We start from the raw sequence: 44,109 nt of genomic DNA on the forward strand, positions 1-44,109 counted from the left end.
GGTGATTAATTTTTGTTAGGGTTTTTCTTATAAAATATTAACTAGCACAACGCGTATAATTAAAAATTATACATAATATATTGTTATTAAATTATTATTTCAATATAATTATATTTATTAAGCTAAAGATTATATGGAGGTTCATTATGAATAATATATTTGTTTCAAAGGAAAAGATAATATCTAAAATGGAGGAGCTAATATCTAAAAATGAAGGGCCCTTTAGCGTGGCAATTGCTGATATTGATGATTTTAAAAATTTGAATTATTTATATGGTGACTCTATAGGTGATGAAGTGATAAAAAAACTTATTTCAATTTTAAATAATAATTTATCTGCTACTGATTTCTTTTGTAGAAATGGTGATGAATTTAATATACTACTTATAAAAAAAGGTGCTGAAAGAAGTTTTATGGAATTGGAAGAAATAAGAAGATACCTATCAGACAACACATTTAGTGTAAGTAATAATACTAAAACAGAAAACATTTATTTCACCTTAAGCTTTGGAGTATCAAGCTATCCTAGAGATGCAAAGAATGTAGTTGAACTTTTTAGAGTAGCAGATAGTGCTTTATTTAGGGCAAAAGAATTGGGCAAAAATAAAATATGTCTTTCAGAAGCAGAAAGTATGGTTTTAAAATCAAATTATTTTACTAAAACTCAACTTGACAGACTTGCCAAACTTTCTAAAGCAACTGTTAGAACTGAAGCATTTCTTCTAAGAGAAGCTCTTGATGATTTGTTTAAAAAATATAGTAGATAATTATTTATATTTAATAAAGGCGAATTCGACCAACTATAGAAGATGGGAGAATTCCGCCTTTTTACGTTAAATCAAGTCTCCAAATGATAGAATCTTTCACTATTTCATTACTGCAATTTATACAATTATGACCCAAAACCTTAATATTTTTTTCGTCTAATACACTACAAATAGCTTCTCCATATGTAATGTCTTTTTTAATTTCCACAGGAGTTGACCTGCAAAAACCCGATTTTTCAAAAGGCAGAGAAGTTCTTGCACAAAGATGTATTATAGAGTTATCAATATAATCCTCTAAACTCTTTATAAGTCCATAGGACATATAACCACTGAATTTTTTATAAATTTCAGGACCTATAATATTTATATCACCACTGGGATCTGCATAAGATATTATTCTGGCACCTTTTTCCAAGGATCTAATAATATATTTTCTAATACTATTTTGTATAGTTAAAAGTGCATTGTAGATAATATCACTTTGCCGGATCAGTCCCCTATAAATAGTTAAATTGTCTATTAGTAAAGTTAATATGGTAAAAGGTGCTTCTATATTAAGTGCTACAATATTTCCCCTTTTATTTAATATTTCAATACAATCTAATACCTCTTTTATCCTACCTTTATCAAGATCAAATTCATAGAGTTCTGAAAGTTCTTCAATTTTAGAATACTTAAAGCCATCTATTAGAATGCCATTGCTATATTCATCTAACCTTACTCCAGCACCAAAAGCTTCTGCTTCTACAGTCACAGAAAAAGGCACATGGCAGATGCATTTCTTATCAAACTCTTTTATTTTTTCAGAAACAACAGCCATATATTCTTTTTTGAAATGCGCATCTCCAAAATATATACCTGTTTCATTTAAAACTGATGCTGGAATTTGCTCCATTCTTTCACCCTTACATATGGAATCAATATGTAAATTCATTATCTATCCCATCCTTTTCACTTTAAGCAGCCTCTTGCCCTTTAGATATAATATCACTTTGAAATACCATCAAGAATATGCTTGATATGTGGAAATTCATCCTCGCTGTGTGGAAAATTCATAGCATTATAAAACTCCATTTCAAAGTCCTTTTCTGCTGCGCACTCAATAAACTGTACATCTTTAGCCACTTCCTCAGCTTCAGTTCTTTTGTCTGTACTTAAAAGAGCTATTTTAGCTCCTTCACCTGCAGCATTTCCTACAACTACTACATTATTTAAATCACAATCTGGAAACAACCCTATAACAAGAGCATTTTCTTTATTAATATAACTGCCAAAGGCACCTGCCAATATAACCCCTTCTACAGAGTCCACATTCCTTTTTTTCATAAGCATTTTTGCCCCTGCATATAATGCTGATTTAGCAAGTTGAACGGATCTTACATCTTTTTGTGTTATAGAAATATCCTTTCCTATGGAAGTATGCTGTTTCCATGCCAATACATACTCCATTTTTCCATTTTCATCCCTGCGGATTCTAGAGCATACTATTTTTTTATCGAAAGTTCCATCTTTTCCTATTATCCCGCTTTTATACATCTCTGCCACAGCATCTATTATTCCAGAGCCGCATATCCCTTTTACACCACCTACATTAATTGCATTATTCCATTTATCCTCTCCAATCACCTTAAAATCAGCTTCTAAAGACATGGAATTTATTTTCACTCTCTCAATAGCTCCCGAGGCTGCTCTCATGCCATACTTTATCTGTGCCCCTTCTAATGCAGGACCCGTTGCACAGGAAGTGGAAAACACCCCTTCTCTATTTCCAAAATTTATTTCACCATTTGTTCCAATATCAATTATCATAAGCATTTTATCTTGTTTGTAGATTTCCTGAGAAATTAATACAGAAACATTATCTGAACCTACAAAACCTCCTTCAATGGGAAGACTGCAAATATAAGCCCCCTTACATATATTTATGCCTAATTCCCTGGATTTAATATTTAACCCCTTGGATGTAACAGGTGTGAAAGGAGATTGTCCAAGATATTCAGGATTTATGTTTAAAGCTATATGATGCATAACAGTGTTAAATACCATTACTACGTCATAAATCTGACTTATATCCCCATTTATTGAATCAGCTAATTCCCTTATTAATCTATTTATCTCTTTGATAATTAAATTATGCATATTTTCAAGACCATTTTCGTTAACACTGCAATAAGAAATTCTAGATAGTATATCTTCTCCATATATAACTTGAGGATTTAAACCCGAAGCCCTATTTATTACCTTGCCACTGGATAAATCACATAAAGCAGCTACAATAGTTGTGGTGCCTATATCCACGGCTACTCCATATATATCTTCATTGAATCCAGGTTCTACAGATATAATTTCCTTATCCATCCACAACGTCACAGTTATCTTATACTTGTCTTTCCTCAATAGTAAAGATAAATTCTGCATTACTTTATAATCCATAAAAATATGTTCTTTTAGATTTCTGTATTTGTGCAGCAGCTCATCTTTAACCCGAGTAAAATCATCTCTACAGTCCTCCAATGTTGGTTCTTTCAATTCTATATAATATTTTTTCACTCCAGGATTTAAAGGTACTGATTTTGATGATGCAGTTTCAAGAACTCTTTGCTCTTCCCTATTACTTTTCTCAGGTACAAAAACTACTATGTCTTCGGTTATTCTGGTACAACAAGCTAACCTAAAATTCTCCAATTGTTCTTTTTCTGTTAAAAGTTCTCTTTCTTTTTCTGTAATTTTGAAACTGCTGCTCCCGCCCAAACTACTATGTTCATTATATGATATTTTCTCCAATTTAACCTTACATTTTCCACAGGTTCCATTCCCCCCGCAGGGAGACTCTAAATTAACGCCAAATTTTTGACAGGCTGCTAAAATAGTTTCTCCCGAAGATATTTTGCCTCTGAGGCCTGTAGGTTGAAAAATAAGATTTACCTCCATTAGCTCCCACCTCTTTTAATTTAAAAGCTAAAATAACTTTACCATGATTTTTACTTAAATTTCTTGTTTTTAAATTTATACAACACTATGGATATTACAATAAAAAATATGAATAATCCCATAAATATCATAAAACCTTTAGCAGAACTTCCTATATCTTTAAATTTGTCATATATGGATTCTGTATTCTGCTTTTTAAATTTAAAAGTACTTATGTTCCCAAAGTTATCTATTATTACACAATCTCCAGAGAGTTTTGCAATTTGTTTTTCATAAGATAAGAACATGAGGGAATTTAAAAGCAAATCCTGCTTAGGTGATGTTACTAATAAAACAGCTTTATTTTTATTGTAGGGTGATACATCAAACTGAAAAATTGATATATTTGAATTGTAAGGTTCTGTTAAGTATAATTTTTCATTTCTTGTAAAAGAGTTATAACTATCATTATATTTAAACCACATATTAGAATTCATGTTTTTTACTAGTTTATTTCTCTCAGGAGTACCATATACTATGAGATTCATGTTATTATATTTATCAGAAAAATTATCTTCTTTTATCACCTTTAAAGTACCTGTATTATAATTTATATACCTTCCCATATAGGAAAAAATTTTGCTTATTCCTTCAATTTCATTTTCAGATAAATCTTTTGGTACTACAAGTGCCACATCATTAAATTGTCCTTCTGAAATAAAAGGTTGGGGGTAGGTAGAAAACTCATAAAAGTTTAATTTATTGGTGGGCACATATATATAGGATTCCCCTGTTACAAGAGCCCAAGGTGTTTCTTCCTCCCTAAATTCACAGTTGGAATTAACTTGTTCAAGATCAAATACAATCTTTATATCCATAAAATTGGATACATTAATATCTGTGGGAATTGCTAATTCCAACTCATCTCCATTACATCTATCCTTATCCAATTTCTTACTGCCTATTGGAGTATTATTCACATATATAGTTGCTAGAGAGCGATTAAAATCTAAATTTTGAGAGTATCGCATAAAAACATTTATCTTAGCTCCTTTAGACAGCTTTCTATTTACAGGAAGACTATAACTTAAAGAGGCACTTTGAGTAAAAGGTCCTTTTAAATCCAATTGCTTAATCCCCATGTCTTTAAATGTAATCTTTGACTTTTGTTGTGACAGATTATTATCTACTTCTATATTTTTGTCTACTTTAAAAGTATCCTCATTTAACTGAGCTGTCAAATCTTTGTTCATTAATAATTTTGCAGATTTTACTAGCATATCTGAACTTTCACTTATTACAGTCATTATTTTATTATTAGAATTAAATGGCGAATCATTTTTCTTTATTACAGCACAATTGTTGTAATCTTCTTTTGATAAGTCCTTGTATAAAGGTTTCAGTTTTTCAGGTAAATCATTAATTCCTCCCAAATATATAATATCCTTATCCTCCGGTATATTGGAGTATTTAACAATTATGCCATCATAGTTTTTATCTTCATTTCCTTTTCCCAAATAAGTCTGAAGCATAAGTGCAGCTGTCAATTCCCCCTCCTTATAATTATCGGGAATTGCTATTACAGAATTATATTGGGATTCTTCATTAACTTTAATAAAAGAATATGTAAATTCAGATATACTATTTGTACTTTCTTTATCTGTAAATGCCATTACTACATTGGATTCACCTTTTAATGTTATCCAATTTCCATTGTTCACGTCATCTGTACAGGGCTTATCAGATATTCTTTTGTAAATCTCCATATTCAATACATTTGAACCGTACTTTACCATTTCAGTAGGTATAGTTACTTTAAAAGTTTGAATGTCCTGTGAATCATTGTAGCTTAATCCAACTGAATAAAAATAATTTCCATTTATGGACAACGTAAGTGTAGACTTTTCTTCATTAGTAATCAATTCACTTAATGAAAAAAATATATTTGCTTCTAAAGAATCCACCTGCATATATTTATCTACTGTAAAATATAAAGAATGAGAAGAAAATACCCCTTTTAGATTAACATCATTTTTTAAAGCAAAAGTTTTATACTTCAGGTTGTAAGGAGCGGCATCAACTGTAAAACAAAATAAATTTATATTTATAATTCCTATTATCAGCACTATTAATATATACTTCAAATATCTATATACTCCCATTTTTCCCCCTTAATTAAAACCTTTCAGTTTTATACCATTTTACTTCCCTTTTAAAAATAATATCCTTAATAAAATTATACAACCCAAGGCCTGCCACAATTCCCCAAAGCTTACAATAAGTAAAATACATAATAAATATATTCATACAATTATTTAAATTTAATTCTCCTTTTTCTGTAGATATGGCAATAAATATAGACAAGCAAAAAACAAAATAGGCCATAATCCATAATATAAAGCTGTACCCTATTATATTCAGCTTTATAACTTCAGTTAAGCCTAGTATAAGCAGTCCATCTGAAATTATAACTGAAGATAAAAAAAAGAAATATATCATAACATAGTATAATACATCAAATCTACTGCTGCCACCTTCTTTGGTGAATATATATTTAAAATTTTTAACTACTACATATACATTCCCCTTGGCCCATCTGCTTCTTTGCTTAAACCAGACTTTTAGTGTTTGTGGTTCCTGTTCCCATGTTACTGAAAGGGGTATAAATTTTATTTTATATCCCATTCTATACAATCTAAAACTTATTTCCGTATCCTCTGTTATGGCTTTTGTATCCCACCCTCCCATTTTTTCTATAATACTTCTTCTAATAACAAAATTAGTACCTGGTATGGTGCAAAGATTTAACAACTGCCATCTGCCTGCCTGTGCCATCCATTGAAAAGTAAGGGTTTCTATGTTTATAAACTTTGTGAGAATATTTTTTTGTTTATTTATACATCTGAATTTACCTATTACCGCCCCTAATTTTCCATCCTGTAAAATAGTATGGATCAAATACTTCAAAGCCATCTTTTCAGGAGTATTGTCTCCATCATAAACGGCTAAAAATGTTCCCTTACTTTTGTTAAACCCAATATTTAAGGCATTTGATTTTCCTTTTCCTCCTATAATATTATCTGTATTTATCACGTTCAAATTTCTGGAGGGATTCTCATGTTGTATCTTTTTTAATATTTCTGCAGAGTTATCGCTGGAATTGTCATTTATAATTATAATTTCATACTTATCCTCCGGGTACTCCAGATTAAGCAGGGATCTTACAGTTTTTTCTATAACCAGAGCTTCATTATGAGCAGGAACCATAACCGATACAAAAGGGTACTCTTCCGGCTCTTTTTCTACGTTCATTTTTAAAGTCTTCAGATAATAAATATATCCCGCTATAACTAATACCACATTCAAAAATATTGTTATCCATATGACAATTAGAGAATATAGCATTAACCCATCAAATATGTTCATTTTAAACAACACCTTTATTTGAAAAATTTCTTTATATCTATTTTTCTACTTATCAGAATAATTATTATAAAAACAATACATATTACCCCTGTAACTTTCATAATATGTGTATATAAAATTCCTATATCCACAGCTTTCACTTTGTCTTCTGCCTTTTTTGTATTCTCATCATTATTCAATTTGCCTGTAGATTCATTATTTAACAATATATCAGACTCTGTATGTTTTAATTCCATTCCACCCAATTTAATTACAGAATCCAGATGTGATGCATCACTAAAATAAAATCCCTTATTTATAATATACTGTACTTTCTCTTCAAAATCCCCTATACTTAAATCTGAATTCAGTACAAAGGCAATATTATGTACATCTTCAAGATTATTATGAATATACTTCTCTGATATATCCACTTTATTGATTATTCTATAAAATGGCTCTATGGAATATTCATTAAAATTCAAAACCCCTATATCTTTATCTTTTTCTATAAATAAATTATCAGAAGAATAATTTATTTCTTTATAATCCTTCTTATATAAAAATCCCTCTGGTATATCCAAAGCAATAGGATAAACTCCGTGATTTATATAAACTTGCTGGGCCAAATCCATTTTAGCTTTTACATCTTTTCCTGGTATATTTTCACCATAAAGTACGGAAGAATGTAATATTATCTCTCCTCCCTTGTCTTTGGCGTATCTTAGTACCTGACAAAAGTTCTTCATGGCATCAAAATTATAATTTTCATAAACCGGCATAACACTGCATATAAAAGAAATTCCCTGATCGTATAAAAAATCTATCTTTTTCACAAAATCATTTAAATCCACAAAAGGATATACTTTATCAATTAATATATATACATTACTTTCTTTCCAACCTGTACCTTTAATAAATACATATATTTTTTTTCTAAAATCAGCGTAACCTATACTTTCTGAAGAAAAGTCAGCGATATATTGAATTTTTCCCGAAGAATTCAATGAAGTATTAAAATTTTTCCCTATCCACATTATCTTCCCCTTAAATGTAAATAAACTTTTACTAAAATCAGAAGATACTGCCTGTAAACAATTATTAAAAAGTATAATTAGGAATTTATATTTATCAAGTATATTTTCAGAATAAGCAGTTATATTTACTATATCGACTCCTTCTCCTGCATCTAATACTGATTGAACCAGGGAATTCAATTTATTTTCTTTATAGCCAAATTCATTATAAGAATCATATATAATCAACACATTGTTATCCTGTGCTTTAACTTTTCCAGCTAAAAGTACTATTAATACTATTACCCATATTAAAAACTGTACTCTATTTGCTTTAAACATCATAATGTGTTTCCATTTCTGCCTTGTTTATAAAATCCATCACATCTTTTACATTTTCATTATACACCTGATATCCTATTTCCACTTCCACCTTTAAACCTTTAAATACACTATCCTTTTCCAGATTTATTTTCTCTATGTTTTCCTTAAATCTTTTTTTCACTATTTCACATCCCTTTTTATCACAAATGAGTAGAAAAGCAAATGCATCTTCGTCATTGAGTATATATTTTCTATCTTCTAATCTTAAAGAATTGCCAAATATTTCAGAACTCTTCACAATTATATCCTTAAAAAAATGCTTACCTATAATGCTTTTAAGCTTTCTACTGTATTTAAATTTTACCAACATAAGTGAAACAGGTATATTATATCTTTTTCCCATGCTCATATAAATGGGAATTTCATTAAAAAGAGCTGAATAGTTCCTTATTCCTGTAAGTTCATCTATCATTACTAAATTCTTGTTACTCTCATAAATATTTTTTGACTGAATTTGAAGTTCTAGTATATATTTTGCCATAGCACTTACTACTACTGCAATTATAGGTATTATAATAATCCAATAGTATACTTTACCATCTATTGAAATTCCCTTTGCAATATTTTTATAAAGATTGTAACTTGAATATACAAAATCTACAACTAAAACCGATATTAAAGAAATAGTTATATTGGTATAATAACTTATAAGTGCTACTATCATAGCTAATGTCAGCATAATGTAATTTTCAAAACTTTCTTTAATCCCAATATATTGAAATGACATGCATATAACAAAAAAGCAGGCAATAAATACCGTTATAACTATATCTATCCTTTTTCTATAACTTTCAATATCCATAGCTATTCCTGTCCCCCTTCTTAACCTCATTTCAACACTATCTTCTAAAATACTCTCATATTGTTCAAAACAGAAAAATATATTTATTATAAGCACAGTTTCAACTAAACCTTAAAATTAGTTACTGTTTACTTTTTTCTATTTTTAACATTAATAATTGTGCAACAAAATGCAAAAGTATAATATCAAATGCAACGTTAAACATAAATACGTGCTTGCCAAGATCCGCATCTCCAGCTCCCAATATAGAAATAAATATCTGCGATACTCCCACTAGAAATACATACACAAATACTTCTTCATATAACTGCAAATCCAAATCCTCCTTTTTTCTTAACAGGATATATCTTTTACCTGCAAGCATAAAGTATATCCCAAAAAATAGCAAAGTTAAAAATAAATTATGTGGAATATACTTTTCTTTCAATGTACTCCACAGGGGAAAAAAATAGGATTTGCTGCCAGGAGTTTTTCCCTCTCTCTTTTCATAGTTTCCTATTACCTTAGGCCTAATAGAATATCCATTAATTACAGCAAAGTTTATCATTTTTATAAATACTTTTGGGTTGTTCAAATAAAAGCCAAGTATGCTAAAAAAAGAATACTTACTGTAAAACTCTTTTTTTAATTTATCATCACCGGGATTAATTACAGGTATTTGATTAAAATATATTGTTTCCTGTAACAAGGAGTACTGGGAATTAATATTAAACTCTTTTAGTATCTTATCTGAATCCCACTGATACAAAAGCACTCCCCTAGTCATAGCATGATATCTGTTTATATAATCAAAATCTCCAGATATGGCCCTGTAAAAATAAAAAGAAGAAAGTAGAGTAATCATTGATAATCCCAGGGCAGTATAACGAAAACTTTTTGCCTTATTTATCATAAACAACCTAAAAAGTATAACTGCCGTTAAAATTCCTACAGGTGCCAACTGTTGTTTGGAACCTATAAAGATAAAAGATGATAAAAAAAATATAAATAAATTTAAAATACTGTACTTTTTAAATTTACACATATAAAATAGTATTCCTAAACTAAATAAAAAAAAACTTAAACTTGTAGCTTCCCCATAGAAAGAATTAAAATAAGCTATATATCCAGTATCACAAAATATAAAAATATATAAAATGGTTATAAAAATCTTGTATTTAACAGAATGTATATTGAAAGTTAATGTTTTTACAATAAAATATGCTCCAAAAATATATATTAAGATATACAAAAATGCCAAAATTCTTATATCAAATATATAATTTTTAGTAAAAATTTTACTTATAAAAACAACTGTTTTTGTGACTATCAACTGGGTGGAAACTATAAATTTCGGATTTTCATTGTTATATTTGTAAATACCATAATCTTTAGTAAAATATTTCAAAAACTTTTCATCTTTATCCTTATTTTGTAGATAATATAAATCACTCTGACTGATTATTCGATTGAAGTCTCCATTATCTGACATGCCAATTATAGGTCTTACAAATAAAGTTACAATACATATAAATGCCACCAATACAGCAGTTAAAATTTCAAATTTTATTTTTTTTATAGGAAATCTAAATTTTATCATTACAAACTACCTTTTATAATTAGTTTTTACTATTAATTTTATAATAGCATTTTTTATTTTTCAATAAGGAAAATCAATTAATAAATAATTTTATATGGCAATTAATATATAAATTTGAGCACTTGGAAAATATATGCTATAATTTATTTAGATCATCTATCAAATCATTCTTAGTTTCAAAAGGAGCTTGTTTATTAAAAAATGCTTTTCTCCATACAGATTTCAAAAAACATACCAAAAGTAGACTTTTAATATATTATAATTTTTTTACCTTAAAAAATTATTAAATTAGACAAAAAGTCAAATAATATTTATATAAGAATATAAGGGGGACATACGTAATGAAAATATTTTTTAAAAAAATCACTGCTTTAGTGGTAATTTCTTTTATGTTATTTTCTTCGTCTAATATGGTACTTTCCAACAAAGTTGTCTATGCATCAAATACAAATATTTCAGCTTGTGATGAAATAGGAAAAACCTACTATGGATTTGAACTTACTTCAATAAAAGAAATACCAAAAATCAACTCTTCTGTTATGTTATTTACTCATGTAAAAACTGGTGCAAAACTTATGTACGTTAGCAATGAAGACATTCAAAGGGTATTTGATATAAGTTTCCGCACTCCCACTTTAGATAATACCGGAGTAAATCACATTATTGAACACTCAGTTTTAGATGGCTCTAAAAACTATCCTGTTAAATCTCCATTTACAGAGCTTTTAAAAAGTTCTTTAGGTTCTTTTATCAATGCCATGACCAGCAGTGATTATACCACATATCCTGTGGCAAGTACAAATGAAAAAGATCTCAAAAATTTAATGAGTGTATATTTAGACGGGGTATTTTATCCAAATTTTACTACAAATTTTAATATATTTAAACAGGAAGGATGGAGATATGAACTTCCATCAGCAGATTCTAACCTGTCAATTAACGGTATAGTATACAACGAGATGAAAGGTAATTATTCAAATCCAGATTACATTTTACATAACGCAAAAATGCAATCACTTTTTCCTGATACTTCTCACAGATGGGATGCAGGTGGGAATCCTGAAGAAATTCCAAACCTTACAATAGAACAATTAGTGTCAACATACAAAAAAAATTATTCACCCTCCAACAGCTATATATATCTATACGGTAAATTAAATATAGAAGAGTATCTTGAATTTATTGACCAGAATTATTTAAGTAAATTTGATAAGGTAGAAACAAATACCTCCATAAAACCACAGGAACCTCTCTCCAACATACCTGTAAAGACAGTTTACTACTCTATACCAGAGGACAGTGATACAAAAGATAAAACTTATCTTTCCTTAAACTTTGTTACAGGAACTATAGATAACAGAGAAGAAAATATATCCCTAAGCTTTTTGAATTATCTGCTTATGGGTACAGATAATGCTCCACTTAAAAAAGCTCTTGCAGCCAAAGGCATTGCAGTAAATGTAACCTCCTCCTTTAATATGGAAGGTATTCAGCCTACATTTTCCATTGATGCCTCTAATTCAAACGAGTCTTCCAGTGAAGTTTTTAAACAAACCATTTTTAGTACATTACAGGATATCTATAAAAATGGCTTTGATAAGAATTTTCTTAAGTCTGCACTGGCATCTTATGATATAAGTGCTAACTCTGAGGAACTTATATTGCCTTCTCTTGGCGGAACAGGTCTTCTGCTGTCACAAACCACACTAGCTACATGGATATATGATAAAGATCCTACCATGTACTTTGACACAGATGATATAATGGAAAAAATCAAAAAAACAGATGAAAATGAGTACTTCAAAAACCTCATTAATAAGTATTTTCTTACAAATAACTATTATTCACTAGTTATAATGAAACCTGAAGTAGGTCTTGATAGTACATCTTCCAAAACTCTTGCAGAAAAGCTTCAGACTTATAAAAACAGCTTAGATGAAACAACAATTAATTCTCTGGTAAAAGATACTGAAGATTTTACATCATGGCAAGAAAGTGAAGATTCTAAAGAAGCACTGGACACTTTACCAAAACTTTCTTTAGATGACATTGAATTTGAACTTCCTAATTTAAGCTATAGAGTTGAAAATCAATCTGGTGTAAAAGTTCTTAGTCATGTACAAGATTTAAATGGTCTATCCACCTTGAATTTTTACTTTGATACATCCAGCGTTCCACAGGATGAATTACACTACTTAAGTTTATTATCCTCCTTACTTGGAAGTGTAGATACCAAAAAACATACTTCTGAGGAGCTTTCAAATAAAATGATGGAAAATGCCGGAGGACCTATAAGCTTTATACCTTCTGCAATAACAGATAGTAAAAATCTTACTAAATATTCTCCTAAAATTATAGTATCTATGTTACTACCTGAGGATACTATTGATGAATCTCTCGATATAATCAAGGAAATTGTAAATGAAAGCAGTTTTGAAAATAAAGATAAAATAAAACAAATCATAGAACAAAACAAAACAGCTCTTCAGTCAATTTTTACCTCTGGTTCCGGAAGTGCTGCACTTATGGCTATGAACTCTTATATGAGCGAAGGCGGAAAATATAATGAAGAACTTTCTGGTGTTTCATATTATAAATTCTTACAGAATTTAGATGATAATTTTGATTCAAAATGGGGGGATATCCGTAAAAACCTAAATAGTACCTATAAGCTTGCTTTTAATAAAAACAATCTCATAGCAAGCTGCAGCGGAAGTAATTCATCCATTAAAAAATTTAAAACTGAATTAAATCGCATAAGTTCTGAAATTACATCTAAAAATATTCCACAACAAGATTATACTTTTACAGAAACCAATAAAAACATAGCATTTTCTTCTTCTGCCAAAGTACAAACAATACTACAAGGTGGAACTTTAAAAGGTACAGGATATAGTTACAGTGGAAAGATGATGGTACTTCAAAATATATTAAATACGGAATATCTATGGAATGAGTTAAGGACATCCGGCGGTGCCTATGGAGGACAAATCTCCATTTCATCAGATGGAAAAGTTATACTTGCATCCATAAGAGATCCAAACATAAAAGAAACCTTTGAAACTTTTAAAAATACTGTAGATTATCTTAAAAATTTTCAAGCATCAGAGGATGAAATGACAAAATATATCATAGGTGCCATTAAAGAATTTGTAAATTTAAAGATCAGTGGCCCACTGGTGGAAAGTGCCCTCTGTGACTCAATATATCTTACAGGTTTTTCGCCTAACGATCTTTTAAAATACGAAAAAGAAGCTCTTTCCACTACACCGGAAGACATAAGAGATTATGGAAATATGTTAGATAAAGTTTTGAATCAGAATATATATTTCTTAGAAGGCTCCAGTGATAAAATCCAGGAAAACAAAGAATTATTCAATGAAATTGTAGATACAGGAAAATAAAGATTAAATATTCCCTTAAAGTAATTTACACTTTTTCTATACTTTAAGGGTTTTTCCTTTTTCATATATTTTTCTATGAATTACTTCATTATCATTGCTTATCTGATAATTTATTGGTTTACAAATTTAATACAGTAAATTATAATGTTTAGTGTAATTAGAATTCATACAAATAGGGGGATATATAAAATAATGAAGAAAAAATTTGGAATTTTAACTATAGTAATATTCCTGATGGGAATATTACTTACAGGATGTGGACAAACTCAAAAGTCAAAGGATACATCCTGGGATGATATAAAATCAAAAGGTAAATTTATAGTAGGACTAGATGACAGCTTCCCTCCAATGGGATTTAGAGACGAAAAAGGTCAAATAGTAGGATTTGACATAGATATGGCAAAAGCAGTAGCTGAAAAACTGGGAGTTAAAGTTGAGTTCAAACCTGTTGACTGGGATGGAGTAATACTTAGTTTAAATAATAAAGATATAGATGTCATATGGAATGGTTTAAGCATATCTGAAGAGAGGAAAAAGCAAATAGATTTTTCAGAGGTATATCTTCAAAACAAACAGATAATAGTAGTACAAAAAGATTCCACTATAAACAATAAAAAGGATTTATCAAGTAAAACAGTAGGATTACAAATGGGAAGCACCAGTGAAAAAGCATTAAAAGCAGATACTTCTACCTCTAAATCTTTAAAAGAAGTTAGAAAATATTCAAACAACACAGAAGCACTCTTAGATTTAAGTCAGGGGCGTACAGATGCAGTAATAGTAGATGAAGTTGTAGGAAGATATTACATAGAAAAGAAACCTGGTTTATATAAAATACTGGATGATAATTTTGGCGTAGAAGATTACGGTGTAGGTATCAGAAAAACAGATACAAGTTTTAAAGAAAAACTAAACGAAGCATTAAATACTATAAAAAGTGACGGAACCGCAGATAAAATATCTCAAAAGTGGTTTGGTAAAAATATAGTTACAAAATAATTGATTAGGATGTGATTTGCGTGTCTGAACTTATGGACATTACAGGATTTATACTTAAGGGAAGCTTAATAACTATAGAATTGTTTTTCATAACGGCTATTTTTTCTATACCTCTTGGAGGTATAGTTGCTGTAGGAAAAATATCTAAGATCAAGCCTTTAAAAGCTATATTAAGCTTATATACCTGGGCTTTTAGAGGAACACCTCTGTTATTACAGCTATTTTTTACATACTTTGGTCTTCCTGTAATTGGCATAAGATTATCGCCACTAGCTGCTGCAAGTTTAGCCTTTACCATAAATTATGCTGCATATTTGGCAGAAATATTCAGAGCAGGCATTGAATCCATAGATAAAGGACAATTTGAAGCTGCAAAAGCTTTAGGAATGAATTACTATGAAACCATAACAAGAATAATCATTCCCCAGGCTATTAGAAATGTACTTCCTGCCGTGTGTAACGAAAGTATAAACTTAGTAAAAGATTCAGCCCTAGTAGCTACTATCGGAGTTGGTGATCTTTTAAGGGCAGCAAAAGAAGTGGTAACTCGTGATTTTACAATTACTCCTTTCTTCATAGCTGCAGCCCTATATCTTCTCATAACTTCAGTTTTGGTTATAGGTTTTAGACAATTAGAAAAGAAATATTCTGTAAAATAACTTATTGCATATTTTTGCAAGATCAATTTTTAGGAAGTTAAATTTCGTTATCTGGTACTAACGAAATTTGGCTTTTCTTTATTTTTATATATATTATCATTTTCCAGACACTCTTCTAAACATTCTTCTATTACTTCCATGGTTATTTTGAATTTTTTAGTATCTTTCATTTTATACCTCCTTACTAACAATTTACTTTAATCTTTTTAAGTTCTAAATCTATTAAATCAAATTTAAGAAAACGTATACAACGCATAACTGTTAACGTGAATGAATCACTAACTCTACAATCAAGTGATTAAGAGGTTCAGATGGAGTTTGCTATGAATAAATACTTATCCTCCATCGGAACCTTTCATATTTATATACTATTAAAAATCCTCAAAAAAGTTACTAAAAATTACATTTTAAGATAAATCTAATATATAATCCTTACAAAACAAATATAAATACTTATTTTTAACTTTCTTCCCTGTTAGTTTTTCAAGTGCTCTTCCATAATAATAAATTTGAATTTGATATTTTTCTCTGATTAAATCTACATCTTCCACATAATCTGTTTTATAATCCAGTAATATTAATTTATTATCTTCTTCAAAATAACAATCTACTATTCCTTGAATTAATACTTTTTCATCTTTATATATGTGCCGGGGCAGTTGTTTATATAATTCCGTACTCTCCACTTCCATATAAAAAGGAACTTCTCTATATAAATTATTTGATTTTTTCATTCTTACTCCAATTTCAGAACTAAAAAACTTCAGTATTTTATATATTGATATGGATTTAGCTTCTGCTTCAGTTATAAATTCCCTAAATACTAATTCATCTATTTGTTCTTTTATATCATTGTAAGAATCAGCTCTATAAATATCAATGTGCTGCATAACAAGATGCATGATAATTCCTTTCTCAGAGGCAGTAAATCCTTTCTTATCTCTTAAAAAGGCGGGCTTTTTTAAATATATTGGCTCCATAAACTCAACACCATTTTCTGTGTCTATTAGCTTAAATCTCCTTTTTAATTCAGATACTGAAAATTTGGCAGCTATTTTGGAAGATTGTTCATATTTATAAGTCCAATTAAGTCTTCTATTCACTTCATTTTTGTATATTGCTTTATTATCATCTAATTCTAAACTTTTAATCTGTCCTATAATATCTTCGTCTATATTATCCTTCTCTGTATTCTTAAAATCATCTCTATTATATACAAATACCTTCCATTTAGAATCATCTTCTTTTATAGAAGTTAAATCATACTTAAAAGGACACATTTCTCTGATAAGGTCTCCACAGGGATGCCTTGCTACTGCAGGTCCTATCCAGTCCAGAAAATTCCTGGCATTTGCAAGTGAATATTCAGACAATTTATCTCCTTTACAATGGGATGCTTCACACCATCTTTGAAAGGTATTTTCAATATTATCTACTGTTCCTGTTATTATAAGTTTTTCTTTAGCCCTAGTAAAAGCTACATAAAGTATTCTCATCTCTTCTGAAAGGGTTTCTATCTTTAATTTTCTTTTTAACACCTGTTTAAAAATAGTAGGATAGGAAATATTTCTTTTAGAATTTACATACTCTGGTCCAATACCCAGTTCTTTGTGAAACAATATGCTCTTGTTTATATCCGTGAAATTAAATCTCTTTCCTGCTCCAGAAAGTATTATTACAGGAAATTCTAATCCTTTACTCTTATGTATGCTCATTATTCTAACTACATTATCATTTTCCCCAAGTATCTTGGCATTTCCCATATCAGTACTGCTGCTTTTAAGCCTATTTATAAAGTTTATAAAATTAAACAGACCTTTATAACTAATATTTTTGTACTGTTTAGCTCTTTCAAACAACATTCTCAAATTTGCCTGTCTTTGAATGCCTCCAGGCATAGCACCTACAAATCCATAATATCCTGTTTCTATATAAATATTCCATATAAATTCATCTATAGGCATGTGTATAACTTTTTTTCTCCAAACACAAAGTTTATTAAAAAATTGTTCCACCTTGTATTCTAATCTATCATCTATATGTTCTAAAGAGTACTTTGACTCCTGACTGTGATTATCTATGGCTTTTAATATCTCATAAAAAGATATCTCTCTATTAACCACCCTTAAATCTATAAGATCCTCTGGAGAAAATCCTCCTATAGGAGAACGTAGTACTGCTATAAAAGGAACATCCTGCAGCGGATTGTCTATTATCTGAAGAAGAGATATTATGGTTTTTATTTCTATAGTCTGAAAATACCCTACAGAAGTATCTGCAAATACAGGTATTCCTGAATTATTTAGTTCCTCCACAAACACAGGTGCCCAATTCTGTGTGGCACGCATCAATATCACTATATCTTTATACATTACCTCTCTATAGCTGTTACTCTCCTTGTCATAAACCCTAAAACCATATTGTCTTAATGGAGGATGAGGATTTACCAATTCATTTATTTTAGAAGCCACCAATCGTGCTTCCACTGAAATAGCATCCAATGGCTCTTCCTCATTTTCATCCTCTTCCATTTTACTCTGATTTTCCTTTTTATCTACTATATGAAGGTCTATATATCCCTCACACTCTCTTTCAAAAGGCTTATATTTTGCAGAACTTTTTAAACATTCTCCCGAACCATAATCAAGTTCCCCTACTTCCCTGCACATTATTTGTTTAAATATATAATTTATGCCATCTATTACTTCTCTTCTACTTCTAAAATTTTCAGATAATTTTATTTTTCTGTTCTTACTACCCTCCTTTTCATCATAACTATTATACTTTTCTAAGAATAATTCCGGTCTTGCCTGTCTAAATCTATATATACTCTGTTTTACATCTCCTACCATAAATAAATTAGCACGAATATCCTTTTTACTTATCATATTCATTATAACTTCCTGAACCTCATTACTATCTTGATACTCATCTATAAATATTTCTTCAAAATATTTTCTGTATTCTAAGGCAGCTTCTGAGGGAACTATATATCCATTTTTATCTTTATCCGTTAATATTTCAAGACATAAATGTTCTATATCATTAAAGTCTATCATATTTCTCTCATTCTTTTTAACTTGGTACTTATCATAAAAATCCATAACAAGGGAAATCAGAGATTTCATCAAAGGATATATTTCTTTTAAATCCTGATATATATTATCTGTGCACAAAATTATATCTTCTCTTATACCAATTAACTTCTTTTTTACCTCATCTCTTGTATTTCTTGCTTTATCTTTATAAACTTTAATCATAGGATCTGTTTTCTTAGAGGAAAGCTTTTTAAAATTCAGTTTAATAAATCCATTTATTATTTCATCCCAGGTAGTAACACCTATAAGCTTATCTATATTTTCAATATCACTTTTAAAGTATTCCAAATAATGCTCCAATCCTTCTATGCTTTCAATTATATTTAGCATATTTTCCATCTTATTTTTACAACCTTTAAGTTCTACAGTTATATTGTGCATAAGCACTTTAACCCACTTGGTATCTCCAAAGTTAAAATCACTACTTAAATTAAAGTCTTTCAGTATATCCCCAAGCCATCTTTTAGGCCATGGGTTACCTTGTGAAAATTCATATAAGGAAAGCACAATATCTTGAAGCTTATTATCATTTTTCCCTCCGTATCCATCCACCAAATTTAAAAATCCAGGATTTTCTTCTTCATACTTTTGTTCGAATACTTCTAAAAGGGCATCCTGCTTTAATAATTTGGATTCTGTACCATCACATATCCTGAAATTAGGATCTAACTCTATTCTATGAAAATTATTCTTTATAACTTTAAGACAAAAAGAATGTATTGTCATTATATTGGATTGGTTTAACAAGGCAAGCTGTCTTTGAAGATTTTTAGAAGTACACTCTACTTCAAGCAGTTTAGAAAGTGCCTCTCCCACTCTCTCTTTCATCTCAGAAGCTGCTGCATTTGTAAATGTAACTACTAATAATTTATCTATATCAACTTCTTCACTATCATTTATTACTTTCTTTAATATTCTCTCTACCAATACTGCAGTTTTACCGGTTCCAGCTCCTGCTGCCACCAATAGATTGCAATTTGGAGTAAATATGGCATTTTTTTGAGCTTCTGTCCACTTCGTATTCATATTTATCACCTTATTCAATTCTATCAAAATATACTCCCATTAACATACTACTTTATTTTTACCTGTATTTTTTGCCTTGTACAAATTTACATCAGCTTTTCTTATCATGTCTTCAATATTTTCTTCACTATTAGAGGATATACTTATTCCCATGGAAACTGTTACATGAGATGTACTATCATTATATTCTATTAGTTCCTTTTCTATACGTTTCCTTATTGCAGTCATCCTGTTATATACATCTAAAGTTCCTTTAATATCATACATATATATTATAATTTCTTCCCCGCCATATCTAGCTACCAGGTCTTCCTTTCTAAGACTGCTTTTTATTATATTACTTACAGTTTTAAGCACTTCATCACCGTACTGATGTCCAAAATTGTCATTAAACATTTTAAAATTATCTATATCTACCATTATTATAGCAAATCCGCAGCCACAATTCTTTATTTTTTCCTTTATGATAGAAAAAAAGTAATTTCTGGTAAAAAGTCCTGTTAAAAAATCTTTTTGGGAATTTTCTTTTATCTTATTATAAAGCCTGTTATTTTCTATACATATGGCAATTTGATTACTAAGTGCAGTCAAAAGTTTAATATGCTGTTCATTTAAATAATTATATATTTTATGTTCTACTATAATTGCACCAAGAAGACTTTGTTTTAAATATATTGGCATGAATATTGAAGAGTGGATTTGAATATTATCATCTTTACATATATTATCAAGAGAATTGTGTAATTTAGTATCTAAATCGCGTACTAATCTGCCATTGTATTCATTTATACTATAGTGATGTTTAGTGCTGCTTAAATTAGTACACTTCAATCTCAATTTTCTATTTTCCAAAATATACACAGTAGAATAGGTTACTCCTAAAATTCCTATCATTATATCCTGTATTTTAGAAATTATCTCCACACTTCCAAGACATTTATTTATATACTCACTTGTCTCAACTATTAGAGACAACATATCCAGCTTTTTATCTAACTCTACAATTTTTATATTTTGTCTTTGTATGGTTTCTTCAGCCATTTTTTGATAACCTTCATAATCAAGCCTTAGTTTATTATATTTCTCCAATAATGATGCTAACATAAGCCTCTCCTCTATTTAAAACTATTAATCAAGTTCCTCTTAGTTTCAATGAAGTTTCATTATAAAAATACTTCTTTCCCTAAATTCTAGAAGAACTTATCCAAATACATATTAGTGCTTATCTCCAACTTTTAAAAAGATGAAAGTTTAGTACCTACAGTGTCGGGATAAATTAAAAAATTAAATAACTAATACAACACGGTTATAAAAATTATTATATATTATATAATTATACTTTTAAAAGTGTATATTCACAAGAAAATTTTTCCTTATAAATATATATACTATTATGTAAATTATTTTCACTGCTTTACATATCCTAAGTGCCTTATTTAAAATAATATATAATAAAATTAAAAATTATATTACAATTATAACTCTTAATTTCACATTATACTACTCATAATAAATACTTATTATATTTTTTATATCAAATTAACAAGGCAATTATAAGCTTATTTTGCAAAATTCTACTTAAATCTCACCATATTTTTATGCTACATGTTTGCTGACAATACAACCATAATTGAGTAAAAATGATAACATAATTTTACATATCATTAGTAAAAAAAGAATTTACCAAATAAAATATAAGATTATCTGGTAAATTAAATGTTATTTTATTATGATATAGACTACAATAAAAACTTTCTAATCTCCTCCTTCATATCTTCCCTGTTACATACAGTATTATGTACTACTTCACTGTTTTCCAATTTTTTTATAGGTGCTGGAATCTCAATTGATGCAATTTTGCTCATAACTTCTACAAGCTCCAAATCTTCTTTAAAAGCGTATTTAGTATCTAAGGCACTCATTACAGACTTTGTGAATTTAAATGGACTTGCTGTTGAAACTACTATAGTTTTTGTCTTATCACAAGTATCCTTCAAGTAATTTTTATAAACAGAATAAGCTACAGAAGTATGGGTATCCATAAGGTATTGATATGTATTAAAAGTTTCTTTTATACACTTTAGGGTTTCTTCTTCACTTGCAAATCCTCCATAAAACCCTTTCACTTCCTCTTTCATATCTTCACTAACTGTATACTTACTATGTTTACTTAAATTTGTCATTAATTTATTTACAACAGATGAATCCCTACCGCTTATATCATATATAAGTCTCTCAAGATTACTTGATATAAGTATATCCATGGAAGGAGATATAGTTAAAATAAATTCTCTTTCTGCATCGTAGGTTCCACTCTGAAAAAAATCATAGAGTACTTTATTTTCATTTGACGCACATATAAGCTTGTTAATTGGAAGTCCCATTTTTTTAGCATAATAAGCTGCAAGTATATTACCAAAGTTTCCAGTTGGAACAGAAAAATTTATTTTATCCCCAAAGTTTATTTCTCCTGTTTTCAAAAGTTTCATATATCCATAAAAATAATAAACTACTTGAGGAACAAGTCTTCCAATATTTATGGAATTAGCAGAGGAAAATCTATAGGAATTTTTATCCAGCTCTTTCCTTAGTTTATCATCATTGAAGATTTTCTTTACTTCACTTTGGGCATCATCAAAATTTCCTTTTATGCCTATAACTTTTGTATTTTCCCCTTTTTGGGTTACCATCTGCTTTTTTTGGATCTTGCTAACCCCTTCTTCCGGGAAAAACACTACTATTTTAGTTCCTTCCACATTTGCAAAACCCTCCAAAGCAGCCTTGCCTGTATCCCCTGATGTAGCTGTAAGTATTACTATTTCTTTATTCAACTTCTGTTTTTTTGCAGCCCTCTTCATTAAATGGGGAAGAAGACATAACGCCATGTCCTTAAAAGCTAAAGTAGGACCATGAAACAGCTCTAAATAAAACACATTCCCAACTTTTTTTAAGGGAACTATTTCCTCGGATTCAAATTTATTATCATAAGCTAAATCTATGCATTCTTTTAATTCCTCTTTACTAAAATCTGTAAAAAATTCCCCCATTATATAAAGAGCCAATTCCTTATAGGTCATATCTTTAAGTTTTTTTAGTTCCTTTTCATCTATAAAAGGCAGGGTATCTGGAACAAACAATCCCCCATCCTCAGATATTCCATTTAATATGGCTTTAGATGCAGTAAAATTTTTATTTAAACCTCTGGTGCTATTGTAATAAATCTCCTTCAAATATATCACTCCTTATAAAATTATAATATCATGCAGTTAACACATATTAATATATATAATAACATATGACATATGACTTGAAAATTATAATTAAAGCATATCTTTACCCTATACAAATTTTATGGTAATTATATGATCAATCCCTAGGTTTTTATAAAATTTATTTTGATTATATCATACGTCCAGTGTATAATGTTTTTACTAAATAACAATAATAGAAATAAATACTTTAAAATATGTTGTTAATTTTATTTCTTTATGATATACTAATATAATCAATAATTAATAAACACCGATATACAAAATTAAGATATATCAATTATAAGTGTTTTATCTTAGGAGGATAATAAATGAAAACAGGAACAGTAAAATGGTTTAACTCTGAGAAAGGATTTGGATTTATAGAAGTCCCTGGTGAAAATGACGTTTTCGTACATTTCACTGCAATTCAGAGTAATGAAGCAAGAAAAAACTTAGAAGAAGGTCAGAAAGTTCAATTTGATGTTGAAGAAGGACCAAAAGGTCTTCAAGCTGCTAATGTTGTAAAATTATAATACAATTTTATAGCATAATAAAACATCTTAACATAAATGAACAGAATGTTTTAACCACCTTTAGTTTAAAAGGTGGTTTTTCATTATATGTTGCTTCCTAAGACTTTTTCCTTTAATTTAAGTCCTGTATCTGTAACTGCAACCCCTCCAAGGGCTGTTTCTCTTAATTCACAAGGCATTTGCCTCCCCACTTTGTACATAGCCAAAACTGTATCGTCAAAAGGAATTTTACTGCAGACCCCTGCCATAACCATATCAGCTGTAGTCAACGCACTTACAGTTCCGCTTACATTTCTCTTGGCACAAGGAATTTCTACAAGGCCTGCTACCGGATCACACACCAACCCCATTATATTTTTTATGACTATGGCTGCAGCATCTAATGCCTGTGTAGGAGTACCCTCCATAATCTCAACTATTCCAGCCGCTGCCATAGCTGCTGCAGAGCCGCATTCTGCCTGACATCCCCCTTCTGCTCCAGACATACTGGCATTTTTAGCTATTATTATTCCTATACCAGAAGCAGTAAACAATGCCTTAATCATATCCTCATCTTTCTTACCCAGTATTTCTCCTGCAGTTATTATGGCCCCCGGAATTATTCCACAGGAACCTGCTGTAGGTGCTGCCACAACCTTTCCCATAGCAGCATTTACTTCTGAACAAGACAGAGCTCTTGCCATAGCTTTTACCATGTATTTCCCCGTAAGAGTCTTTCCTTCTTCATGATATTTGTTTAACCTATAGGCGTCTCCCCCTATAAGTCCACTTATAGATTTTATTTTATGGGTTAATCCATATTCTGCAGAATCTCTCATTACACAAAAATTTTTTGTCATAGTTTTAAATACTTCTTCTCTACTTATATCCTGTGATTTCATTTCTTCTTCAACTACATATTCCCATATTTTCATTTTCTTTTTACTGCATATATCTATCAATTGACTACCAGTATCAACCATTATTATTCCTCCTCATTTATAGGATTTATAGCCCTTGCCTTATATATATTGGGTATATTCTCTATTTCCTCCACTATATCTTTTATAATAAAATCATCCACTTCAAGTACCATGACTGCCCTAGAACCTTTTATACTTTTCCTATATACCTTCATAAAGGCTATATTTATTTTATATTCATAGAGAACCTCAGATACTCTTGCCACCATACCTGGCATATCTAGATGATTTACAAGTATGGTAGGATAAACTCCTGTAAATTCTATTTTATCCTTATCCACTTCATTTATCACTATATTACCTCCGCCTATGGAGGATCCCATTATTTCTGACACTTCACCATTTTTCTTAGTTATAATAAATTTAACTGTATTTGGGTGTACAGCTCCTAAATCCTCTTCTGTAAATTTTACTGAAATCCCTCTTTCCTTAGCCACTTCCATAGAATTTTTTAAATTCTTATCCCATGGATTCATACCCAATATTCCAGCAACCAACGCCCTATCCGTACCGTGTCCTTTATAAGTTTTTGCAAAAGAACCATGAAGTAAAAACTCAACTTTTGAAATATTTCCTCCTGCAATAATTTCTGCAATTTTAGCCAATCTTGCCGCCCCTGCTGTATGGGAACTTGAAGGCCCTATCATAATAGGTCCTAAAATATCAAAAGCACTATACTCTCTCACTTTAACACTAACCTCCCAACAATTCTATATCATAAAAATCTATACATAAAAGTAAATACTATTATTATACCTAAAATTAGAATATTCCATCATAAATCTGCATAATATAAACTTTGTAATTATACCATAATTGTAAAAAAAATTATATGAGGATGATTAACTATGGATAATAAAAATATTCAATTATTAGAATTAGAACGTATTTATGGAAGAATTAGTCCTTTTGAACTAAAGGATAAACTAATTAATCTTGCTAAAAATCAAAAGAAAAACAGTGTTCGAACTCTTTTAGATGCGGGAAGAGGTAACCCCAATTGGGTAGCAATTACTCCTCGGGAAGCCTTTTTTACCTTTGGGCAATTCGCTGCAGAAGAATGTAGAAGAACCTGGAATGAAGATAGCCTAGCTGGAATGCCACAGAAAAAAGGCATTGATAAAAGATTTTATACATATGTGGAAGATCACAAAAATTCTCCTGGAATAGAACTACTTAAAAATATTATAAATTATGGTATTAATTTTCAAGGATTTAATGCTGAAGATTGGATTTATGAACTAACAGATGGAATTATTGGTGACAATTATCCTACTCCGACTAGAATGTTAAGCCATGTGGAAAAAATAGTTCATCAATATTTAATTGAACGAATATACAATGTTAAAGATTCTTCCCTAGAGTTTAAATTATTTTCAGTAGAAGGTGCTACTGCAGCAATATGTTACATATTTGACTCCTTAATAGCAAATGAGTTATTACATAGAAAAGATAAAATCGCAATTATGACTCCAATTTTCACCCCTTATCTTGAAATTCCTGTTATACCCAGATATGATTTTGACCTAATCAGGATTATGGCATCTGAATCTCTGGAAGATGGTACTCATACTTGGCAATATCCTGAATCAGAACTTGAAAAATTACAGGATCCAAGTATTAAGGCTTTATTTTTAGTCAATCCCAGTAATCCCCCTTCAGTAGCTATAAGGCCTGAATCCATATCATATTTAGTAAAAATAGTTAAGAACAAAAACCCCCATTTAATGATAATCTCTGATGATGTGTATGGAACTTTTTCAGATAATTTTCATTCTATAGTATCAGCTTTACCTTTTAACTCCATAGGAGTATATTCCTTTTCAAAATACTTTGGAGTAACTGGTTGGCGTTTAGGAACAATTGCTCTTCATAAAAATAATATATTTGATAAGCTTTTAAAAACGTTGTCCAAAAATAAAAAAGAATTTATTAAAAAACGTTATGAGGCTCTTTCAGTTAATCCCGGAGAAATTAGTTTTATAGATAGAATTGTGGCAGATAGCCGCCAGGTGGCACTTCAACATACTGCAGGGCTTTCTACCCCCCAACAAGTACAGATGGCTTTTTTTACCGCCTTTGATCTGATAGATAAAGAAAAAAAATATAGAAACTTAACAAATAGCATCTGTAGAAAACGAAAAAAATTATTATTTGAGGGCTTGGGAATAAACTTACAAGAAGATAAATACGATGCCTCTTATTATGCCGAATTTGATTTACTTCAATGGTCAGAGTATCATTATGGTAAAGAATTCGGGGCATACTTAAAGAAAAATTTTAAACCAATAGATATTCTTTTTAAATTGGCCAAAAAATCTTCCATAGTATTATTAAGTGGTGCTGGATTTTATGCGCCAGAATGGTCTATAAGAATCTCCCTTGCAAACTTAAATGATGAATCCTACTCCAAAATAGGCCATATACTCCATGATATTTTAAAAGATTATCTGAGACATTGGAAAAATAATTAAAATTATATAATGCCTTAATATAAAACAGAAAATAGATTCCTATGACAGTAATATTATCATAGGAATCCATTGAAATGGTATTATATCAAATAAATTAGAACACCACCTTGTTATTATTAAATACATAATTATTTTCCAATTTTACAAAGGCATTTTATCTATACACATACATTCTAAATGCTCCTTTATTTCTTCTATACTCTTGCCTATACTGGAATCTACCACAGCTATAAGAGCTGATTCTACCAATGCCCCATTTATTATTTGAACCTTGGGTTGCATACTCTTATCCAAGAATTCGATTGCCATTTCTGCATTCATATATGCACTCCCCAAATCAAATAATATCAGTACTCCATCTTCATTATAAACCTTTTCTATAGCACTTTTTATTTTACACGCATCAGTGCCTAGCCTGCCATCTTTTGTACCCCCAGCAGATGCCACATTACTATCTGGAGAAATCTGTTCAACCAAATTTTTCACTCCTCTGGCAATTTCATTGCTATGAGATACGATTACAACGCCAACCATTAAAATAACCTCCTGATAAATTAGTTAACTTAAATCAAATCTTTTCTACTACACATAGTTCTTTAACTTTTTTATAAATTGCCTTTAACATAAGGTAACTTGATACAGCCCCAGGGTCTGGATACCCTATACTTTTTTCTCCCAGATAACTGGCTTTTCCATTTTTGCAAATTATACTTTCAGTACTTTTTACTCCTATAAAAGCAGCATTTTTTACATTTTCAAGAGAGTGTATACTATCTAATCCCTTGCTTATAGAATACCTTAAGGCGTTCACCGCAGGTTCTATAGCATCTATCATGGTTTTACCTCCCAGCCTTCCTCTCCCTCTCATTTTAATCCCAGCTAAAGCTTGTTCAAGCATTTTTAAAAAATCTTTTATGTCCACAGTCTGTTTTCCATCTACCGTTATTCCTGCCCTTATAAAGGCAGTACCATAAAGAGAACCTGATGCCCCTCCTGTATTTGATACTAAGATCATGCCAACTTTTTTAAGGACATGACCTATGTCTTTTAGGTCATTATCCTTTAATTTTCTCCTCACAGCCGTAAATCCCTTGTCCAAATTCAACCCATGATCTCCGTCACCTATAGCTGCATCAAGTTCAGTTAAATAATCTACATTCTCATTTATTAATATGGCCATACTATTTAATATTTCTCTTACCTGTACTCCATTTATGCTCATATATATGTATCTCCTTCTACATTTATATTTTATATAAATAGATATTTTTAGCAACTACGTTATCGTTTACAGCTATACTATTCATCACCATGCTATCCTCTTTATATTTGTTACATATAATATATAAGAAATATAGAAAATGTGCAATGTTTTATTCATAAAATAAAAAAAATAATTTGGTACATTTATAATCACAGCTACATAATATAAATAGGAGTAAAGGTATGCAATTGTGCTTTTTAAATACTTTTACTTATATAATAAAGCTAACAGGAAGTGATTTCAATTGTCCTATGGTGAAATAAATTACAGCTACAGAGAACTTATAGCAGGTGTAAATACAAAAATTCACTTAAAAAATAATAATCCTGTAACTGCTATAAATTTTGATAACGCAGCTACTACTCCCCCTTTTAACTATGTTTTAAAAAAAATACATGATTTTTCACCATACTACTCCTCCATTCATAGAGGAACTGGTTTTAAATCTCAATTTTCCTCTGAAGCTTATGAACTTTCAAGAAATACTATATGCAATTTTGTCCACTGTGACAATACAAAAAATACAGTAATTTATGTAAAAAACACTACAGAGGCCATAAACAAACTATCTTATATTTTTAATAATCTGTATAAAGATTCTGTCATATTGACCACTAGAATGGAACATCATTCTAATGATCTTCCCTGGAGAGATAAATTTAAAGTAGACTATGTAGAATTGGACGAGCTGGGAAAATTAAATTTATCAGATTTAAAATATAAATTGAAAAAGCATGAAGGTAAAATTAAATTGGTATGTGTAGCAGCAGCTTCCAATGTAACAGGATACAAAAATCCCATATACAAAATAGCAAAAATTGCCCACAGTTTTGGAGCAGAAATTCTTGTAGACGGTGCACAGGCAGTAGCTCATTACCCTATATATATGAACCGTTTCCTAAAAGAAGAGTGCATTGACTATTTGGCATTCTCCGCCCACAAAATGTATTCTCCTTTTGGTATAGGTGTATTAATAGGCCCCAGAAAAACCTTTTGCCATGCAAATCCCGAATACAGTGGAGGTGGTACTATAAACCTTGTAACAGACGACTATGTTATCTGGGCTGACCCTCCTGAAAAAAATGAAGCTGGAACCCCTAATGTAATAGGAGTGGTAGCCCTTACAGCTGCAATAAAAGTATTAAACAAGCTGGGTATGAATGCTATAGACACTAAAGAAATAGCTCTTTATAAATACGCTCTAAATAAAATGTCAAAACTTCCTGACATTATTTTTTATGGTGATACAAGACCTGATTGCAATAAGGTTGCCATACTTCCTTTTAATATAAAAGGAGTTCACCACGAAACCACTGCAAAACTTCTTTCAGAACTTAGCGGCATTGCAGTAAGAAATGGATGTTTTTGTGCCCACCCTTATGTACAGAGACTTTTAAAACTTTCTCCAGAGGAAATAAATTATTTTAAATATAATTATAATGATTTCCGTCCCGGCATGGTCAGATTAAGTTTTGGATTATATAATACTTATAGTGAAGTTGACATTTTAATCAATACTTTGAAAAAGATAATTAAAGGCAAAAATATCATATAATAAATTCACTTCTATAATACAACATAAATTTTAATGAATTATGTTGTATTATAATTTTTTGTATTATCTGCATAATCCAGCTGATAATCACCAGATACGCTAAAAATACCTTCCATCCAGGATTATTTACCTGAAAGTCCTGCAGACAATATAAAAAGCATAATTATTGGTGTACTGTCACATATAATCCACCCCAAAATTATAAACATCAGATTTATTTTACTATACCTTTTATAAAAGTATAATATAAGATTATATATAAAAAATAAATTGGTCATAATAAATATAAGTATTATTGGAACAGGATTCGATACTCCATAAACTACTACAGTGTGAATCATAAAAACTAATGCCAAAACAGTAATTATTATAAAAAATATCCTAAGTCCTTCTCTATTTTTAACTTTAAAAAATATATACCCTGCATCATACAGGCATATTGCTAAAGGAATTAAAGCAATAATTTCTAATTTATCCACATAAAAATAAGCCGTGACTAAAGCTGCCACAAAAAACAAGACTTTAATATTGAAATTCAGACTTTTGTCACTCATTATAAACACTATCCCTTATCTTCATATATTTTAAATATTTTTATTCTTTCGAATATATCCCTTACATATTCCTTGTTATAATAATACTTGAAAAACAAAATTTATTCAACATAGGAGATGATATATTGTCACTTTTAATATCACAAATTTTTATTATATCTATAGTGGCCGGTATAGTTGGATCCATATTAGGCTTAGGTGGCGGAACCATAATTACTCCCGCTCTTACAATCTTGTTTGGTATAGATATAAAATATGCTATAGGCGCCAGCTTGATATCAGTAATAGCTACTTCCAGTGGTTCCGCTGTAGCTTACATAAGAGATAAACTAACTAATATAAGAATTGGAATGTTTCTTGAAATAGCCACTACCCTAGGTGCTATAACAGGAGCTTTTCTAGGCGGACTTATAAATCCATATTACCTTTATTTTTTATTTGGTATACTTCTTTTATATTCTGCCTTTGCCATGCTTAAAAAAGGAAACACAGATTCCACTAAAATTACTGAGGCTCATCCTCTTGCAGAAAAGCTTAATTTAAATGGACAATATCATGATAAACTCTCAAATGAATATATACCATACAAAGTATCTGGGGTTCCCTCAGGATTTGGAGTGATGTATGGTGCTGGAATTATTTCAGGACTCCTTGGCATTGGAAGTGGCAGTTTTAAAGTTATGGCAATGGATTTATTCATGAAACTGCCTTTAAAAGTTTCTAGTGCCACCAGTAATTTTATGATGGGTGTCACTGCCACTGCCAGTGCAGGAATATATCTTTTAAGAGGAGATATAGATCCTAAAATTTCTGCTCCTGTTGCTCTTGGGGTTTTATTGGGTGCTACCCTAGGGGCCAAAATTATGGAAAATATGAAAAGCAAGACCATAAGAAAAATATTTGTACCTTTTCTTATTTATATATCAATACAAATGATATTAAAAGGCTTAGGAGGAAAATAATGAAAGAATATATCAATAATAAAAAAAATTCATACCATATAGAATTAATAATAGGAATATTTTTAAGAACAGGAATAATACTAAGTTCAATTATAATCCTCACAGGTCTTATAATGTTTTTATCATCAGGCTATACAGGATATCCTCTTAACTACTATCCTACTTCTCCTATGGAAATATTAAAAGGAAGTCTTTCTTTAAAGCCCTATGCCATTATAATGCTGGGATTATTAGCCCTGATACTCATACCTATGCTCAGGGTAGCTATATCAATAATAGTGTTTTTTAAAGAAAAAGATTTTTTATATGTAAAGATTACCTCACTAGTACTTTTTATACTTATACTAAGTTTTTTTATAGAAAAATAATTCAAATTAAAACTTCAGATGATTATCCTTCGGTGAGAAAAGCCGGAGGATATCATATCTTATACCTATAGTCCCTTTTCCCTCATAATCATATTTACCTACTTATCCCAAGCAACTTCTAAATTATGTTTTTTGCAAATGAAATTATTTGACATAAAATATACTTGCATCTAAAATACAATTGTGAAACACATAAAGAACTAATACACCCTATTTTCAAACACTCTACTTAAAATGAGGTATAAAGATGAAAATACAAAAAATTATAAATAAAACTATGATAGCAGATTTATCCTTATTATTTGCAGCAATGTTATGGGGAGGAGGGTATACTGCCACTAAAAATGCTTTAAACAGTATAACTCCTTTTTATATGATGACTATAAGATTTCTGTGTGCTGGGATATTGCTTTCAGCTGTATTTTTTAAAACAGTAATAAAAACATCCATAGAAGACATTGTCCGCGGTTTTGTAATAGGCATATTTTTATTTCTAGCCTTTGCCACCCAAACTGTGGGTCTTAATTACACCACTGCAAGCAAACAATCTTTTTTAACTTCTGTTTATGTAATTATACTTCCCTTTATATACTGGAAGGTATTTAAAACAAAACCCAAGTTAAATACCCTTGTTTCTGCTGTAGTTTCCCTTATAGGAATATTTATACTAAGTTTAAAACCCGGTATGCATTTAGATATGAATATAGGTGACTGGCTTACCCTTTTAAGTGCGGTACTATTCGCATCACATATAATTTCCATAGCCTGTTTCGCCAGAAAATCAAACCCTATAATATTATCTGTATTACAAATGTTTTCTGCAGGTATTTTTTCAATTATATTTGCCTTTATATTTGAACCTAATTTAAATATAATACCTAAAAGTGCCATATTATCTCTTTCATATTTAATAATTTTCAGTACTATGGTAGGATTTTTAATACAAAATATAGCTCAAAAGTATACCAATCCCAATCATGTAGGCATATTATTATCCCTTGAATCTGTATTTGGTGCTATTTTTTCAATAATATTCCTAAAAGAAATATTTACCTTAAATATGATACTAGGGGCAAGTATCATATTTCTAGCTGTAGTCATTGCAGAAATAGATCTCAGTACTCCTCCAAATAAATAAATATAAACTTATAAGTTCCTGCTTACTTACTTGGAGGATGTTATTTAACTTTTTCCTTTGTTTTTACTTATTTTAGAGATTATTTCAGGTACTAATTCCACAAGCTTATCAATATTAGCTTTATTTTTTATAGGCAGTATTTTAACTGTATCATCTTTTATTACAAGTACGGCATCTGGAGTTATCTTTGCACCTGCTCCAAGTCCTGATCCTCCCCCTTCCTGATTATTTCCAGAATCAGAGCCTTCTCCTCCTCCTGTTCCACATCCAAAGGTTACTGTGATAAAAGGTACTAAAATGATACCTTCCACATTTATAGGCTTGCCTACAACTGTTTCTGTTTTAAAAAAAGTTTCTAATTTTGAAAATAATACTTCTGCATTTTCCCTTATATCCATCAATTTTACCTCTCTCTCATTAATCATTTTATTATTAATTATAGTCAAATACATATAAATTTAAAATATATATTTTTCATTTTCGTAATTTCTAATGCAACTTTACTTTATGTAACTTTTTGTTTTTGAATCTAGTTCTCCTCATACTTAATCTTTTATCTTTTAACTTAACCATAATATTTTCATAAACATTATATATAAGAAATTTACATACTAAAACAATTAAAAGTATAATTCTTGTTCTTCCCTGAATCTTTACTTTTAAATTAAAGACTTTATTGAAAAAATCAGACTTTAATTTTACAGAGTGTGCAGGTAAAAGTAAAGAAACAGCTGCTATAAATCCACTTAATATTCCTGTTATATAAGGATCTTCAAATCCATAAATCCCCTCTATCTTTATGGATTCAGGTTTAATTATAGATATAAATTTGCCCAAATAGTCTCTATTCCTGTAAATCATTTTAACTGTATTTACTATATGAAAAGGCGTATCATCCACTTTCTCTCCTACATCCACATTATTTTGTCCTTGTTTTTTAAAATCCGTTTTTAACTTCTTTTTAAAAAACATTACCTTTACAAAAATTCTCACATTCTCATTAGTGCCTTCTGCCATTATAGCTATAATATTGAAGAAAAAGCTTATCCTTATACTATAGTTCATTTTACAATCCCTATAGATTAGTTTAATTTTATACTTTAACTTATTTGATATTACAGTTATGAAAAAAATCACCATTAAAAATAATATAATTCCCATTATTTTAAAAAAGATCAAATGAAATACACCTCCCGTTTAATATAACCTGAAACCCTTACCTGATTTCATTTCAGGATAAATCAACTTAACATTAATATCTTTAAAAAATAGTATATCATATATATTTTTAATGTGGTTTCTGATAAACTTTATATAAAGTCAACTTTAAAGCACCCCTAGTGTCATTATGCACAAAAAATGCTTTTTTCAGGAGGCAGGTACCTTCTGAATCCATAAAGAAAACCGAATTGGATTGACTGTTAACATCAATTCCTACGATTAAAGTACTGAACATAAAAATCACTCTTTTCTGTATAATTATTGGCCAGTAACTTACAGATTAATCCTTTGCGAATTAGGGTACTGCACCCTCGCATATTAGAACTATGCCATGGCTATTAGGATGCAATGCTAAACTTTGCTATTAGTTTAGAAAAATAGTTCAGCATGAACAGCACACGAGTAAGTAGTATCTCCACTAATTCAAGGTGTCAGTCTTAAACGAGTAGTAATTCAGTAAGCGAAGCTACAGGATGGTGCTAGAGCCAACCCTGTTTAACTAAACCAAGAATAGTTTAGCAGGAATACCTGAAAGTTATTCAAAGAATGTGATTTTTATGATACAAACTTTGCAGCTATCCATTCAGATCTTTTATGTCAATTTATAAAATTATCAAAGAACAGTCGTACAAACTGTTTTATAGATATCTATAGTCATATTATACGAGGAGGATGATTTATGCTTTTTTTTCTATACTTATCCGCATTACTTAGCATTTTATTAGGCATATTATTATTTAAAAGACAAAATAAAAAATTAAAAAATAAAAAATTTGATGAAAAACAGTTATTGGAATACTGGATAAAAAGAATGATTGTAAATATAATTGTAATGTGTATGCTGTGCATATTTTTATTGGTTGTATTTCCTCTTTTAATATGGATTATATCTCCTAAAGAAGCAAACATTACAGATAAAATTACTGAAACTAAAGAGCTATCTCCAATTTCAGTTTCCAATGATAATTATATACAACAAAAATTAAATAATGATGTGAAAATATGTACTGTAAATATAGGAACTGCCAAAAAACCTAGCCTTATAGATTTTAAAAAAAATTCTTTAGAAATAATATCTACTAAAAAAGAAAACCCCAAATACGAAAAGATAGCTAGATATAAAATGATAAGATTAAAAGGTACTAACATAATATCGTCTTCTGTAAATGATATTTATGCTAACATATACCTTCAATATGATGAAGCCAAATTCATAGAAAACAAGGTGAAAATATTTATACCCTAAAGTTATTGTACCATATAAATTTTAAGGAGGTATTCATATGTTTAATTACTATGGATTCATTGTAGGACTATTTGTATTACTTTTAACAGGTATTGGTCATATTGCTGTAATAAAGGGTGAATATCATTTTGGAGTACGCATATGGCCTGTATTTTTAGTTATAAGTATTTCCAGTATGATAATTTCTGCTCTTGTGAAAAATAATATACTATCTGCATTCTTGGGAATTTTAGGATTTATTTTTCTTTGGGGAGTGTTAGAGTTGTTTAAACAAAAAAAAAGAGTAGAAAAAGGGTGGTTCCCTAGAAAAAACCATTAATATACTTTTTAAAATATCAAGGGGTTAAAAATGAAAAAACATCTTTTTATAAAATTACTAGGGGTATTAATTTTATCTTTACTTTTAATTCTCATATACCGAAGCTATATAGTAAAAGATAAAATAACCTATATTTATAAATACAGCCAAATTCAAATTCCCTTAAATAATAAAACTAAATTGAATTCTAATTCCATAAAAAATATTTCTATAAAAGATGAGAACAATAACAATATTTATGCCTATGTATTTTTAAGTGTTGATGGTAAAATTCTTATGATAAATCCCCCTGTAGATGGATTCCATGAAAATAGCACTATTTCCGTTGAAACAGACCAGAATAACATATCATATTTTAAAGTAAAAAAACATAAGCAAATCAAAACATTTAAATCTATAGGAGAACCTAAATATGGGGATATAGTGGGAACTACCGGAAAATTTATGGAATATCAATATGATCACATGGGAATATATATAGGCAATAACAAAGTTATTCATTATTGCAACAGTACAAGTAACGCCTTAGATGCTAAAATACAGGAAACAGATATGGAACCTTATTTTAAAAAAGGAAACTACTTTATCTTAAATATAAAAAATACTCCACTGTTCAATGGGGAAAAAACTGTAGAAAGAGCAAAAACAAGATTAGGAGAAAAAAATTATAATTTACTGCAAAATAATTGTGAGCATTTTGCCATATGGTGTAAGACTAATTATTCAGAATCTCTTCAATTGGAAAACTTATCCCAGAAACAAATGGTTCAAATAAAAATAATTACATCCCTTGGCATAAATCTTCAATAAAAATCGAGAGTTATAGGCGGTATCTCCCATAACTCTTATTTAAATCACTACTTTAATACTGAAAGCTTTTTACTGGATACTATATAGCCCTTTGCTTTCCATATACTTGTAAATGGATTCTCCATGTTGTTGTTCTTCCTTCTGTATATGATTTAGTATATTCCTAACATTTGTATCTTTAAATTCAAATATAGAAGTATCATATGTACCTGAAATATACTTTTCTGTCATAAGCATATCCTTGCACATATCTGCATCAGAAACCTGGCTTCCTGCAGATGAGGAAGTACTCATATTAGGATTTGCCTTGTTTGTACTTTGCTTATTGTTCATATCGGGCAACTGTCCCTGCAACATAGTATTGATACTGTTTAAATGTTCCTGCTCAATTGAAGCATTATTTAAAAACAACTGTTTTAACTGTGAATCTCTGGCCTGGCTGGCATAATTAGTATACTTTTGTACACACATGGCCTCATGACTTTTCTGATCCTCTAACAATGATCTTTCCTTATTACTTAAGCTTACCGCATTAGCTAAATTCATTGACATAAAAAACACCTCCAAAATTATTATGTATCCCAGATGATAAATTTATACAAAAAAAACTTCAAATAAAATATATTTTATTTGAAGCAAAACTAGTTACTTAATCGTATAATATATAGAAGATTTATGTAAACTCCCTGTAAATAATAAATATATAAATTTGGAGGGTACACAAATTATATAGTGAAAAACATTTATAGGAGTTTACACAAACTTGTTTATTAAATTAGTCATTATAATATATCATTTAACATGATTATATCATTAAACCAATATATTTAAAACCTCTATATTAATAAATTTTTCAAGACATACCTTTGAAATAATTTACGTTAACACAATTTACAGCGTTGAATATATTATCATTGTAGAGAAAATATACGAGGTGAAAATATTGTATTCAAGATTTATCCCCTATGTAAATCCAAAGTTTATGCGTAATTCTAATCTTCCTCCATCTCCAGGAAGAAGGCTTGCAAGAGCATATATCCCTATGCAACCTTATATAGGATTGCTTCCTTTAAATATAGCATTAAAAAAAGGTACTGTATTTCCAAATCTTGTTATGCCTTATCCTGAAAATGAAGATTGTGTAGGAGGAAAATAAACATGGATAACCGTGAAAGTTTACTGAATAAAATTCGTCAATTGGAATTTGCTACTCTAGATTTAAGTATATTTTTAGACAACTTTCCCGATAACAAAAAAGCATTATCAGATTTCAATACATTTTCAAAACAACTTATGAAACTTATAAGAGAATATGAACTAAACTTTGGTGCTCTATTTAATTTTGGTTTCTCCCAAAGTCAGTACCCTTGGACATGGGTAAACGAACCCTGGCCTTGGGAATCTGACATATAGGAGGTATTATATATGTGGATTTATGAAAAAAAACTGCAATATCCTGTAAATATAAGGTGTAAAGACTTAAAAATGGCAAAATATCTGGTGGCTCAATACGGAGGACCCGATGGGGAATTAAGTGCTGGTATCAGATACTTAAACCAACGCTACACCATGCCTACGGGTAAAACCCAAGGATTACTTACAGACATAGGTACTGAAGAATTAGCTCATGTGGAAATTATAGCCACAATGGTATACCAGTTATTAAAAGATGCGACTATAGATGAACTTAAGGAAGCAGGCCTAGCTTCTCATTATACTCAACATGGAAAAGCCACCTTTCCTACAGATGCCAACGGTGTTCCATGGACAGCTGCATATATTCAAGCCACAGGAGATCCTATAACAGATCTTCATGAGGATATGGCCGCAGAACAAAAAGCCAGAACAACTTATGAACATCTAATAAAATTAACAGACGATGTGGATATAATAGATGTTCTAAAATTTCTATGGGCCAGGGAAGTCGTTCACTTTCAACGTTTTGGTGAAGCTCTAGTACAAGTACAAGACCTTATGGATACTAAAAAGTGCTTTTAATTAGAATTAAAAATAAGGGTTATGGATAATTTCTCCTTAACCCTTAACTTTTTATCCTCCTATAAATTGTCCTCCATTTATATGTATGACCTCACCTGTAACATAGGAAGATTCCATTGAAGCAAGAAATACATAAGCAGGCGCTATCTCGACTGGCTGGGCTGGTCTTTTTATAGGACTGTTTGAACCAAATTTGCCTACCCGCTGGGCACTAAAAGATGATGGAATAAGCGGAGTCCATACAGGTCCTGGTGCCACCGCATTAACCCTTATATTTCTATCTATCAAAGATAATGCCATAGAACGAGTGAAAGATACTATAGCTCCTTTTGTACAGGAATAATCCAAAAGTGTTTCATTGCCATCATAAGCAGTTATGGATGTGGTGTTTATTATAGAACTTCCGGGATTCAGATGAGGTAACACCGCTCTTGTAAGATAAAACATACTAAATATATTAGTTCTAAAAGTCCTCTCCATCTGTTCATTTGTTATGTCCTCAATGCTGTTTTGAGTAAATTGCACTCCAGCATTATTTACCAATACATCTATCTTACTAAACTTATCTATTACACTTTTCACTGTATTTATGCAAAAATTATCATCTGAAATATCTCCTGGAAACAACACACATTGTCTCCCATTCTTTTCAACAATTTCTTTTGTGTATTTGGCATCATCGTGCTCGTCGTAATAAATTATTGCCAAATCAGCACCTTCCTTTGAAAAAGCTGCAGCCACAGCTCTTCCTATGCCGCTGTCTCCTCCTGTAATCAATGCTACCTTGTCTTTTAATCTATTGCCGCCTTTATAGCTTGGATCTTCAAATACAGGCCTCGGATTCATTTGAGATTCTATGCCCGGATGTCTACTTTGAGTCTGCTCTGGAACAGCTTTTGGAAAATTTAAGTAAAATCCATTATTCATATGCTAATCCTCCTAATATTATTTTACAATCAATTAATATTAGTATGGATAACTATAAAAAGTATAATTCATTAAATATGCTAAACCATTAACTTCTAAATAATTCTATACAATAATTATTCCCAAAACAATATTTGTATATATAAAAAATTAGTTAAAATAACTCTAATATCTAATACACAATAAGACATCCAATTTTAATTTTGCGGTAAATTTAACCTTGGTAGGTGATTCTCCATTTTTGAAGCATCTTAAACTTTAGTAAAATTTTTAGTTTAATTACCAATTATGACATTACTATAATTTTTCTTCATCTGATTCACCATCCTTATTAAAAATTTTATGGAGAACCTAACTATAATTCAACTTTTTTTGTCTGAATTTTGGGTCCATTATAGCCTAACCCATCAACAATTGGCATGTACTTTGGTCGTATTTCCACCACGACTCTTTCCAATGTGTTGGTTGAACTCATGATTTATTGCCCCTTTTTAGCTCCTGCACTATGCTGATGAGCCTTTACAGAAGTAGAGTCAATACTTAAATTTTCATAGTCTGCTTCTTCATTTAGGGTCTGAAAAATATTTAGTAAAGTACCGTCATCACGCCATTTACAAAACCGGCTGTATACAGTTTTCCAGGAACCAAAGTGCTCCGGTAAATCACGCCAGACAGCACCACTTCTGGCAATCCATAGGATTGCATTAAACATAAGACGGTTGTCAATAGGAGGGCGTCCTGTTTTAGCTACCGGGAATAAATCTTTAATTTCAATCCATTGTTCATCCGACATTTCATAACGTTTTTGTGCCATAATATTAATCTCCAAGTTTTTTTCTTATTTTACCAACAATTTGACTTTTATGCAATTTAAAGTTTTCAGGCATCCCCTAAGAAAAGTTAAGATAATTATGGATTCTTTCTGTCTATTTTATTGTGTCAAGGTCAGCTCTTTTAGAATTTGCCTACAACTTGATATTATAATAAAAACATACAATAAGAAAAAGGTTCAAGTAAGGAAAAATATTCCTCATGAATAAACTCCACCTGAACCTTTGAATCACTTGATACTTTCAGATTTTTTAATAAAATTAAGCACTTATGATTTTATTTTTTTCAGGTCTTAATGTTTTATTTATGACCATTTGAATTGGAATTTTGTTTAGATAGGTTGTCTTTACTGGAATTATTATCCTCATTTTTATCAATTCTTTTCTGAGAATTTTGCTCTTCTTTAATTCTATTACTATCTAAATATTGTGATTGTCTTAAATTAGTTTGCCTTCCATCATTATTTTTATCTAAGGTAGAATTATTTCCATTAACATAACCATTTTTTTCCAAAGAACTGTTCTTATTGATATTACTATTTAATTCTTTATTATTATTTTCGTTACTTAATGACTTTACATTATTCAACGGATTATTAAATGTATCATTATTGGTAATCTTTGTACTGCTATTTGAACTACTATTTGAGTTCTTATTTAAGTTCTTATTTGGGTTCTTATTTAAAATTATATTACCATTAGATTGAATCTTAACATTTAAATTAGAAGTTTCTATATTTGATTTAAACTCAGAAATATCTATATTTTTACCACTTATATTAACAGAAATAGTTTTTGTTTTGATATAATCCTCATTAATAAATTTATCTTTTTTAGATTCATCAATTATTATTTTTAAACCATTATTGATATTAACATTATTTATTTTTACCTGACTTAATATTTTACTGCCATCATCATTTAATGCTTTGGAGGAAATAATTCTGTTTAAGAAGTTTACCTTTAATTCAATATGTGGATTTATATTTACCAGAATTGTAGCTACTGGACTATAATAAGCCTTAGCACCTCCACCTATAAATAATATAAACATTATACATACTGCAGCTGCTATTACTTTCCCATTAAGATAAAAAAAATTATGAAAAACTTCATCTCCTTTAAATATTTCTCCAATATTAGGCTTCTTTCCATTACAGTTTACTTTTATAAATTCACCACAAGAAGTAAGCAAATTAGCATATTTTCCATTTATACTTATTACTATCCCCTCTTTTTTACCCATCATTTTCACCTACTTTTATATTTAAATAAGACTTTATGTAAAGAAAATTTTCACTGTTAAATATTATAAATAAAACAATAATATATTTTCTCCATTTATCAATAAATTTTTTATTGAATCCAGTATACATACATATTCGTTTAACAGGTAATTGCTTATTATTTAATATGGAATTGCTAATCTCACTATTATTACATATTTTCAAAACAAGCTTTAGAACATTATTTCTTGTATCTTTATGCTTGGGACTATTATTTACAAGGCTAGTAAAATCAATTTTATATTTTATAAGTTCTTTATTTAATTCAATAATTTCATCTGCTCTATTTTTATTTTCCAGTTCTAATTCAAATTTGGATATTGAATTGTTGTTATCTAATTTTTCCATGATATAATCACCATTATCAAAGGTAAGCAAAGGTGAATTTTTATTTTTTCTAAAATAATCAATTAATGCATTTCTAATTATAATTTTTGCATATGCATAGAAGTTTCCTTTAGATTCTGTATAACTATCACAAGCTTTGTTAAATGCAATTAAAGCAATGCTTAGTTCGTCATCATTTTCCCATTGAAGATATCTTTTGGAAACAGTATAGGTACATTTATATATAAAGTTTTTATTTTCACTAATAAATTTATTTCTGTTTTCATAGAACAAGTGACTGATATTCTGCATGAAATCACCCCATCTATAAATATTATACGCAATAAATAAAAATTTTAGGGGGGAATTCATTAAACCCCCTAAAATATATTAAGACATCGTATATTTTAATGATTTAGTTAAATGCGTATGTAGAAAGGATGATTAAAATGAGAAAAACAACAATTTTAGTGGCAAGTGTAGTAATGATATTAAGTATAGGTGGCACAACATTTGCCGCTGATACAGCAACTCTAAAAGATCGGGCTGGTATAACACCAGATAGTATTTTATATCCAGCAGATAAAACAGTTGATAGTATAAAAGTTGCATTATGTTTTTCAGATGAAACAAAAGCAAATAGGTTATCTCAAATAGCTCAAGAAAGATTAGGTGAAAGCGAGGTAATGGTAAGTAAAAATAAGAAGGATCTTGCGGACACAGCCCTTAATGATTATCAGAGTAATATGGACGCAGCTGAAAATAAAATCCAAGATGCAATAAACAATAATCAAACTATAGATAATCAAGACAAACTCAAAAGACTGGAATGTATAGAAAGTAAAATTACTGATAAACAAAAAAAATCCCTTGATGTATTAGCTGCACTTCAGAATAAAGTTGGAGATAAAGCAAAAGATGTAGTAGCAAAAGTTATAGAAATGCAGACAGCAAAAAGAGATGCTATACTAGCCCTAAGAAAAGAACGTACAGTTTATAATACTACTAAAAAACAATGTAATGAAGCTAAAGCAGCCATTGAAAAAGCAAAAAAATCAGGAGATGAAACAACAATTAAGGCTGCAGAAGACTTACTGCAACAAAAACGACAAGCATTAGATATAGAAAAACAAAATCTCACAAAAGTTATTGAAACAAAAAAAGAAGCCTCTAAGATAAGTGTGGGTAAATTGATAAAGGAAACAAAAGAACAGACAAAGAAAGATTCCCAAAATAATGAAAATACACAAACAGATGAAACAAGTACTACTACATCAACCACAACTGATACTACAACAACAGATACTACTGCAGATTCCACTGTCACTAATTCAACTTCAGTAACCAGTAAGAATACAAAAAAACAGACATCAGAACCAACTATGAAAAGTGAAACTAAAAATGTAGTAACTGATAATAAAAAAGAGAACAAGAGAACATACACAGATTTGTGTAAAATAAAATAGAGATGATAAAAACTAATTGGAAATTACTATAGGATACGTTTCTGTAGTAATTTTTATTTTTTAGGGAATAATTAAATAATAGGATACTGTAGCTTTGTAATAATAGTATTGTTTGCAATAATACTATTATTATTCATTTTTATGCAAAATAGTACAGGCCTAACTTTTAACTTATTTTTATATATAAACTTCAATTCTGTCTTCAAACAATATAGTCAGTTGAGCAAGAGTATTGACCCAATTTGGAGATGTTAATGTCCATTTGACCATATCTGAAAATATTGTGTGTCCAAAATGTGGTGCTCCTCACCACTATATCTACGATAACAATGGTGATAGAGGTCAGTATCAGTGTAAAGTCTGTGGTCAAAATTTCAATGAAAACAACCACGCTACTAAACCTATAATATTTATCTGCCCATATTGTGGACAAACTCTTTCACCAAAGAAAGATCGTAAGCATTTTCGTATACATAAATGTGTAAATCCAAAGTGTTCCTATTACCGGAAAAATCGGCGTAGTTCAAAATAAACTTAATGGTGCCTGTCCCATTAAAAAAAGACTATAA

The 44,109-nt window shown here is 29.8% G+C and carries 39 protein-coding genes and 2 pseudogenes; 18 read left to right on the top strand and 23 right to left on the bottom strand.

The window, feature by feature from the left end:
• Window positions 1–146: 146 nt before the first annotated feature.
• Window positions 147–767 carry a GGDEF domain-containing protein gene (locus V7Q02_RS10730; protein WP_333861017.1) on the top strand — a complete coding sequence of 207 codons (621 nt, stop codon included), beginning with the start codon at window positions 147–149 and terminating at the stop codon, window positions 765–767.
• A gap of 61 nt (window positions 768–828) precedes the next feature.
• Here the strand turns inward: V7Q02_RS10730 and V7Q02_RS10735 are convergent, their stop codons facing one another.
• The 7 genes from V7Q02_RS10735 to wsfD are packed head-to-tail and all read right to left on the bottom strand — an operon-like array spanning window position 829 to window position 10,863.
• Window positions 829–1,701, bottom strand: coding sequence for a uroporphyrinogen decarboxylase family protein (locus tag V7Q02_RS10735; RefSeq protein WP_333861018.1), 873 nt, complete (start codon window positions 1,699–1,701; stop codon window positions 829–831).
• A 53-nt stretch (window positions 1,702–1,754) separates the two neighbouring features.
• Complete coding sequence (locus tag V7Q02_RS10740) at window positions 1,755–3,698, bottom strand: ASKHA domain-containing protein (protein WP_333861019.1); 1,944 nt, start codon at window positions 3,696–3,698, stop codon at window positions 1,755–1,757.
• A gap of 50 nt (window positions 3,699–3,748) precedes the next feature.
• Window positions 3,749–5,839 (bottom strand): cellulose biosynthesis cyclic di-GMP-binding regulatory protein BcsB, encoded by a 2,091-nt coding sequence (locus tag V7Q02_RS10745; protein ID WP_333861020.1) that lies wholly within the window; start codon window positions 5,837–5,839, stop codon window positions 3,749–3,751.
• A 13-nt stretch (window positions 5,840–5,852) separates the two neighbouring features.
• Window positions 5,853–7,103, bottom strand: coding sequence for a glycosyltransferase (locus V7Q02_RS10750; RefSeq protein WP_333861021.1), 1,251 nt, complete (start codon window positions 7,101–7,103; stop codon window positions 5,853–5,855).
• 14 nt (window positions 7,104–7,117) lie between these two features.
• Window positions 7,118–8,443 carry a DUF2334 domain-containing protein gene (locus V7Q02_RS10755; protein ID WP_333861022.1) on the bottom strand — a complete coding sequence of 442 codons (1,326 nt, stop codon included), beginning with the start codon at window positions 8,441–8,443 and terminating at the stop codon, window positions 7,118–7,120.
• Window positions 8,433–9,380: a diguanylate cyclase domain-containing protein gene (locus V7Q02_RS10760; RefSeq protein WP_333861023.1), complete on the bottom strand. Its 948-nt coding sequence runs from the start codon at window positions 9,378–9,380 to the stop codon at window positions 8,433–8,435. Before V7Q02_RS10760 ends, V7Q02_RS10755 begins: the two co-directional genes overlap by 11 nt.
• Before the next feature lie 25 nt (window positions 9,381–9,405).
• Window positions 9,406–10,863: a glycan biosynthesis hexose transferase WsfD gene (gene wsfD / locus V7Q02_RS10765; protein WP_333861024.1), complete on the bottom strand. Its 1,458-nt coding sequence runs from the start codon at window positions 10,861–10,863 to the stop codon at window positions 9,406–9,408.
• A gap of 341 nt (window positions 10,864–11,204) precedes the next feature.
• Between wsfD and V7Q02_RS10770 the strand changes: the two genes are divergently transcribed.
• The 3 genes from V7Q02_RS10770 to V7Q02_RS10780 all read left to right on the top strand — a co-directional run bounded on the left by V7Q02_RS10770 (window position 11,205) and on the right by V7Q02_RS10780 (window position 15,925).
• The gene (locus tag V7Q02_RS10770) at window positions 11,205–14,267 is read left to right on the top strand and encodes an insulinase family protein (protein ID WP_333861025.1); all 3,063 of its coding nucleotides are present in this window, start codon (window positions 11,205–11,207) and stop codon (window positions 14,265–14,267) included.
• A 192-nt stretch (window positions 14,268–14,459) separates the two neighbouring features.
• Window positions 14,460–15,266, top strand: coding sequence for an amino acid ABC transporter substrate-binding protein (locus V7Q02_RS10775; RefSeq protein ID WP_333861026.1), 807 nt, complete (start codon window positions 14,460–14,462; stop codon window positions 15,264–15,266).
• A 20-nt stretch (window positions 15,267–15,286) separates the two neighbouring features.
• The gene (locus tag V7Q02_RS10780) at window positions 15,287–15,925 is read left to right on the top strand and encodes an amino acid ABC transporter permease (protein ID WP_333861027.1); all 639 of its coding nucleotides are present in this window, start codon (window positions 15,287–15,289) and stop codon (window positions 15,923–15,925) included.
• A 47-nt stretch (window positions 15,926–15,972) separates the two neighbouring features.
• Here the strand turns inward: V7Q02_RS10780 and V7Q02_RS10785 are convergent, their stop codons facing one another.
• The 4 genes from V7Q02_RS10785 to thrC all read right to left on the bottom strand — a co-directional run bounded on the left by V7Q02_RS10785 (window position 15,973) and on the right by thrC (window position 23,279).
• Window positions 15,973–16,095, bottom strand: a complete 123-nt coding sequence (locus tag V7Q02_RS10785) for a hypothetical protein (protein WP_333861028.1) — start codon at window positions 16,093–16,095, stop codon at window positions 15,973–15,975.
• Between the two features lie 237 nt (window positions 16,096–16,332).
• Window positions 16,333–20,049 (bottom strand): helicase-exonuclease AddAB subunit AddA, encoded by a 3,717-nt coding sequence (addA, locus tag V7Q02_RS10790; protein WP_333861054.1) that lies wholly within the window; start codon window positions 20,047–20,049, stop codon window positions 16,333–16,335.
• A 39-nt stretch (window positions 20,050–20,088) separates the two neighbouring features.
• Window positions 20,089–21,153, bottom strand: a complete 1,065-nt coding sequence (locus tag V7Q02_RS10795) for a sensor domain-containing diguanylate cyclase (protein ID WP_333861029.1) — start codon at window positions 21,151–21,153, stop codon at window positions 20,089–20,091.
• Between the two features lie 635 nt (window positions 21,154–21,788).
• The gene (gene thrC / locus V7Q02_RS10800; RefSeq protein ID WP_333861030.1) at window positions 21,789–23,279 is read right to left on the bottom strand and encodes a threonine synthase; all 1,491 of its coding nucleotides are present in this window, start codon (window positions 23,277–23,279) and stop codon (window positions 21,789–21,791) included.
• 350 nt (window positions 23,280–23,629) lie between these two features.
• Here thrC and V7Q02_RS10805 point away from each other — a divergent pair, with 350 nt between their 5' ends.
• Window positions 23,630–23,833, top strand: coding sequence for a cold-shock protein (locus V7Q02_RS10805; protein ID WP_011989270.1), 204 nt, complete (start codon window positions 23,630–23,632; stop codon window positions 23,831–23,833).
• An 83-nt stretch (window positions 23,834–23,916) separates the two neighbouring features.
• On the opposite strand, the gene sdaAA is transcribed toward V7Q02_RS10805, so the two are convergent.
• Together sdaAA and sdaAB are read right to left on the bottom strand one after the other, a co-directional pair.
• Window positions 23,917–24,795 (bottom strand): L-serine ammonia-lyase, iron-sulfur-dependent, subunit alpha, encoded by an 879-nt coding sequence (gene sdaAA, locus V7Q02_RS10810; RefSeq protein ID WP_333861031.1) that lies wholly within the window; start codon window positions 24,793–24,795, stop codon window positions 23,917–23,919.
• 2 nt (window positions 24,796–24,797) lie between these two features.
• Window positions 24,798–25,481, bottom strand: a complete 684-nt coding sequence (sdaAB, locus tag V7Q02_RS10815; protein WP_333861032.1) for an L-serine ammonia-lyase, iron-sulfur-dependent subunit beta — start codon at window positions 25,479–25,481, stop codon at window positions 24,798–24,800.
• Window positions 25,482–25,643: 162 nt separating this feature from the next.
• Here sdaAB and aspD point away from each other — a divergent pair, with 162 nt between their 5' ends.
• Entirely contained in the window at window positions 25,644–27,269 is a 1,626-nt protein-coding gene (aspD, locus tag V7Q02_RS10820) for an aspartate 4-decarboxylase (protein WP_333861033.1), read from the top strand.
• A 141-nt stretch (window positions 27,270–27,410) separates the two neighbouring features.
• Here the strand turns inward: aspD and dhaM are convergent, their stop codons facing one another.
• The gene (dhaM, locus tag V7Q02_RS10825; RefSeq protein ID WP_333861034.1) at window positions 27,411–27,803 is read right to left on the bottom strand and encodes a dihydroxyacetone kinase phosphoryl donor subunit DhaM; all 393 of its coding nucleotides are present in this window, start codon (window positions 27,801–27,803) and stop codon (window positions 27,411–27,413) included.
• Between the two features lie 34 nt (window positions 27,804–27,837).
• The gene (dhaL, locus tag V7Q02_RS10830; protein ID WP_333861035.1) at window positions 27,838–28,491 is read right to left on the bottom strand and encodes a dihydroxyacetone kinase subunit DhaL; all 654 of its coding nucleotides are present in this window, start codon (window positions 28,489–28,491) and stop codon (window positions 27,838–27,840) included.
• A 286-nt stretch (window positions 28,492–28,777) separates the two neighbouring features.
• Here dhaL and V7Q02_RS10835 point away from each other — a divergent pair, with 286 nt between their 5' ends.
• Complete coding sequence (locus V7Q02_RS10835) at window positions 28,778–30,088, top strand: aminotransferase class V-fold PLP-dependent enzyme (RefSeq protein ID WP_333861036.1); 1,311 nt, start codon at window positions 28,778–28,780, stop codon at window positions 30,086–30,088.
• A 122-nt stretch (window positions 30,089–30,210) separates the two neighbouring features.
• Here the strand turns inward: V7Q02_RS10835 and V7Q02_RS10840 are convergent, their stop codons facing one another.
• Complete coding sequence (locus V7Q02_RS10840; protein ID WP_333861037.1) at window positions 30,211–30,642, bottom strand: hypothetical protein; 432 nt, start codon at window positions 30,640–30,642, stop codon at window positions 30,211–30,213.
• 125 nt (window positions 30,643–30,767) lie between these two features.
• On the opposite strand from V7Q02_RS10840, the gene V7Q02_RS10845 reads away from it, so the two are divergent.
• From V7Q02_RS10845 to V7Q02_RS10855, 3 genes are all read left to right on the top strand, one after another.
• Window positions 30,768–31,604: a sulfite exporter TauE/SafE family protein gene (locus V7Q02_RS10845; protein WP_333861038.1), complete on the top strand. Its 837-nt coding sequence runs from the start codon at window positions 30,768–30,770 to the stop codon at window positions 31,602–31,604.
• On the top strand, window positions 31,604–31,972 hold the full coding sequence (locus tag V7Q02_RS10850; protein WP_333861039.1) for a DUF1634 domain-containing protein: 369 nt from the start codon (window positions 31,604–31,606) through the stop codon (window positions 31,970–31,972). Before V7Q02_RS10845 ends, V7Q02_RS10850 begins: the two co-directional genes overlap by 1 nt.
• 247 nt (window positions 31,973–32,219) lie before the next feature.
• Complete coding sequence (locus V7Q02_RS10855; RefSeq protein WP_333861040.1) at window positions 32,220–33,110, top strand: DMT family transporter; 891 nt, start codon at window positions 32,220–32,222, stop codon at window positions 33,108–33,110.
• Between the two features lie 44 nt (window positions 33,111–33,154).
• Here V7Q02_RS10855 and V7Q02_RS10860 read toward each other — a convergent pair whose 3' ends face one another.
• Together V7Q02_RS10860 and V7Q02_RS10865 are read right to left on the bottom strand one after the other, a co-directional pair.
• Complete coding sequence (locus V7Q02_RS10860; protein ID WP_333861055.1) at window positions 33,155–33,508, bottom strand: GerW family sporulation protein; 354 nt, start codon at window positions 33,506–33,508, stop codon at window positions 33,155–33,157.
• A 91-nt stretch (window positions 33,509–33,599) separates the two neighbouring features.
• The gene (locus V7Q02_RS10865) at window positions 33,600–34,271 is read right to left on the bottom strand and encodes a DUF2953 domain-containing protein (RefSeq protein ID WP_333861041.1); all 672 of its coding nucleotides are present in this window, start codon (window positions 34,269–34,271) and stop codon (window positions 33,600–33,602) included.
• A gap of 739 nt (window positions 34,272–35,010) precedes the next feature.
• Here V7Q02_RS10865 and V7Q02_RS10870 point away from each other — a divergent pair.
• From V7Q02_RS10870 to V7Q02_RS10880, 3 genes are read left to right on the top strand one after another with little or no spacing between them, the layout of a single operon-like run.
• A complete protein-coding gene (locus V7Q02_RS10870) occupies window positions 35,011–35,577 on the top strand; it encodes a hypothetical protein (protein ID WP_333861042.1) in 567 nt (188 codons plus the stop codon).
• Between the two features lie 37 nt (window positions 35,578–35,614).
• On the top strand, window positions 35,615–35,896 hold the full coding sequence (locus tag V7Q02_RS10875) for a DUF4491 family protein (RefSeq protein WP_333861043.1): 282 nt from the start codon (window positions 35,615–35,617) through the stop codon (window positions 35,894–35,896).
• Window positions 35,897–35,926: 30 nt separating this feature from the next.
• Complete coding sequence (locus V7Q02_RS10880) at window positions 35,927–36,706, top strand: lecithin retinol acyltransferase family protein (protein WP_333861044.1); 780 nt, start codon at window positions 35,927–35,929, stop codon at window positions 36,704–36,706.
• 69 nt (window positions 36,707–36,775) lie between these two features.
• Here the strand turns inward: V7Q02_RS10880 and V7Q02_RS10885 are convergent, their stop codons facing one another.
• Window positions 36,776–37,258, bottom strand: a complete 483-nt coding sequence (locus tag V7Q02_RS10885; RefSeq protein WP_333861045.1) for a spore coat protein — start codon at window positions 37,256–37,258, stop codon at window positions 36,776–36,778.
• 382 nt (window positions 37,259–37,640) lie between these two features.
• Between V7Q02_RS10885 and V7Q02_RS10890 the strand changes: the two genes are divergently transcribed.
• Genes V7Q02_RS10890 through V7Q02_RS10900 form a run of 3 tightly spaced genes read left to right on the top strand, consistent with a single transcriptional unit; the run spans window position 37,641 to window position 38,704 of the window.
• Window positions 37,641–37,862 carry a spore coat associated protein CotJA gene (locus tag V7Q02_RS10890; RefSeq protein WP_333861046.1) on the top strand — a complete coding sequence of 74 codons (222 nt, stop codon included), beginning with the start codon at window positions 37,641–37,643 and terminating at the stop codon, window positions 37,860–37,862.
• 2 nt (window positions 37,863–37,864) lie between these two features.
• Window positions 37,865–38,119, top strand: a complete 255-nt coding sequence (locus V7Q02_RS10895; RefSeq protein ID WP_333861047.1) for a spore coat protein CotJB — start codon at window positions 37,865–37,867, stop codon at window positions 38,117–38,119.
• Between the two features lie 12 nt (window positions 38,120–38,131).
• Entirely contained in the window at window positions 38,132–38,704 is a 573-nt protein-coding gene (locus tag V7Q02_RS10900) for a manganese catalase family protein (protein WP_333861048.1), read from the top strand.
• A 51-nt stretch (window positions 38,705–38,755) separates the two neighbouring features.
• Here V7Q02_RS10900 and V7Q02_RS10905 read toward each other — a convergent pair whose 3' ends face one another.
• The 4 genes and pseudogenes from V7Q02_RS10905 to sigI form a co-directional block, all read right to left on the bottom strand.
• Window positions 38,756–39,631 (bottom strand): SDR family oxidoreductase, encoded by an 876-nt coding sequence (locus V7Q02_RS10905; RefSeq protein ID WP_333861049.1) that lies wholly within the window; start codon window positions 39,629–39,631, stop codon window positions 38,756–38,758.
• 397 nt (window positions 39,632–40,028) lie between these two features.
• Window positions 40,029–40,445, bottom strand: a pseudogene (locus V7Q02_RS10910) (IS5 family transposase); the annotation flags it as partial.
• Between the two features lie 317 nt (window positions 40,446–40,762).
• Entirely contained in the window at window positions 40,763–41,710 is a 948-nt protein-coding gene (locus tag V7Q02_RS10915) for an anti-sigma factor domain-containing protein (protein WP_333861051.1), read from the bottom strand.
• A complete protein-coding gene (gene sigI / locus V7Q02_RS10920; RefSeq protein ID WP_333861052.1) occupies window positions 41,700–42,386 on the bottom strand; it encodes an RNA polymerase sigma-I factor in 687 nt (228 codons plus the stop codon). Before sigI ends, V7Q02_RS10915 begins: the two co-directional genes overlap by 11 nt.
• Window positions 42,387–42,523: 137 nt before the next feature.
• On the opposite strand from sigI, the gene V7Q02_RS10925 reads away from it, so the two are divergent.
• The gene (locus tag V7Q02_RS10925; RefSeq protein ID WP_333861053.1) at window positions 42,524–43,540 is read left to right on the top strand and encodes a DUF5667 domain-containing protein; all 1,017 of its coding nucleotides are present in this window, start codon (window positions 42,524–42,526) and stop codon (window positions 43,538–43,540) included.
• Between the two features lie 283 nt (window positions 43,541–43,823).
• A pseudogene (locus V7Q02_RS10930) lies at window positions 43,824–44,045 on the top strand (transposase); the annotation flags it as partial.
• Window positions 44,046–44,109 lie beyond the last annotated feature (64 nt).

Source organism: Clostridium sp., assembly GCF_036781005.1.
Classification (GTDB): domain Bacteria; phylum Bacillota; class Clostridia; order Clostridiales; family Clostridiaceae; genus Clostridium_B.

Coding starts and splice junctions, on each gene's coding strand:
- V7Q02_RS10900 (WP_333861048.1), top strand. CDS start 38,132: ATGTGGATTTATGAAAAAAAACTGCAATATCCTGTAAATATAAGGTGT.
- V7Q02_RS10925 (WP_333861053.1), top strand. CDS start 42,524: ATGAGAAAAACAACAATTTTAGTGGCAAGTGTAGTAATGATATTAAGT.
- V7Q02_RS10770 (WP_333861025.1), top strand. CDS start 11,205: ATGAAAATATTTTTTAAAAAAATCACTGCTTTAGTGGTAATTTCTTTT.
- V7Q02_RS10735 (WP_333861018.1), bottom strand. CDS start 1,701: ATGAATTTACATATTGATTCCATATGTAAGGGTGAAAGAATGGAGCAA.
- wsfD (WP_333861024.1), bottom strand. CDS start 10,863: ATGATAAAATTTAGATTTCCTATAAAAAAAATAAAATTTGAAATTTTA.
- V7Q02_RS10730 (WP_333861017.1), top strand. CDS start 147: ATGAATAATATATTTGTTTCAAAGGAAAAGATAATATCTAAAATGGAG.
- V7Q02_RS10905 (WP_333861049.1), bottom strand. CDS start 39,631: ATGAATAATGGATTTTACTTAAATTTTCCAAAAGCTGTTCCAGAGCAG.
- V7Q02_RS10795 (WP_333861029.1), bottom strand. CDS start 21,153: ATGTTAGCATCATTATTGGAGAAATATAATAAACTAAGGCTTGATTAT.
- V7Q02_RS10785 (WP_333861028.1), bottom strand. CDS start 16,095: ATGAAAGATACTAAAAAATTCAAAATAACCATGGAAGTAATAGAAGAA.
- V7Q02_RS10870 (WP_333861042.1), top strand. CDS start 35,011: ATGCTTTTTTTTCTATACTTATCCGCATTACTTAGCATTTTATTAGGC.
- V7Q02_RS10855 (WP_333861040.1), top strand. CDS start 32,220: ATGAAAATACAAAAAATTATAAATAAAACTATGATAGCAGATTTATCC.
- V7Q02_RS10880 (WP_333861044.1), top strand. CDS start 35,927: ATGAAAAAACATCTTTTTATAAAATTACTAGGGGTATTAATTTTATCT.
- V7Q02_RS10915 (WP_333861051.1), bottom strand. CDS start 41,710: ATGATGGGTAAAAAAGAGGGGATAGTAATAAGTATAAATGGAAAATAT.
- addA (WP_333861054.1), bottom strand. CDS start 20,049: ATGAATACGAAGTGGACAGAAGCTCAAAAAAATGCCATATTTACTCCA.
- V7Q02_RS10745 (WP_333861020.1), bottom strand. CDS start 5,839: ATGGGAGTATATAGATATTTGAAGTATATATTAATAGTGCTGATAATA.
- V7Q02_RS10840 (WP_333861037.1), bottom strand. CDS start 30,642: ATGAGTGACAAAAGTCTGAATTTCAATATTAAAGTCTTGTTTTTTGTG.
- V7Q02_RS10775 (WP_333861026.1), top strand. CDS start 14,460: ATGAAGAAAAAATTTGGAATTTTAACTATAGTAATATTCCTGATGGGA.
- dhaM (WP_333861034.1), bottom strand. CDS start 27,803: ATGGTTGGCGTTGTAATCGTATCTCATAGCAATGAAATTGCCAGAGGA.
- aspD (WP_333861033.1), top strand. CDS start 25,644: ATGGATAATAAAAATATTCAATTATTAGAATTAGAACGTATTTATGGA.
- V7Q02_RS10895 (WP_333861047.1), top strand. CDS start 37,865: ATGGATAACCGTGAAAGTTTACTGAATAAAATTCGTCAATTGGAATTT.
- V7Q02_RS10750 (WP_333861021.1), bottom strand. CDS start 7,103: ATGAACATATTTGATGGGTTAATGCTATATTCTCTAATTGTCATATGG.
- V7Q02_RS10850 (WP_333861039.1), top strand. CDS start 31,604: ATGAAAGAATATATCAATAATAAAAAAAATTCATACCATATAGAATTA.
- V7Q02_RS10805 (WP_011989270.1), top strand. CDS start 23,630: ATGAAAACAGGAACAGTAAAATGGTTTAACTCTGAGAAAGGATTTGGA.
- dhaL (WP_333861035.1), bottom strand. CDS start 28,491: ATGAGCATAAATGGAGTACAGGTAAGAGAAATATTAAATAGTATGGCC.
- V7Q02_RS10860 (WP_333861055.1), bottom strand. CDS start 33,508: ATGGATATAAGGGAAAATGCAGAAGTATTATTTTCAAAATTAGAAACT.
- sigI (WP_333861052.1), bottom strand. CDS start 42,386: ATGCAGAATATCAGTCACTTGTTCTATGAAAACAGAAATAAATTTATT.
- V7Q02_RS10885 (WP_333861045.1), bottom strand. CDS start 37,258: ATGTCAATGAATTTAGCTAATGCGGTAAGCTTAAGTAATAAGGAAAGA.
- V7Q02_RS10875 (WP_333861043.1), top strand. CDS start 35,615: ATGTTTAATTACTATGGATTCATTGTAGGACTATTTGTATTACTTTTA.
- V7Q02_RS10755 (WP_333861022.1), bottom strand. CDS start 8,443: ATGATGTTTAAAGCAAATAGAGTACAGTTTTTAATATGGGTAATAGTA.
- V7Q02_RS10740 (WP_333861019.1), bottom strand. CDS start 3,698: ATGGAGGTAAATCTTATTTTTCAACCTACAGGCCTCAGAGGCAAAATA.
- V7Q02_RS10865 (WP_333861041.1), bottom strand. CDS start 34,271: ATGGGAATTATATTATTTTTAATGGTGATTTTTTTCATAACTGTAATA.
- sdaAA (WP_333861031.1), bottom strand. CDS start 24,795: ATGGTTGATACTGGTAGTCAATTGATAGATATATGCAGTAAAAAGAAA.